This window comes from Gemmatimonadaceae bacterium (assembly GCA_036504815.1).
In the GTDB taxonomy this organism is placed as follows: Bacteria; Gemmatimonadota; Gemmatimonadetes; order Gemmatimonadales; family Gemmatimonadaceae; genus PNKL01.
Genome location: DASXUN010000019.1, coordinates 1 through 57,671, shown reverse-complemented (window position 1 = coordinate 57,671; position 57,671 = coordinate 1). Strand labels below are relative to the sequence as shown.

The following is a 57,671-nucleotide window of genomic DNA, read 5'->3' as shown; positions in this document are numbered from 1 at the left end:
CCACTGGGAGTGATTGACGGGCTGGTCACCGATACCAACCTCGTCCCCCTCGCCGGCGCCGAGGTGACGGTGTTGCGCTCGCAGGTCCGGGTTCGCACGCGGGAGAACGGGCGCTTCCGGGTGCTCGGCACCCCGGCGGGCGGCTACCTGCTCATCGTCCGGCGCGTCGGCTACCGGCCGCTTACCGACCTTGTCGAGGTGATTCCCAACGACACCTTGCGGCTCACCTTTGCGCTCGAGCGCGCGCCGCAATCCCTCGACACGGTGGTCGTCACCGAACGCCGGCAGTCGCCGCGGATGCGGGAGTTCGACGCCCGTCGCAAGCTGGGGCTCGGCGAGTTCATGACACAGGACGACATCGAGCGGCGTGCGGCGCTCGAGGTGAAGGACCTGTTGCGGAGCTTCCGGACCATCAACGTGTCGCCGAGCTATACGAAGGGGCCGATGGCCGAGTATTTCGCGCTGGGCAAGCGCGGCGGCGGCGTCATGCAGGGCGAATGCGCGATGACCGTGCTGACCGACGGCGTGCAAATGCCAAAGCCCTTCAACCTGAACCTGATGCCGCCGCCGCGAGAGATTGCCGGCATCGAGGTGTACGCCGGCTCCGCCACGGTTCCGGCGCAGTACGCCGCGCTGAACTCGGGGTGCGGCGTGGTGCTGGTCTGGACGCGCGACGGATTCCGGTAGCGCTCTGGGGCCTTTCGCCGTAAGACTTGAGGCGTCCCGTCACTGCGGCTTCGGCCGGCCGGTGACCGGGTCGCGCCCTCCTCCTGGCCGTGTATACCTCAGCCCCGACGCTCCCATGTCGCCTTCGAGCAAACGTTCGATCGTCCGTGTCGCTGCATTCGCCGTGGCGAGTGCCGGCATCCTTTCCGCACAGCAGCCATCTCGCGGAGGCAAGGCCGGAGCGGTCGCGGCCGCCATACCGGCGCCCGACTATGCGGCGCTGCTGCAGCGCATCACGTGGCGCTCGGTGGGTCCGACCAACAACGCCGGCCGCATCTCGGAGATCGTCGGCGTCCCGGGCGACCCGCTCACGTACTACGTGGCGGGTGCGAACGGCGGGATCATCAAGACGACGAATGGCGGAACAACCTTCACGCCCATCTTCGACAAGGCGGGGGCGGGCTCCATCGGCGCCATCGCCATCGCGCCGAGCGACAAGAACGTCATCTACGTGGGCACGGGAGAGGGGAACCCTCGCAACAACGCGTCGGTGGGCGACGGGATGTACAAGTCCATCGACGGGGGCGATCACTGGACGCACATCGGGCTGGAGAAGTCCGACAAGATTGCGCGCCTCGTCGTGGACGCGAGGAATCCGGACATCGTCTACGCCTGCGTTCTCGGCCGCGAGTGGGGAGCCAACGAGGATCGCGGGGTCTACAAGACCACGGACGGCGGGGCGAACTGGAAGAAGGTGCTCTACGTGGATCCGCAGACCTCGTGCTCGGACATCTCGGCGGATCCGGCCAACAGCAACATCGTCTACGCGGGGATGTACACGTACCGGCGATGGGCGTGGCACCTGGAGTCAGGCGCCGGCAATACGGCGGTCTACAAGTCGGTGAACGGCGGCGCCACCTGGGAGAAGCTGTCCGGCCCTGACAAGCTGAACGGCCTCCCCCGCAAGGCGATGGACCGGATTGGCGTAGCGGTGGCGCCGAGCGACCCGGACATCGTGTACGTGATCAGCGAGACGAAGGACGAGGGCGAGCTGTGGCGCACCGAAGACGGCGGCAAGACCTGGCGCACGGTGAACCGCGATCCCAACATCAACTTCCGGCCCTTCTACTACGCCGACATCCGCGTCGACCCCAGGAACCCCAACCGCGTCTTCGCCCTCTCGGGCGGCCTCTACTTCTCCGAGGACGGCGGGCTGAACTTCCGCACCATCGCGCGCGACGTGCACGGCGACCATCAGGCGATGTGGATCGACCCCGTCGATCCGCGCTACATCCTGAGCGGCAGCGACGGGGGCTGGCAGGTGAGCCGCGATGGCGGCAAGAACTGGGACGTCGTCAACACCTTCCCGTTCACGCAGTTCTATCACATCAACTACGACTTGCAGACGCCCTATCGCGTCTGCGGCGGGTTGCAGGACAATGGCAACTGGTGCGGCGCGAGCAATTCACTGAGCGGGCAGGGCATCCGCACCGACGACTGGTATACGGTGTCGGGCGGCGACGGCTTCTTCACCGTGCCGGTGCTGGACAAGCCGTGGCTGGTGTTCAGCAATTCGCAGGGCGGGATGCTCAACATCACCGACACGCGCAGCGGTGCGCAGAAGACCATCTATCCGTATCCGAATCGTGTCGGCTCGGTGGGTGACGCGATGATCGGGCACAAGGATCGCTTCAACTGGAATTCGCCGATCGCCCTCTCGCCGCAGAACCCGGCGGTGGCGTACTTCGGCGGCAACGTGCTCTTCAAGTCGACCAACTACGGCCTGAAGTGGGACGTCATCTCCCCCGATCTCACGACCAACGACCCCAGGAAGCAGCAGTCCAGCGGCGGCGAGATCGTCGTGGACAACACCGCCGCCGAGTTTCACAGCACACTGCTGAGCATCGCGCCGAGTCCGCTCGACAGCAACGTGATCTGGACGGGCTCGGACGACGGCAACGTGCAGGTGACGCGGGACGGCGGCCACTCGTGGACCAACGTCTTCGTGAACGTGCCGGGGCTCAAGCCCAACGCGTGGATCGCGACGGTGGAAGCGTCGCACTTCGACGTCGGCACCGCGTACGTGACGGCCGACCATCACCAGGATGACGACTACGCGCCGTACGTCTACGTGACGACGGACTTCGGCAAGACGTGGAAGAGCATCCGCGGCGACCTGCCGGACAAGGCCTGGTGGACGCACGTCGTGCGCGAGGATCCCAAGAACCGGAACCTGCTGTACGTCGGCACTGAGGCCGGCATCTGGGCGTCGTGGGATCGCGGAGCGCATTGGGTGTCGCTGCGCGGCGACCTGCCGGTGACGCCCGTGCGTGACATCCAGGTGCACCCGCGCGACAACGACCTGCTGGTCGCCACGCATGGGCGCGGCCTGTACATCCTGGATGACCTGACCGCGATCCAAGGCATCGCGGAGACACAGGCACGGGCACAGGAAGCTGAACTGTTCGACATCCGGCCGGCGACTCGCTGGAATCTCTGGAGCAAGGACGGCAACCTTGGGCAGCGCAAGTGGGCGGGAGACAACCCGCCCAATGGCGCGATCATCTCGTACTACCTGAGGGAACAGCCGGCGGGCGAGGTGAATATCGAGATTGCCGACGCGAGCGGCCGCGTGGTGCGGCGCTTCAATCGGGTGATGGATGAGGCGGGGGTGAACCGGATCACGTGGGATGGCCGCTACGACACCGTGGGGGACGGCTTTGGCGGACGCGGTGGTGGACGCGGGCCCGGCGGGGCGGCTGGCCCGGGTGGCGCGGCCGCAGGCGCTGCGCCGGACACCTCGCTGGCCGCCCTGCGCGAACAGCGGCGGGCCGCGGCTGGACGCGAGCCCGAGGCGGGAGGCGGAGGCGGCTTCTTCGGCGGCGGTGGCGTCGCGGTCCTGCCGGGGACCTACCAAGTGTCACTGATTGTCGGCGGCAAGAAGTACACCAGGCCGGTGACCATCCAGAACGACCCGCGCGTGGAGATGACGCCGGCGCAGGTGACGGCGCAGCACGACGCGGCGCTCCAGCTCCAGGCGCTGACGCAGCGCGTGACGCGCGTCATCGCAAGCACCGACGACCTGATCACGCAACTCACGAACACGCAGACCACCCTGCGGCGCGACGCGCGCGACAATGCGGCGGTGCTGGCGGAGATTGACGGCACGCTCAAGGATCTCCGTCAATTCCGAGACTCCGTGCTGGCCCGTCCGCTCGCCGGACTGGGGTACCGGCAATACCCACGGCTGCGTGAAGAAGTGCAGACCGTCGGCGGAATGGTCTCGCGTCCGCAGTGGCCGATCACCGAGGGCGAGAGGGTGCGCGCGGGCGAGCTCCGCACCGAATCGGATACGGCGCAGGCGCGCCTCGACGCGGCCATCAAGGATCGCGTGGGGAAGATCAATGACATGCTGAAGGGGACGCCGCATGTGATCACGCCGCAGGGGCCACGGGTGGTGCCGTGATGATTTAGGACTGGGAATTCGGAACGGGATTGAGGATGGCGATTCCGGATGACGATTGGCGATTGCGACGAGGCCCCGGCGGGTGTATCCGCCGGGGCCTCGTGCGTTGCGGTTGTGCGCTGCGGCCACGGAGGAGACTCCTCGTGGCGCCGACGGCCGTCTACTTCACGGTCGCGGTGATCACGGGCTTGAACAACAGGCCGTTCTGCGAGAGCGAGTTGCCGCGCATCACGAAGCTGCTCGCGACGTTGAAGTCCACCACCATCGTGGTGGTGTCGCCGGCCGTCACGACCACGGGCGCGGCGAGCGCGATCTTGAGTCCGGCCGTGGCGCCGCTCGGGAAGGCGATGTTCGGCGTGCTCGATCCAGTGAGGACCAGGCCCGACTTGAGGGTCACGTTCGACTTGGAAGGATCGATCACGAGCCGGAATCCCTGATAGGAACCCGTCGCGACGTTGGCGTGGCCGAGGCCGAGTGTCGTGCCGTTCTGGTACGCCAGGAGGTTGACGCTGGCGTTCGGAGTGGCCAGCGTGGTCCATCCATTGACGTGGGCGCTGTCGCTGCCGGCGCCCTGCGCGGCGGCGGCGGAGTCGGCCGCCGCGGTCCGTGCGTCGACGCGCACGACAAACACGTTGACGCTGCTCAACGAGTCGAGCGGAAACGGCGCGTCCGTGAGCTTCACGGCGATGGTGCCGCGCGACGGCCCGGTGGAGTCGGACGAACAGGCCGCGATCGCCGACACCGTGCCGAGCACGGCAATGGTCACTACAGTTCTTCGAAACGCGTGGGTTGACATAGTCGGACTCCCGGTTGCTGGACAATCGCGCGATGCTGCTTTCGCGCGACGATGGCCGGTCAGGTGCGACACGTGTCGCTGACTGTCACCTGCCTTCGCTTTGGCCGGGCCACTCGGCCCGGAGTTCTGACGGTGTTGATCGCTGCCACTTCGCAGCGACAGGTTCTCTACCCGTGCCCGGAGGGGAAGTTTCCTGCTCCGATGGCGCGTGTCAGAGAGGGTCTGACACCGTTCAGGCGCGCAATACGGTGTATCCGTATTCACCCGCCCGCTGCGCGGCGAGGATGCCGGAGGCCGTCACGTGCGCGTTGGCCGGCAGCGACTTCACGAGTTCATCCATCACCGCTTCCACGTCGTCGTGGCTCGCCTTCGCACCGGCGATCATCCCGGCGAGGCCGCGGGTGGCGACGCCGCAGATGGCGAAGTGCACGCCGCGGCGGGCGAGACCGTCGAAGGTGAAGGAATCGGGGTTCGACTTGGGCCTGGTCGAACCCGGCCGGAACAGATTGCCGCCCTTCACCTTCCTGCCGGTCGCGGGATGCTCGTACTTCTGGTTGCGCAGCACGTCGTACTTCTGCCAGACCTCATTGGAGAACGCGACGTCCGTCGCGTTGTGGCGCAGGCAGATGATGACGGCCTGATCGGCGTCCTTCAGGTTGTATCCCGACTGGCTGGTGCGCAGGAAGTTCCACCCGAAGCCCAGCGCCGCGGCCGCCTCGGCGATCTCGGTCGCGTCAAGGAAAAGCCGATGCTTCCCCGGGACCTTGTCGAACCAGGCATCCTGGGCGTAGCGGGGGAGGTCACGGCTGTCCGGGGCGGTGGCCTGCGTCGCCTGCGCGAGCGTTCGGGGCGGCGAGACGAGAGAGGCGGCGCCGAGCGAGGTGGCGGTGAGGAAGGTGCGACGACGCATGGAAACCCCGATTGAGGATTTGGAATCCGGATCGCGATGGAGGATAACGAATCCGGATAGCGAATGCCGATTCCCAGCAAGAATCGCCCATCGCCGTCCTCCATCGCAATCCTGAATCCAGTTCCGGATTCCACATCCTCAATCGTTGTCGCTAGCCGACGTAACTAAACGCGTACCCCCGCTCCTGCGCCCGCCCGACCGCCACGATGCCGGCCGGGACGAAGTGCGTGTTTGGGAGGGCGCTGGCGCGGAGTTCGGCGTAGATCTCGTCGGCCTTGCCGCCCACACCCTTGGCGGTGAAGTCGGAAAAGACGCGCGTCGCGAGGTCGCAGACGGCAAACTGGTAGCCGCGCGCGGCTGCCTCCTCGACCGTCACGCCGCGATTGGGCTGCATTCCGGGGAGCCCCTTCGTGTTCCAGGCGTTGCGCTGGGGCGCCGCGCCGGTGGCGGGGTCCTTGAAGTTGATCACGCCGCCCCAGAACGTGCCGTATTTCGCCCAGACGGAATCGTTGAAGGCGAACGGCGTGGCGAAATGGCGATAGCCGATCAGGATCGCTAGGTCGGCCGCCTCGAGCCCGTACCCGTTCTTGTTTGCCAATGCGAAGTTCGAGGCAAACGAGATGGCCTCCGCCGCGCCTTGCGGTGAGATGGCGTCGAGGAAGAGGCGATGCTTGCCAGGAAGCCCGTCCATCCAGTCATCCTGCGGATGCCGCGCGGCCCGAAAATCCTTCGGAGAGGGTTCGGCGAAGGCCGGTGCGGATCCGGCGACGATGGCGGTTCCGGCCGCGGCGAGACCGGCGGCAAGACGGGCCACAAACGTGCGACGATGCGAAAAAGCGCCGAGCATGGGGGGCATGAGGGCCTCTACGGAAAAAGGGGGGCAAACTTCACCACTTTACGCTTGCAGGCGGAAACGCGCCAGATGTGACGGTGCCGATGTAGGACGGCGACTGACACCTCGCTCGGCGGGGTGTCAGTCGCCAGGGCCGCCGTGGCCCGTAAGTCGCCGACAGACGGTGCGATAGCGCTACGGGCGCTCGCAGGCCGGCTCGCCCTCCCTAGATGCGACGACGCGCTCGCGCTCGGTTCGCGGAACGAACGGCAGTTCGTCCGGGCTGCCCACGTAGATGACGCAGCTCTTGCCCAGGCGGCGATGCACCACGATGCCGCTCCACCCGCGGCTACCGGCGAAAATGACCTGCGGGGCGAACGCCGGGCGGGTCCCCTTCGGGGGCGGGTAGAGGCCGAGGAGGGAGCCGTCCGTGGTATAGGTGCCGTGCTCCGCCCAGTGCTTCTCCTCGGCGACCACCAGGTTGCGCAGCGCACTCTTCATCTCGGCGATCTGCTGGTTCTCGACCGCGGCCATCGCCTCGTCGCACGTCGGCTCGCCTTCGCGCCCGGCGCGCCCTTCGCGCGCGGTTTTCGGCGGTTTGACGTCACTCGGCCGTCCGACCCAGATCACGCAGGTTGCCCCCGCGACACCGGCGTGGGTCGCCGAAGCCGACCATCCCGTGGCCTTGGACTCGAGCAGTGTGAGCGTCGCTTTCGTCGGCGACCGGAAGCCGGCGGCCTTGAGCGCCGCGAGATCCGTTGCGTACGTCCCGTGATCGGCGAAGTACGCCTCCTGGCTGGTCACCAGTTGTCGCAGGGTGGAGCGCAACGTGACCAGCGGTGAGGGACCGGTCGGCGCGGCGGGTTGCTGCGCAGCGGGTTGCGGCGCGGCGGTTCCAGCGGGCTGCTGTGCGGAGAGCGTGGCCGATGCGCAGCAGAAGGCAGCCGCACCGAGTGAACGTCGGGTCAACATGGACAACCTCGAGTGAGTAGGGTCAGCGCCGACGGCGCGGATGCGACAGGGTCGCAAGACCGGCGAACGCGGCGGCGATGAGGAGCGTAATGACGAACTCGATGACACTGACGGATGCACCGGCGCGCATTGGCGGCACCTTGCCCATCAGGACGCGGCGGGCGAGCGAGTCGACGGGAACGCCGGTAAGCTGACGGTAGGCTTCAGGCGGCGCCGCGTTGCCGCGCCACAACACGGCGAAGCGGTCGGTCCCCAGGCTCGTGGCCAGTGCATTCATCAAGTCGTACGAGCCCTGCCAGTACCATCCGAACCAGCGCCAGTCGGAGGCGACGTCGGTCACCACGCCCAGGGGACGATCGCTCACCGGCGCCAGCACGTCGAGGCACTGCTCCTCGCGTCCGGCCGCACACCCGCGCGCGCGTAGGAAGAGCGCGCCGTTGTCGCTGCGCGACCCGAAATACGGGTTGATGTAATCGCTCAACTGGCGCATCAGGAGCGGCGGGCGCTGCGGATCGTAACCGCCACCCACCGGCCTGTATTCGCGCTCGATCAACCAGCGCCGCATGGCGGGCGACGGGAGGCCGAAGGCGGATTCGAAACCGCACAGCCCAAGGTGTCTGGCCTGCGGAAAGTTCGTGCCGAGCGCGCGCTGCACGTCGCGCGCCATGCGCGCCGGGTCGCTGAGCGCTTCGTCGCTGACCCGCACGCGAACCACGATGGCGCAGTACGGCGCGGCGGCGTCGCCGCCCTCGATCGAAAGCGTACTGCGCAGGCGGTACGCTCGGCCGGTGTCCACGACCACGAGGACCGGGTGTGCGATCAGTCGAGGCAGGGACGCGTGGGTGACGGTGTAGTTGGCCGCGATATGTCGCTGCAGCGAACCGGGCACGCGCGCATCCACGACGATTCGGTTGCGGTCCGCGCCCGGCCACCCGCGGATCACCCGCTGCACGGAATCGCGCACCTGGCGCGACCAGAAGGCGCTCTCCACGGCGCGCAGGGTGTCGCGGGTGGAGACATTGGCAAGACGCACGCGATCCACCGCACTCGTCAGGCGTCGCACCTGCGTGCCATAGGACGGACCGGCGGGGCGCGGCGGCCAAGCCAGGAGCAACAGCGCGAAGGCAGCCACGGCGATCCCCGCGGCGCGGCGGACGGTCATCTCCATGGTGCGCTCCTCATCGCCCAGCCGAGGCAGACGCCGATGCACGCGAGGCTCGCGACCACGAAGACCACGCCGGGGAGCGGCGAGTGGGGCCGCGCCGCAATCACCTGCTGCATCCAGCGGCCGAGGAGTTCGTCCGCCGGGATTTCCGCCGCCGCGGCGAGCTGGCCGCCGACGGTGGCAGCGGAACTCGTGCGCAACCGCGACACCGCCTGCGGTCCGCCAATCTCCATGGCGAGTCGCGCCAGCGACGCGCGTGCGGCGTCGGGCATGGGGATGCGGAATGCCTCGGGCGGAATGAGCGAGAGCATATGGCGGCACGCCTCCGGACGGCGCTCCCCCACGCACGCATCCTGTTCGTCGCGGCTGAGGTGCTGGTACATCCACGACCGCTGCATCGCGTCGCCAGCCGTGCGCGCGAGGGTCGGCAGGTCAGAGTCGTCGTACCAGGCCCCGATGCGATCGGCCGGCATCGAGTCGAGCGCGAAGCCGGAGCGACACGCGCGGCGATCGCCGGCCACGCACCGACGCACGACAGCGGCGTCGGCCGTAGCGAGGGCGCGATACAGTTCGGCGCTCACCGACGACATCGTCGCGCGGAGCGGCACGCGCGTGTTGAGCCACGGCGCCACCGGATCGGGGAGCCGCAGCGCGACGGCGCGCTCGAGCACATTGAGAATGCCGGCCGCCAATTCGTCGCGGTCCACCGGATACGGGAGCGTCGTGCCGGCGACGCCGCGCGCATCCATGGTCGCTTCGAGCGAGACCTGCGCGAGGCGGCCCTTGGTAGTTGCCACTGTCGGACGCGAAAACGGAAGCAGCGACGTGCGGTAGAGCGACCAGCTCTCACGGAGCGTGAAGTGCACGCGCCGGGTCAGCGAGTCGGCCTCGCTGCCCAGCAACTCTCGCGCGGAGCCAGCGGCTTGGGCCAGCGCCGCGCTCGCGACCGGCTGCAACGTGGTGGTGGTGCGCAGCGTGTAGCCCATCGCCTGCACGGTGACCACCAACCCGGAATCTCGCGTAGCCGCCTCGATCTGAGCTACCCGCGCCGCCAGCGACTCGGCACGGGCGCGCAGCGCGTCGCGCCGTACCAGCAGCGAGTCGCCTTGCGCGGCCAGCGCCGGCGCCCGGACGAGCGATACAAGGCAGAGCGCGGCGCAGGCCGCGCGAACGCGACCGCTAGACATCCACGAGCATCCACTTGGAGAGGAAGGCGGCGAGCGGGCCGCGATCGGAATAGATCGCGTCGAAGAACCAGCCCATCACCACCGGCTTTTCCGTGGCGCCGAAGCCGGCGAGCAGCAAGTCCACGACCGCAATGGCCGCCACCGATGCCACGAGCAGGCGCACCACGCGAGGGTTGCTGCTGAGCAACGCGAAGACCAGGGCAAATGGCACCAGCGCGCCGAGCCAGAATCGAACCGCCAGACCCACCGGGTAGGCATGCAGCATCGGCGGCAGCGGGGCGATGGCGGCGGCGATGCCGCCGAACAGTCCCACGGACACCGCGACGATGCCCAGCAACGCGGCGCCAGCGACGAATCGCAGCAGCACAAAGCGCCAGCGAGGGACGGGGAGCGACAGGGCATACACGTGCTGGCGGCTGGCGTCGGCCTGCCACGCGGCAATGGCCACGACCACCGCCAATCCGAGCGCGAGCAACTGGTACATGGCGCTCGCGCCCACGATCCCGTAGTACAGCGACGGAATGTGGTAGGTGTCGAGCGACTTGTACGGCATCGCGCGCATCGCGTTCACCGGGATGTAGCCCGCGATGAGGACCGCCAGTACGATGACTGGCCGGGTCCACTTCCACTGCGTATAGAGAACGGCGCGGAACATCAGGCAGTCCCCCCTGAGCGCGCGGTGCTCAACAGCTCCACGAAGCTCTCCTCGAGATCCAGGTCAATCACCTCGCGCAGGGTTGCCCCCTGCGCCGCGAGCCACGCGGCCATCTGGGGCTGCCACCCGCGCACACCCCACTCCTCCTCGGAACCAGCGGTCGGCGTGCGGCCCAGCAGCGTGAACGGCGCGGCCGGCAGCACGGGCGGCGCGCCGCTGACGCGCAGCCGCTTGATGCCGCTGCGGAAGGTGTTCATCGGCATTTCGGCGACGAGCGCGCCATTGTCCATCACGCCCACCCAGTCGCAGACGCGTTCCTGCTCGTGCACGAGGTGGCTGGAGACCAGCACGGTGGCGTTGCGCGTCGAGACATACTCGACGAGCGCGCCGAGCACGTCGCGCCGCACCACCGGATCGAGCCCGTCGGTGGGCTCATCCAGCACCAGCAGTTCCGGCTGGGTGGCGAGGGCCAGGAGCATCATCAACTTGCCGGCCTCGCCCTTGGACAGTCGCTCGATCTTCTGCTCCGAGCGGAGGGCAAACTGTCGCCGCAGTTCCTCGGCGCGCGACGGATCCCACGTCGTATAGAACGCGCGGTGGTGGTCCATCATCTCGCCGATGGTGAGCGAGGCATACAGGTGCACCCGTTCGGGGACGTAGCCCAGCCGGGCGAGCGCCTGCGGCGCGCCCTGCGGGATCTGGTGCCCCAGCACCTCGATGAGGCCGTCGTCGGCCTCCTGCATGCCGAGGATCAGCTTGATGGTCGTGGTTTTGCCCGAACCGTTCGGTCCGAGAAAGCCGTAAATGGCGCCCGTCGGAACCGTCATCGTGAGGTCGCGAATGGCGAACTCCCTGGCGGGGCGGTAGGCCACGTGCTTCAGCGCGATTGCGTCGCTCATCGCGTGGTCTCCTCGAGTTCGTCGTTGAGCGCGTGTTTGAGGTCGGCAGCGGTGATGCCGCGGCGGGCGGCCTCCGCGAGCAGGTCGCGGACCAGGCGGCGGGCATCGGCGGCGCGTTCGCGGGCGCGCCGCTCCGGGGTCACGTCGGTGACATAGGTGCCGGCCCCCTGGCGCATCTGGACCAGCCCTTCGGCTTCGAGTTCGCGGTAGGCTTGCACGACCGTGGCGGGGTTGACGCGCAGTCGAGAGGCGAGGGCGCGCACCGACGGGAGGCCATCGCCGGCTTTCAGCTCGCCGGCGCCGACCGCCACGCGGACGCGGGCCGCGATCTGGGCGTAGATGGGGATGGGACTGCGGGAGTCGATGCGATCAAACACGGGGATAGTGTGCTAGTGTACCGATACACTAGATGTGTCGGGTGAATCTGTCAAGAGGGGGGTGGCCGCACGGTCCGCGCCCACGCAGGTTCTAGGCAGAAGGGCCACCCTTTCACGAGAACCGTGCCGATGCCTCGGCGTCGCTGGCCGAAGATTCCCGATACCCTGCCGTGTCCCGGCGGCGACGTGGCCGTGAAGGTCGTGAGCCCGAAGGTGATTGCGCAGTACGCCGACCCCGGCGAGGAGCTGTTCGGGTGCTTCGTGTCGGAGCAGCGCACCATCTTCCTGCGCAGCACCGTGCATGGCGAAGCCCGCTGGCGGGTGCTGTGGCACGAACTGATGCACGTGGGGCTCGAGGACAGCGGATTGCGCAACGGCCTCGACCATCCGCTGGAAGAGGCGATCTGCGACGCGCTCACGTCGCTGGTGATGCGGGTGGTGTACGACCGACGGGCGAAACCGGCGAAACCAGCGAAGCCAGGCAAACCGGCGATACAAAGAAACCGCGGCCGCCCGTAGCAGGCGGCCGCGGCGTCCCCGGCAGCTCGCGCTAGTGCCGCAGGCGCTTCAGGTCCTTCGACAGCTCGGCGCGGAAGTCCGGGTGCGCGATGGAGATCAACGCCTCGCCGCGCTCACGGAGCGTGCAGCCGTGCAGGTTGACCGCGCCGTACTCCGTCACGACCCAGTGCACGTGTCCGCGGGTGGTCACCACGCCGGCACCCGGGTTGATCTCCGTGCAGATGCGCGAGATGGTGCCGCTCTTCCCGGTGCTGGGCAGCGCGATGATCGCCTTGCCGCCGCGCGAGAGCGCGGCGCCACGGATGAAGTCCATCTGGCCGCCGATGCCGGAGTAGATGCGGTGGCCGAACGAGTCGGCGACCACCTGCCCGGTGAGATCCACCTGAATGGCGCTGTTGATGGCGACCACGCGCGGATTGCGCCGGATGACGGCGGTGTCGTTGGTGCGGTCGCACGGATGAAACTCGACCGCCAGGTTGTCATGCACGAAGTCGAACAGGCGCTTGGTGCCGTTGATGAACGACGTGACGGTGCGCCCGGGGTGCACCTGCTTGAACTTGTTCGTGACGACGCCGGCCTCGATGAGGTCGACCAGCCGGTCGGAGAACATCTCGGTGTGGACGCCGAGGTCGTGTTTGTCGCCCAGCCGGCTGAGGACGGCGTCCGGGATGGCGCCGATGCCCATCTGCAGGGTGGAACGGTCCTCGACGAGCCCGGCGATGATCTCGCCAATGCGTCCTTCCACCTCGTTCTCGACGCCGCCCGCATGGTCCAGGAGCGGGCGATTGGTGCAGATGAAGGCGTCGATCCGGTCGAACGGCACGTTGGTGTTGCCGTGCGTCCGCGGCATCTGCTCGTTGATCTCGGCGATGATGAACCGCGCGCTATCCACGGCGGCGCGGGCGGTGTCGACCGAGGTGCCCAGCGAGCAATGGCCGTGGGCATCCGGCGGCGACAGCTGCACGATGGCGACGTCGAGCGCCACGCGCGCCGAGCTGAAGAGCGACGGGACGTCCGAGAGGAAGATCGGAACGAAGTCGGCGTGTCCGTGCTCGATGGGGCCGCGCAATCCGGGGCCCGTGAAGAGCGAGATGGAGTGGAAGCGCTGCCACTTGTCGCCCTCGAGCCAGGGCGCGGGGCCCGCGAGGTGGAGGTGGTAGAGCTTGATATTCTCGAGGTCATCGCGCGAGGCGAGGGCTTCGAGCAGCGGCATTGGCGTGGCGCAGGCGCCGTGGACAAAGACCTTCATGCCGCTCGTCACGAGCGCCAGGGCATCGGCGGGCGAGACGGCGCGAGCGCACCAGTCGGCGGGTTGATGGGTCACGGAAATCTCAGGGGCAGAGGCACAGTCACGGGGAGCGCCTGCAAAATACGACTGCGGAGGGTCATTTACCGAGGGGGGAAAGCCCCCGGCAGACGCCAGCTTGTCCCCATCATTGGAGTCAGGTATAATCCCATACCACGCGGGCGTAATTCAGTTGGTAGAATGCCAGCTTCCCAAGCTGGACGTCGTGGGTTCGAGTCCCATCGCCCGCTCTGAGCTAGCCGACGGGCCCTGTTCCCCCCGGGAATAGGGCCCGTCGCGCGTCTGGCGCCGAAATCCGTGGCGGGGCCGGCGCGCAGCGTCACCGCGGCCCGCGGATCAGGGGCGCGCGTCCGCCGGTGACGCCACCTCCCGCTCGATCCCCTCGACCATGTGGGGATCCGCCGGCCGCAGCCGCGTCGCCAGGTCCACCACGGCCACGACGCCCGCCACCCGGTCGTCGGCCGCGAGCACCGGAATCCGCCGGATGTGATCGCGCCGCATCTTGTGCGCCACCGTGTGAACGTCGTCATCCATCCGCACGGTCGTGAGGTGACGGGCCGTCATCACCTCGCGCACCGCGCTGTCGAGTCCGTGTCCTTCGGCGACGCAGCGCACGACGATGTCGCGGTCGGTGAGCACGCCACGCAGGCGCCGGTCGTTGAGGTTGTCGATGACGGGCAGCATGCCCACGTGGCGATCGCGCATCACCTCGGCGGCTCGCGATACGGGCTCGTCGGGGGTGATCACCGACGGATGCGCGGTCATGACGTCGCGCGCTTTCATGGCTCCTCCTTGCTGCGCCGCGCATTGGCGGGGCAGCGGCCTCCCTCTCAAGTCTATGTCGCCCAAACCTGCGGGAAAGGCCACAACGACCCTCAGCCCGTCAGGATTCGTCCTACCGGGTATCCGTTTCCCGATCGACGCCGTCGGCGCGATGCTCGGCTGGACATTCCGCCGGACGCACCTACCTTGGCGGGCATGCCGCCCGTCTTCCCATTCCTCCCCCAGCGCCTCGACGGACTGGTCGACATCGCGTGCAACCTCAATTGGACGTGGAACCGCGAGGCCCGCCGGCTCTTCGCCACCATTGATCATCAGCTCTGGACGCGCCTGCGGCACGATCCCTTCCAGCTGCTGCTGCAGGTGGGACCGGAGCGGCTGGCGCAGTGCGCCGCGGACCCGGGTTTCCTCGCGCACTTCGATGCGGTGATGCGTTGGGCGGCGGCCGAGCAATCGCGGTCGCAGACCTGGTTCATGCAGCGTTTCCCGCAGCAGGCCAACGAGACCATCGCCTACTTCTGCGCGGAGTTCGGGGTGCACCACACGGTCCCGATCTACTCCGGCGGACTGGGCGTGCTGGCCGGCGACCATTGCAAGACGGCGTCGGACCTGGGCGTGCCGCTCGTCGGCGTCGGGATTCTCTATCGCAACGGCTACATCGACCAGGAGGTCCGCGCCGACGGCTGGCAGGAAGAGGCGCCGATGCAGCTCGACCTCGCGCGCACCGTCCTCGATCCGATCGACGGACCCAACGGCGCGCCGCATCTCGCGATGGTGCGCATGGCGGGGCGCGACGTCTACGTGCGGGCGTGGAGACTGCGCGTCGGGCGCGTGACCATCTACCTGCTCGACACCGACCTCGAGCAGAATCACTTTGACGACCGCCCGCTGCTGAGCCGCCTCTATGCGGGCGGACCCGAGATGCGGCTGCGCCAGGAGTGGCTCCTTGGCGTTGGCGGCGTGCGCGCGCTGCGCGCGCTCGGCATCGCGCCGTCGGCCTGGCACGCCAACGAGGGACACGCCGCCTTCATGTTCGTCGAACGGGTTCGCGAGATTGTCGCGACCGGCATTCCATTGAAGGAAGCGGTGCACGCGGTCCGCGCGTCGAGCACGTTCACCACGCACACGCCGGTGCCCGCCGGCCACGACACATTCCCGGCCGCCGACGTCGCCGCGTGCACCGGGCCGGTCTGGGACGAACTCGGCATCTCGCAGGATGCGTTCATGCGCATCGGCCACCATCCGAGTGACGCGTCGGGGCGGTTCCACATGACGGCGGCGGCCGTCCGGCTGAGCCGGCGCTTCAACGCCGTCTCGCGCGTCCACGGCACCGTCACCCGCAAGCTGTGGGGATCGCTCTGGCCGGAGCGGCGTGCGGTGGATCTCCCCATCACCTACGTCACCAACGGCGTGCATCTCGCCACGTGGATGTCGAATGCCGTGATGCAGCTGCTCGATACGCACCTGGGCGCCGGATGGGGCAACCGGGTGGACGATCCGAAGCTCTGGGACGACGTGCTCGCCGTGGATGCGCAGGCGCTGTGGGAGGTGCACCGGCACCTGAAGCGGACGCTGCTCGTGCATATGCGCGAGCAGGCGCGGCTCGCCTTCACGCAGCACACGCGCGAGGCGGCGCGGCTGGCCGGCACGGGGGTGCTGCTCGATCCGGAGGCGCTCACGCTCTGCTTCGCCCGCCGGTTTGCGACCTACAAGCGGGCCAACCTGCTGTTCCACGACGTGGAGCGGCTGCTGCGCATCGTCAGCAACCCATCGCATCCCGTGCAGATCATCTTTGCGGGCAAGGCGCATCCGGCCGACGGCCCCGGCAAGCAGATCCTGCAGGAGGTGTACCAGGCCACGCGCGATCCCCGCTTCGAGGGACGGCTCGCCTTCGTCGAGGACTACGACACGCACTTGGCGCACGTGCTCGTGCAGGGGGCGGATGTCTGGCTCAACCTGCCGCGCATTCCGATGGAGGCGTCGGGGACGAGCGGGATGAAGGCGGCGCTGAACGGCGTGCCGCAGCTGAGCACGCTGGACGGCTGGTGGGAGGAAGGGTTCAACGGCCACAACGGCTGGGCGATCGCGCCGGAGCCCGGCGAGGGCGTTGCGGAGGACGACGCGGCCGCGGCGGGGCAACTGTACGACCTGCTCGAGACCGCGGTTGTGCCGATGTACTACAACCGCGACGTGAACGGCCTGCCGCAGCGCTGGATCCAGGTGATGCGCCACGCCCTGCGCGCGGCCGGCCTCCGGTTCAATGCGCGGCGAATGTTGATGGAGTATGTCGGCGATTACTATGTGCCGTCGATGCGAGGGGAGAGGACGCCGGACGAAGCGCCAACGGCGTGAGCAGCCGCTTGCTTGCACGCACGCGCGGTGATGCCTACGGCATCGGCGTGGCCAAGGTCGGATTTTCGCTGATACTCACGCCGCGCCGTGTGCCGTAGCGTGCAGCAGCGGGCGCCCCTGGATCGCCGCGTGATCAGGCCGACCCGCCGGCAGGGCTTGGCGCGCGCGCTAGGCGGGAGCGGCCATGGTTTCGCTCGACGAGTCGGTGCAGCAACAGGGAGAGATCGTTGCCGTCGCGTCGACGTCGCGCGATGCCACCGCGTCGCGGGCGATCCCCGGTCGGCATGCGGGGGCGAATCGTCGTCCCGCCCGCCGCGCCATCGTGCACCTCACCGCCGAATACCACGGCTACGCGCGCACTGGCGGGCTGGCGGAGGCCGTGGCGGGGCTCGCGAATTCGCAGGCACGCGCGGGGGAGCGCGTCTACACGTTCCTCCCGCTGTACGCCTCGGTGCGCGAGGTGGTGCCGCGCCTGCAGCTGCTCGCCCCGCCATCGCGCCTCGTCGTGGGACCACTCACGGAGGACGTGCGGTTCTATCGCGACGCGACGCGCACCGGCGCGCCGCACGTGATCTTCGTCGACGCGCCGGCGTGCTTTGACCGGCCGGGCCTCTACGGCGACGACCGCGGCGACTACCCCGACAATCACCTGCGCTTCGCCATGTTCGCCCGCGCGGCGCTGCGCGGGATCGGGCAGTTCGTGCAACGGCCGCTGCTGCTGCACGCCCATGACTGGCACGCGGCGCTGGCGCCGGTCTACATGCGGACGCACCCGGAGTGCGCCCCGCAGTTTGCCGACACACCGGCCGTGATGTCGGTGCACAATGCGGGCTATCAGGGCCACTTCGGCGCTGACGTCATGGCCGATCTCGCGCTGGCGCCCGCACTCTGGCACATGGAGCGCCTGGAATGGTACGGCCGGCTCAACCTGCTGAAAGGAGGCCTGGTCTTCTGCAACGCGGCCGTGACGGTGAGCCCCGCGCATGCCTCCGAACTGCGCACCGCGGAAGGCGGCTTCGGCTTGCACGACACCTTCCGGCAGTTGGGCGATCGCCTGGTGGGCATCTGCAACGGCATTGATGTGAAGCTCTGGGACCCCGCCAGCGACGACCAGATCGCGGCGAACTACTCGCGCGAGGACCTGACCGGCAAGGCCGTCTGCAAGGACGCGCTGCAGCGCGCGTTCGCCCTGCCGCGCCTCGCGCACGTCCCGTTGATCGGCATGTCATCCCGCCTCGCAGCCCAGAAGGGATTCGACATCGTGCTGCGCAGCGCGCGCCTGCGCGAGTCGGAGCTGCAGCTCATCGTCATCGGCGAGGGCGACGCGCGCATTCGGGACGCCGTCACCGCGCTCGTGGCGGCGCACGCCGGACGCATGGCCTGCAGCTTCTCGTTCACCGATCGCCTGGAGCACCAGCTGATGGCCGGCGCCGACATGGTGCTCATGCCCTCGCTGTACGAGCCGTGCGGCCTCACGCAGATGCACGCGTCACGCTACGGCACGCCGGTCATCGGCCGCCGCGTGGGCGGCATCGGCGACACCGTGGCGGACGAGGACACCGGATTCCTGTTCGACCGATTCGACGTCTCCTCGATGGAGGCCGCGCTCGATCGCGCGCTCACGCGCTACCGCGATGCGCTGGCGTGGCCGGCCATGATGCGACGGGCGATGGCGCGCGACTTCGGGTGGGATCGCTCGATGACCGGGTATGCCAACGTGTATCGCGCGGCGGTGCAGGGCGCCGTCGCGGCGCGAGAAGCGGCAGCGGCAACGCACGTGACGTCGTCAGTTGAACCCTGTCAGGGTTCCGTGCGATGAAGCCCTACCCTTTTCCAGCGTAGACCCTACTGCGCCGAGGCGCGCGCCGAGGCATTCATTAATGCAGCGAGACGCTCGCGCGCTGCGCGGGCCCCCCAGGGCGTTCCGCCTGTTACTGGAGGAGCGGATTGATGATGCCCTTTGCGGAACTCGTGGCGCTCGACGCCAAGCTGCGCGAGACGCCCACACTGACACTATACCTTGACGGCCGGAGCGAAAATCCGGCATGGCGCACCGCCTGGCGGCGGTCCCTGAAACAGGAGGAAAGTCGTTTGCGTCACGCGCTGGGCGACGCCTCGCACGACGAGCGCGAAGCCTTCACGCGGAACATCGACGCACTGGAAGAGCACCTGTCACACCGTCGCGGCACGCTCGACGCGCCGGGCTGGCTCGGCGTGGTCGCCGACGGAAAAGTCTGCCTCGACATGCCGCTGCGCGGCGTCACGCCGACGCTCGGGGCGTGGCGCAAGGGGGTGGCGCTCGCGCCCTTCCTGTGCGCGGCAGAATTGGGCGGCGGGGAAGCGTGGGTCGTGGTGGCCGACAGCCGCGCGGCTCGCATTTTCCACTGCGATGACGACGGCGTGCGACGCATCGACACCGTCCGCACGCTCCCGCATCACGATCGTGAGGCGCCGACCGGCACTGCCCGGCCCGGCACGGTTCACCCGGCGGCGCGCGGCGGCGTCGGGCGCGACGCGGCCGAGCGTGAGCGCCGCGAGGCGCGGTCGCGGATGCTGCGCGAGCTCGCGAGCCGAGTCCGCGCGCTGACCCCGGCGCTCCCCGTCTTCGTCGGCGGCACGCCGCAACTGCTCGACGAGGCGATGGCGGCGATTGAGCGCGAAGGCGTGCAGAACGTGATTGAGACGCCCGCCCTGGGCGCCCGGGCGCGGGTCAGCGAGATCGCGCGGGCCGTGAGCGAGGGCCTCGTGCAGCTGCGCCGCGGCGCGGAGCAGGAGCTGGTGGAGGAGTTGCTGCGCCGGTACGGCAACGACGACCTGGCCGCGGCCGGGGCCGCCATCACCGGACGGGCGCTCGACGAGCGGTGCGTGCACACGCTCGTGCTGAGCACGTCGTTCATCGCGCTGCAGCCCGAGGTGGCTGAGGTCTTCGTGCGATCGGCGCTGGCGCAGGACGCGCGCGTGGAGGTGGTGTCCGGCGATGCGGCGCGAATGCTGGAGGAATCGGGCGGCACCGGCGTACTGCTGCGATTCTCCACGTTCCGGCTGAGCGCCGAGACCGAGGGCGAACTCGCGCACGTCTGATCGCGGCGGCTACCGATGTTCTTGCGGCGGGCGGCCACCACGGCCGCCCGCCGTGCGTTCGCCGTCCCTACGAGGCGCGCAGGAGCACCAACTGGCGGGCGCCGAGGATGCCGGCGTACGCGCCCACCACGGAGAGCAGCACGCTCAAGGCGATGTAGGCGGCGGCGCGGCCGAGGAATCCCTCCTCGATGAGCGCGACCGTCTCGAGGCTGAACGTCGAGAAGGTGGTGTAGCCGCCGCACAAGCCCGTGGTCAGCAGTGCCCGCACGTCGGCGGGGACCCCGGCCGTCTCGTACGTCCACGTGGCGAGGAAACCGAGCAGCACGCTCCCGGTAATGTTCACGAGAAGCGTCGCGTACGGGAACGACGACACGGCCCGCTGCTCGAGCCAAGCAGAAAGGAGAAAGCGGGCCACGCCGCCAACGGCGCTGCCAAGGGCGACGGCAAGGACAAGGCGCATCGGGGAAAGATGGGAGATGGAGGACGGGAGACGGAAGATGTGAAGCGGATGACGGGACACGGATGATGGGGTGGTGGCGAATGCGCGCTTGCCGAAATGGGCGGTCGATTGGAAGTTGCAGACATGGAACTCATCTCCGGCTCGTTCGCGCACGGTGAGGCAATCCCCGTGCGGCACACCTGCGATGGAGCGAACTGCTCGCCGCCGCTCGCCTGGTCGAATGCGCCTTCCGCCGCAAGGAGCCTTGCGCTGCTCGTGGACGATCCCGACGCGCCCGATCCGGCGGCGCCAAAGCGCATCTGGGTGCACTGGGTCCTGTACAACATCCCGCCGTCCGTGAGCGCGCTGCCCGAGGGCGGTGCGCGGTCGCCGGTGCCGAGCGGTGCGCTCGAAGGTCTCAACGACTCCGGTGATCCTGGCTACGAGGGACCGTGTCCCCCCATCGGCCGCCATCGGTATTTCCACACCCTCTACGCACTCGATACCGTGCTGCCCGACCTCGGCCCACGGGCCACGCGCAAGGATCTGGATGCGGCCATGCGCGGGCACATCCTCGAGACGGCGGCGGTGATGGGAACGTACCAACGGGCGGGAACGGGGAGGGGGTAGGGGCTTGGCGAGGCGGGGACGAGTGCAGGAACGGGATACCGCGGCGTGAATCAGGGGGGCGTCGACCGCCGTAGGGTGAGCATCCACCACAGGACATCATCGTGCGCGATCTCGTGAAGTCGTTCCTCCTGGGCCTCGTGGCGCTGGTCGTGCTCATTCCGTTGGGGTTCGTCTTCCTCACGCTCGGCATGCCGGTCATGGCCGCCCTGTTCGTGCTGACCATCCCCGTCGTCGCCGTGCTGGCGCTGGTCGGCATTCCCATCTTTCTCGTCGTGGTGCTCGCCGCAGCACTCCTGGCGGTCGTCTTTGGCGTGCTGGGGGCGGTGCTCGCCGTCGGCTTCGCGGTGGTGAAACTGCTGCTGGTGGTGGTGCTCCCCATCGCCCTCCTCGGATGGGTGGTCAGCGCCGCCTTCACCGCGTGGCAGCGCAGGGAACGCACGCCGTAGCGAACGGCGAGCGATACGCGGCGCGGGCGGTCGGGGTGGGGCCCGGCCGCCCGCGTGCCTCTTGGGGGAGCCGCAAACGCTACGAGTTTGCCTGGCGTATCATTAAGCTGAAGAATCCCAAACCCTCACGCGGCTGGCGGGCGCCCCTGGCTCCCCCGGGCGCCCAGGCCCTCCACTCGCTGCGATGCCCGTCTCGCGTTCCCCCCTCGCGCTGGCGTTACTGCTGGCGGTTGCCGTTCCGGCGTGTACGCCGCCATCGCACGTCGGTGGGCATGTGGCGACCGCTCCGACGCCGCGCGAGGGGTGGCCCACCAGCCGACGCGCCGGCGCTCCGTTCGACTCGGCCGCGATTCGGTTGGCGCGGCGGGGGGCCGTCATCCCCGATTCAGCCGCGTCACGCCTGCAGGCGCTTACCCTGGCCGATGTCATCGACGTCGCGCTCGGCAACAACCCGCAGACGCGCATCACGTGGGCCCAGTCGCGCGCGGCTGCGTCGGCGTATGCGAGCGCGCGCGGCCGGTGGGTGCCGACGCTGCAGGCCGACGCCAATGGCGGGCCATCGCGCGCCATCTCATCGAATCCGGCGCGGGTGCCGGGCGACCGCACCACGGTCTCCACCACCATCTCGCTGCAATACCTGCTCTTCGACTTTGGCGCCCGCGGCGGCGTGATGTCGGCGGCGCGCGAGGCGATGTTCGCGGCCGACCTGACGCACAATGGTGCGGTGCAATCGGTGGTGCTCCAGTCGGAATCTGCGTACTTCACGTATCAGGCCGCCCGCGGGCTGGTGGATGCGTCGCGGCAGACCGTGGCGACGGCGACGACCAACCTGGCGGCTGCCGAACGCCGGCACGACGTGGGCTTGGCCACCATCGCCGACGTGCTGCAGGCGCGCACCGCGCTGGCGCAGTCGCGCCTGGCGTCGCAGACCGCGGAGGGGAACCTGCAGGCCGCACGCGCCCAACTGGCGCTCGCGCTCGGCCTGCCCGCCAACGCCGCGTTCGACGTCGTCAGCGACACGGGGGCGACCCCGGTGGCCGCGCTCGCCGAGAACGTGGACTCGCTCATCGCGCGCGCCATGCGCGAGCGTCCGGATGTGATGGCGTCGCGTGCCACCGCGCGACAGAGCGCGCAGCAGGTGCGCGTGGCCCGCTCGGCGATGCTTCCCAGCGTCACGATGGGGGCGAATCGCGGCCAGGCCTTCTCCAACGCGAACGTGCTCGATGGCACGACGTACGCGCTGACCTTCGGCCTGTCGGTGCCGCTCTTCTACGGGCTGTCGCGCGCCTCCGACGTGGCGACGGCGCGGGAGAATGCGGCCGTGGCGGCCGCCCGCGCGGACCAGGCGCAGCTCAACGCCGCGGCGCAGGTGTGGACGTCGTACTGGGCGCTGCAGACCGTCACGCAGCGCGTGGCCACGGCGCGCGAACTGTTGACGAGTGCGACGCGCTCCGAAGAAGTGGCGCGCGGCCGCTATGCCGAGGGAGTGGGCAGCATTCTCGACCTGCTCACGGCGCAGAACGCGCTGGCCGACGCCCGGGCCCAGTCGATTCAGAGCCGCTGGACATGGTTTGCCGCGCTCGCGCAGCTGGCGCGCGACGCGGGCGTGCTCGGGACGCATGGCGAGCCGAACCTGACTCTCACACCCGGCACACCGGGGAAGCCTCGATGAAGAACGCGCGTGTCCTGTTCCTGATGGTCCCCGTGGTCGGCCTCGCCTGCGGCAAGCCGGCCGCGCCGCCGAAGCCGCCGATCCCCGTCACCGTCGCGATGGCGACGCGAGGCGATGCACCGTACCTGGTGCGAGCCAACGGGCTCGTCGAACCCGTGCAGTCGGTGGCGGTGCAGAGCCAGGTGGGCGGCGTGCTGCGTGAAGTGCGCTTCCGCGAGGGCGATGAGGTGGCCGCGGGGGAGGTGCTGTTCGAGATCGATCCGGTGCCGTATCGCGCGGCCGCGCAGCAGGCGCGCGCGGTGCTGGCGCGCGACAAGGCGCAGTATGACGCCGCCGTGCGCGACGCCGAGCGGTACGAGGCGCTGGCCCAGCGCGACTACGTGACGCGCTCGCAGGCCGATCAGGCCGCAGCCAACGCGGCGGCGCTCAAGGCGGTGGTGGATGCCGACAAGGCGAACGTCGAGAACGCGCAGTTCAACCTGGACAACGCGACCATCAAGGCCCCGGTCAGCGGCAAGACGGGGAGCGTGCTGGTGCGGCAGGGGAACCTGGTGCGGCCCAACGCGACGACGCCGCTCGTGGTGATCAACCAGATCCACCCCATCCTCGTCCGCTTCTCGGTGCCACAGCGTGAACTGGCGCTGGTGCAGAAGCACTCGCAGGCGCAGGCGCTCCAGGCCACGGCCTATCCGGGGCGGGGGAGCGGCGCGCCGGTGCCGGGCACGCTGAGCTTCGTGGACAACGGCGTGGACACGACCACGGGGACGGTGACGCTGAAGGCGCGGTTCGCCAATGCCGAGAATCAGCTCTGGCCCGGGCAGTTCGTGGCGGTGCAGCTCGAGATCTTCCGGGAGTCCAACGCCGTGCTCGTGCCGACGCCCGCGGTGCAGACGGGCCAGGACGGCCTGTTCGTCTTCATCGTGGACAAGGCCGGCACCGCGCAGGTGGCGCCGGTGACGGCGGGGCGCGCGGTCGGCGACCTGACGGTCATCGAGAAGGGACTGACGGGGGGCGAACAGGTGGTGGTGGACGGGCAATCGCGCCTGACGGTCGGGGCAAAGGTCGAGGTGCGGAGCGCGCCGACGGGCGCCGGATCGCCACGCCAGCCCGCCGCGGCGCGCGCACCGACGCCATGAATTTCACGGCGCTCTTCATCAGGCGGCCGGTCACGACCACGCTGCTCGCGGTGGCCGTGCTCGTCTTCGGTGGGCTGGCGTATCGGCTGCTGAGTGTCAGCGACCTGCCCGCGGTGGATTATCCGACCATCACGGTGAGCGCGTCGTTGCCGGGGGCGAGCCCGGAGACGATGGCCTCCGCCGTGGCGACGCCGCTGGAGAAGCAGTTCACGACGATCGCCGGCGTCGACAACATGACGTCGACGAGCGCGCTCGGCGGCACGACCATCACGCTGCAGTTCTCCCTCGCGCGCAACATCGACGCCGCCGCGCAGGACGTGCAGTCGGCCATCAGCAAGACGCTGCGCGAGCTGCCGCCGGGCATCATCCCGCCGTCGCTGACCAAGTCGAACCCGGCCGACCAGCCGATCCTGTACCTCAGCTTCCGTTCGAAGACGATGCCGCTGTCGGCGCTCGACGAGCTGGTGCAGCAGGTGGTGGCGCAGCGGCTGAGCACGGTGAATGGCGTGGCGCAGGTGAGCGTGCTCGGCACGCAGAAGTACGCGGCGCGCGTGCAGGTGGATCCCCGCGCCCTCGCGAGCCGCGGCATCGGCATCGACGAAGTGGCCGCGGCGGTGTCGCAGCAGAACGTGAACCTGCCCACCGGTGTCCTCTGGGGGCCGCAAAAGGCGTACACGGTCAGCGCCAACGGTCAGCTGGTAAATGCGGCGCAGTTCCAGGAGGTGATCGTCGCCTATCGCAATGGCGCGCCGGTGCGGCTCAAGGACCTGGGACAGGTGGTGGACGGCGTGCAGAACCTGCGCATCGCCGGCTGGTACAAGGACACGCGCGCCATCTCGCTGTCGGTGCAGAAGCAGCCCGGCACGAACACCGTCGAAGTGGCCGACGCGGTGAAGGCCATCCTGCCGACGCTGCGCGCGCAGCTCCTCGCGGCGGTGGAGTTCGAGATCTTCATGGACCGCTCGGCGAGCATTCGCGAGTCGGTGCACGACGTGAAGGTCACGCTGGGCCTCACGATCTTCCTCGTCGTGCTGGTGATCTTCCTGTTCCTGCGGAACACCTCGGCGACGATGATCCCCAGCGTCGCCGTGCCGATGGCGCTGGTGGGGACGTTCGCGGTGATGTACGCGCTGGACTTCAGCCTCGACAACCTGTCGCTGATGGCGCTGACGCTGGCCGTGGCGTTCGTCGTGGACGACGCCATCGTGATGCTCGAGAACATCGTGCGTCACATGGAGATGGGAAAGAAGCCGCTGCAGGCGGCGCTCGACGGCGCGTCGGAGATCGGCTTCACGATTCTCTCGATGACCATCTCGCTGGTGGCCGTCTTCATCCCGCTCCTGTTCATGGGCGGGATCGTGGGGCGGCTCTTCCGCGAGTTCGCGGTGACCATCACCGCGGCCATTCTCGTGTCGGGCGCGGTCTCGCTGACGCTCACGCCGATGCTCGCGTCGCGCTTCCTGAACGAGGCGCGCATCCACGGCACCCACAACTGGCTGCTCGACCGCTTCGAGGCGGCGTACCAGTGGGCGTACCGGACCTACGCGCGCACGCTCACCTGGGTGATGGCGCACCGCCCGGTGGCGCTGGTGGCCAGCGCGTCGGCGCTGGTGCTGACGGCCGTCGCGTACCAGATGGTGCCCAAGGGCTTCTTCCCCTCGGAAGACCAGAACCGGCTCTCGGCGAGCACCGAGGCGGCGCAGGGGACGAGCTTCGAGGAGATGGTGCGGCACCAGAAGGCGGTGGTGGCCATCGCGCTGCAGGATCCCAACGTGGATGCCCTCATCTCGAACGTTGGCACGGGGCAGGGTGGCACGTCGGGCACGGCGAACCAGGGGCGCTTCACGATGCGCCTCAAGCCGCGCGAGCAGCGCTCCAAGTCGGCGGACGAGATCATCCCCGAGCTCACGAAGAAGCTGCGCGTCGTTCCCGGCATCGCGGTGTACGTGCGCAACGACCCCGTCATCCAGATCGGCGGGCGCACGTCGAAGGGGTTGTACCAGTACACGATGAGCGGCGCCGACCTTCCCGTGCTCTACAGCGCGGCGCAGACGGCGGAGAAGGCGCTCAAGGAGCTGCCGCAGATCACCGACGTCACCACCGACCTGCAGATCGCCAATCCGCAGGCGTCGGTGGAACTTGACCGCGATCGCGCCGCGCTGTATGGCGTGACGCCCGAGCAGATCGAGCAGGCGCTGTACAACGCGTATGGCTCGCGACAGGTGAGCAGCATCTACACGGCCAACAACCAGTACTGGGTGATCCTCGAGCTGCTCCCGGAGTTCCAGAGCGACCTGTCCGCGCTCGACATGCTGTACGTGCGGGCCAAGACGGGCAAGCTCGTGCCGCTCTCGTCGGTGACGCGCGTCGAACGCACGCTGGGGCCGATGCTCGTGAACCACACCGCACAGCAGCCCAGCGTGACGCTGTCGTTCAACCTGCGCCCGGGATACGCGCTCGGCGATGCCGTCACCGCCATTGAGAAGGCGGCGCGCGGCGCGCTCCCCGAAGGCGTGTCGACCGGCTTCTACGGGGCGGCGCAGGTCTTTCAGCAGACGCAGCAGGGACTGCTGGCGCTGTTCGTGATCGCCATCTTCGTGATCTACGTGGTGCTCGGCGTGCTGTACGAGAGCTTCATCCACCCGCTCACGATCCTCAGCGGCATTCCGTTTGCGGCCTTCGGCGCGCTGATCACGCTGGTGCTGACGCGCACGGAACTGACGGTCTACGCGTGGGTGGGCATCATCATGCTGATAGGCCTCGTGAAGAAGAACGCCATCATGATGATCGACTTTGCGACGGAGACGGAAAAGAAGAAGGGAACGCCGGCCTTCGACGCGATCTACGAGGCGTGCCTGGTGCGTTTCCGCCCGATCATGATGACCACGGGCGCGGCGCTGGTGGGCACGCTGCCCATCGCGCTCGGTGCCGGCGCGGGCGCCGAGTCACGGCGGCCGCTGGGCATCGCGGTGGTGGGCGGACTCGCCTTCTCGCAGCTGATCACGCTCTATGTGACGCCAGTCATCTACACGTACTTCGACGACGTGATGAAGCGGAGAAGGGCGAGGGGGTAGGTGCAGGGGCACGGTCCAGAGTGTGGTGCAGGGGCACGGTGCAGGGTGTGGTGCAAGGTACAGGGGCGTCCCTCGTCTACCGCGCCACGTTGCCCACGACGCCCCACACCTTGGGATCCTCGGTTCCCAAGAGCCAGACGGAGTAGCCGCGCAGATGGTGCTTCCGCACCAGGGCGAGCTTGTCCTTGAAGGCGCGGGCATCCTCGATCCAGGCGTGCTCGAAGACGCCGTGATCCTCCCACATCGCCACCCAGGCGCGCTGGCGCTTGTCCCACCGCGGCGTCGCCCTGGCCTGCTGGATGATGCGCATCAGCTCGGGGTACGCGATGTCGCGCGCCTGCGTTCGCGATCCGGTGCGCCAGTCGTACGCCGAGGTCCAGTAGTCGGAGTACGAGGCGAGGCCGAGCGAGATCTTTGACGGCGGCACGCCGGCGGCGAGGACGTAGTCGAGTGAGGCCACCATCCACTCGTAGCCGGCGACGGGACCGGGGGTCGAGCCCCCCGTGTGCTGCGCGTACGTCATGTACGAGATGAAGTCGAGCGTGTCGGCCAGCGCCTTGTAGTCGTACGCGCCGCGCCAGTAGTCGTACATCCACTGGTGATAGGGGCGCGTGCCGCGGTCGTCGTCGGTGCGCGGGACCACCGCGGCCGAAAGTTCGCAGCCCGCCCGGTGCACCGAGTCCACCGCCTCGCGGACGAAGGCGGTGAAGGCGTCGCGGTCGCGCACGTACAGATTCTCGAAATCGAGCTGGATGCCGTGCAGCTTCTCGGCGCGACAGAGGGCGGCGAGGCTGCGCGCCGCATTGGTGCGCACGGCGGGGACGGTCACGATCTGGTGCAGGATGGTGACGCTGAAGCCCGGGTTCATTACGAGCGGCACGAGCTTGACGCCATGGTCGCGCGCGATGGCGACGATGCGCGGATCGGTGCCGCCGCGGATGGCGCCGGTGCTGTCCATGCCGTACACCTGCGGCGCGATGACGCTGATGCGATGGGCATTGGCGGCGAAGGCAGCGATGCCCTCGTCGCTGTTGCGCACGTACCAGAGCGCGTCGGGGGCCTGGGCGGTGGCCACGCGCGCGGCGAGGAGGAGAAGGGTGACGAGTCGCATGCCCGAAACTACACGTCGCCCGTGTTTGCTGCCTCTGGCGCGGGCATCGCCGCGCACCGTCCGGCACACGTTGTCCGACTGGACAAAGCGGCGCGCCGGGGGAGAGATTCAACCGGATTCCCGTACCGGTGCCTCGCATGAGTGGACTGCATATCCTCCTGGTTGACGACCACGACTTCACGCGCTCGCTGCACAAGCGGGTCCTCGCGGAACTCGGGGCGGCCACGGTGTCGGAGGCGCGCGATGGCACGGAAGCGCTGGAGATGGCGCGCGCCCATCGCCCGGACATCGTGGTGAGCGACCTGTACATGCCCGGCATGGACGGGATGACGTTCATCAGTCACCTCGCGCAGGAGAAGCTGGCCGATTCCGTGATCATCGCGTCGGGGCTCGCGCCGGGCGTGCTCAAGGCCGTGGAGGCGATGGCGGTGGCGAGCGGGTTGCGCGTACTCGGTGCGATCGAGAAGCCGCTGCGCAAGGATGCGCTGGCGAGCATGCTCTTCCTCCACGACCATCCGGCGGAGGCCGCGGGCGCCGCGGGCTCGACGGGGCTCGATTCGGCGGCGGTGGAGCGGGCCGTGGAACTCGGGCAGTTCAGGGCGTGGTACAGCCCGGTGCTCGACGTGACGCACATGCGTAACATCTCGGCCGACGTGGTGCCGCGCTGGGAGTCGCCGCAGCGCGGCGTGCTGTCGGGCGATGAGGAGCTGGCGGGCGTCTTCGACCTACCCTGCGCCCCGGCGGTGATGCGCGCGCTGGTGAGCGCCGCGCTGAATGCCGGCGGTCTCTGGACGCAGATGGGATGGTCCGGGGTGATCACGATGCCCGCCGGACTCGCGATGATCCGGGAGTCGGATTTCTGGGACTGGATGGCGGGGACGGTGAAGGATCACGGAGCCAACGGCACCGTGGCGCTGGCGGTGGACGGCGAGATGTTCGCGCGAGACATGGCGCGCGGCGCGTTCGCGGTGGCGCGCGCAATGATGGACGGCTACTACCTCATCGCGCGCGTGCGTTCGCCGTCCGAACTCGACGCGCTGCGTTCGCTGGCCGCCTGCAACGTGGTGACCTGCCCGGTGGCGTGGCTGCACGACGACAAGGCCGCGATGAAGAAGGTGTACGATTTCGCGTCACGGATGGGGGCGGAGATCGGGGTCTGCGACGTCGATGATGCCGCGATCCTGGGCAAGCTGGCCGCCGCCGGTGTGCGTCGGGCGCAGGGCTTCGCCGTCGGCCGCCCGGCGTCGGCGGCGGAGACGTACGACACGCACCTCTCGCACCGCTGAGGGGCCGGCCGGCGCGCGCCGGCCGGTCAGCATCTGGCGGCACGAGCCCGTAGATCAGGTACACGACTCCGGCATTTCCCGCGCGCGACGAGCGTTCGCGCCGGGTGTGGGCTGGACCAGCACTGACGATCGATGAACTTCTGGATACCGGCGACGGCGCGACGATGCGCAGCGGGCGCCCTGCTCCTGGTCGGATTTGCCGCGCGGCCGCTGCTCGCGCAGCAGCCGCCGTCGCCGAACGGATTGGTGGCGGTCTACCTGGACTGCCGCACCCACTGCGATTTCAGCCTGATCCGCACGGAGATCACCTATGTGAACTGGGTGCGTGATCGCACGGTTGCCGACGTGCACGTGCTGGTCACGAGCACGCGGGCCGGGGCGGGAGGCGAGCAGTTCACCGCCGCATTCCTCGGCGCCCGCGCCTTCGCCGGGCGCGGCGATACGCTGACGTTCACCACGAACCCCACCTCCACCGGCGACGAAGTGCGGCGCGGGGTGACGCGGATGCTCGCGCTGGGGCTGGTGCGGTTCGTCGCGCACACGCCGAGTGGCCAGGCGCTGCGGGTGTCGCGCGCCGAGGGGCCGACGGCGAATGCCGCGCAGCTGCTGCCGGCGCTCGATCCGTGGAAAGCGTGGGTGTTCTCGGTCAGCCTCAGCGGGTCGACGGACGGCGAGCGTTCGTACAAGAGCCAGAACCTGAACTCGCACCTGTCCGCGCAACGCGTGACGGAGGAGTGGAAGACCAGTTTCAACTACGGCTATTCGTATCGCAACAACCGCGTCACGGTGCAGGAGTTCGACAGCACCGGCGCATTGTCGTCGGAAGAGACGTACACGAACCTGTTGCGCGACTGGTTTTCGGGGCTGACCCAGGTGAAGAGCATCACGGACCACTGGTCGCTCGGCGCGAGCCTGGAGATGGCGTCGCAGGTGTATCGCAACCAGGACCTGCGCGTGGAGGGGAACGCGGCGTTCGAGTACAACCTGTTCCCGTACAAGGAGGCGACGCGGCGCGAACTGGTGGTACGGTATGGTGTCGGGGCGGTGGGTTACTGGTACGCCGACACGACGATCTTCGACAGGGTGCGCGAGACGCTGCCGCGGCAGTCGCTCGAGATCGAGTACCGGACCCGGGAGCCGTGGGGGAGCGCGAGCGTCAGCGCGCAGCACCGCAACTTCCTGACGGACGCCAGCAAGCGGACCACCGAACTGAGCGCCGGGATGAGCGTGCGGCTGTTCAAGGGGTTCAGCGTGAACGTGAACGGCGGGTACGAGTGGATCCGCGACCAGGTGTACCTGCCCAAGGGGGAGCAGGACGCGGTGGACGTGCTGCTGCGCCGGCGCGCGCTGCTGAGCGGATTCCAGTACAACATGCGGCTGGGCGTGAGCTACACGTTTGGGTCGATCTACAACAACGTGGTGAATCCGCGGTTCTAGGCGGCGCACGCCCGCGGACTCGACCCGGACGAAACAGGCACCGCCGGCGGGCGGTGCCTGTTTCGCGATCGGGCCCGAGGTGGCCTAGTAGAACTTGTACCGCACGCTGAGCTGCATGCGATAGGTGTCATTCAGTCCGGCGTTGTACTGCAGCGACGACGTCATCAGCGACGTGCCGATGTTCCGCAGCCGGTACAGCAGCTGGCCGTTGGCGTCCATGCCGCGGGCGATGAGCGGCTGGCTGGAGACAAGCCGCTCGGAGACGCCCCATCCGTTGTTGATCAGGTGGCCGACGTTGAGGATGTCGAGTCGGACCTCGATGCTGTTCCCCTTGCCGACGATCTGCCGCGTGACTTCCTGGGCCACGCTGAAGTCGGCGCGCAGGAGCATCGGGAGGAAGACGGCGCCGCGCTCGGCGTACTCGCCGCGGTGCTTGCGCAGGTACGTGTCCTGCGAGATGTACGCCTCCCACGCCGCCTGTTGCTGCGCCACGGTGAAGGTGGTGCCGGAGGACGTGTACTGCTCGAAGTTCATCTCGCCGGCGTTGCGCGGGATGTAGATCAAGTCGTTCCCCTGCGCGCCGTCGCCATTGGCGTCGCCGGAGAAGGTGTAGCTCGCGTTCCCCTGCGTGACGCCCTCCATGAACAGCGAGGCGGACGTCGGGCCGATGGGGAGAAGCTGCTTCTTGTACGACAGCGCCAGAAAGTAGCGATGGCCCGGCGAGTACTGCGAGTACGACGCGGCGGCCTGATTGGGGTTGGCCGCAATGGCGTTGGCCGTCCAGTTGCCGGCCGCGATCGAGCTCGGGTCGTGCGTGTTCCGCGTGACGCCGTAGCTGTACGACGCCTTGGCGAACAGCCCGAAATCGAACGACTTCTCGGCGGATGCCGCCCAGTTCCAGGCGTAACCGTTGTTCTGGTTGCCGAGCACGTACGCCCCGGTCACGTTCGACTGCACGCGGTTGCCGAAATTGGCGGTGTTCCAGCGCGGCCGCTGGTCTGCCCCGGCGAAGGTGCCGGCGGGGGCGGGCAAGTTGGCGTTGGTGTAATACATGCCGTTCACGTCGCGGCTGTACATCGCCTCCAGGGTGCCGACGACGCCCCACGGGAGCTTGCGGTCGACGCCCACCGAGGTGCGCCAGACCTGCGGAAAGCGGAAGTCCGGCTCGGAGAAGTTGAGGGTGTACGACGACGCCGGCGTGCCCGAGACGGTCTTCGGCTTGTAGGTGGACGCGTCGGGATTGAAGGGGTAGGCCTTCGTGTTCACGACGTCGATGGCGCCCGTGAGAATGCCGTTGTTGCCGATCTGGTTCGACACCCACACGTAGGCGGGCTTGCCGGTGAACACGCCCGTGCCGCCGCGCACCTGCGTGACCTTGTCGCCCCGCACGTCCCAGTTGAAGCCGACGCGCGGCGACCAGAGGAAGGCGGCCTCGGGGAGCTGCTGCGTCTGGTACCGCGCGGCATTGCCGTCGCGGTCACGGAACGTGTATCCGTTGGCCTGGGTGTTGGTGTATGCCGTGGCGCCGAAGCTCGGGCGATCGAAGCGCAGGCCGAGCGTGACGTTGAGGTTGCGCGTCGGGCGCCAGCTGTCCTGCACGTAGCCGCTCCAGTAGTTCACGTCGAGCGGCTGCAGCGGTTCCACGAGCCCCGGGATGTTCACGTACTGCACCTGAAAGCGGTTCAGCGTGACCGGCGAGACGGTGCGGTTCTTGTTGGCGAGGTAGTCGTTGGCGTCGGTGTAGAAGTCGGCCAGCGAGTTGTAGATGTAGACGCTGTTGGCGCCCTGGTAGAAGACGTTGTCGGAGTGATACTTCTCGTACGCCACGCCAAGCGTAAGGTCATGCTTGCCCACGAAGTACGAGACGTTGTCCTGCATCTGGAAGGTGCGATACCGGAGCTGGTTGCTCGGCGTGAACGGGTCCATGCCGAAGCTGATGTAGGTGGAGCCGTTCTGCAGGATGTCCACGGTGGGGAAGAAGGCCCCCTTGTAGCCGCGGCTTTCGTCGTTGGAGGTATAGCCCACCAGCAAGTCGTTGGAGAAATTCTCGCGGATCTGGGATGTGAGCTCGCCGACGGTGGAGTTGATGTCCTCGAGAATCAGATAGCCCGACGCCTGGTAGCTCATCGCCTGGGAGTTCGTCCGGCGATTGCCGAAGCCGAGCGAGCTCGAGTTCGAGATGAGCTGGTCGGATTTCGACGTGAGCGTGTTGTGCCGGAGGCTCAGCTTGTGCCGGTCGCTCAGGTTGTAGTCGAGCTTGACGAGGAAGCGGCGGGACGGCGTCTCGTTGTTGTAGCCCGCGTACGCCCCCGTTTCATAGTTGAGCTTGGTGGAGAGGAACGAGCTCAACGCCTGCAGGTCGCTTTCAAGAACGCGCGTGGTGTTGCCGGTGACCGTCTCGCCGCCCTTGTTGGGCAGGAAGGTGGTGCCCGGCGCGGTGCTCTTGTCATCCTCGAAGCTGGTAAAGAAGAAGAGCTTGTTCCTGATGATCGGGCCGGAAACCCAGGCGCCGGCCAGCGAATAGTCGAACGTGCCGGGGTTGAACTTCGCGCCCTGGATCTTGGTGCCGACGAGCCCCTCATTGCGCGTGACGTAGTAGGCGGAGCCCTTGAAGTCGTTGGTGCCGCTGCGGGTCACGGCGTTGACGCCGGCGCCGACGAAGTTGCCCTGGCGCACGTCGAAGGGGGCGATATTGACCTGGATCTGCTCCACCGCTTCCACCGGAATCGGGGCAACGTTGGTGCGTCCGCCCGGCTGGCCGGCGAGGCCGAAGGAGTTGTTGAAGTACGACCCGTCAATCGTGATGTTGTTGAACCGGTTGTCCATGCCGGCGAATGACGAGCCCGAAGCCTGCGGCGTGAGGCGCGTGAAGTCGGTAATGGTGCGCGAGATGGTGGGGAAGGCGGCGATCGCCTCGGTCCCCACCTTGGTGGCGGCGCCGGTGCGCGAGCCGCTGAAGGTGCCCACTTCGGCAGTCACCGAGACCGCGCCGAGGGTGACCGCGGCGGTGGTGAGGTTGAAGTCCACACGCGCCTGGACGCCCAGGTCGAGCATGATCCCTTCTTTGGCGCTCGGCGAGTAGCCGATGAGCCGGGCCGAGATCGTGTAGGGTCCGCCGACGCGCGCGGCCGGAATCACGTAGCGGCCGTCGGCGCGCGACTGCGCCACGTAGACCGTGCCCGAGCGCGTGTGGGTGGCGGTGATGCGCGCACCGGCGACTGGAGCGCCGCCCGTGGCGGTCACCGTGCCGGCGACGGAGGAGGTGGTGACTTGTGCGGTCGCTGTCACCGGCATCACCACGACTGCGGAGAGAGCCAACGCGGCGAGCGTCGAATGCGAAAGGTGCACGGGCGCTTCCTCGGGTGGAATAGGGGAGGGGCGGCGAAGCAGACAAGCTAGTACCTCTTCGTCGCGTCGGGAACGGGGCTCGCGATGCGCGGACCTGTCCGTGCCGGCCAGCGACGCGACTGGCCGATGTCGGTTTACACGGCATGGCACTCTGGCTATATTTTCAAGTCTGTCCGCAACCGTTCGTACCAAGCGGCGGACGGGACGTAGCGCAGTCCGGTAGCGCACCTGAATGGGGTTCAGGGGGTCGCGGGTTCAAATCCCGCCGTCCCGATTTGACGCACAACAGGCACGTGACGCGAACGGCACCTTCGACCTGAAGGTGCCGTTCGTCGCTCCAGCACGACGGCCCGCATCCTGTCACTCCACCGCGGCCTGCTGCGATTCCACCACCGACTCGGGATGATCGTCGTGGTCACTGTGCCGCAGCAGCAGCACCAGCGGGAGCGTGCAGGCCAGGGCGATGCCCGTCATCGCGAAGATGTGCTCGAAGGCGATGACCGCCCCTTGACGGGCCACGACGCCCGCGAGCGCCTGGACCGCCGCCGTCTTCGCGGTCACGGCGTCCATCCCGCGCGCGATGAAGGCGTGCGTCATTGCCGCCAATCGCTCGGCGACGTCCGGCCGGTACGCCGTCACGAACTCGCCAAGGTGTGACCGGGCCCGCACGCCGTGTTGCGTGAGCAGCGTGCCGTAGATGGCGAGCCCGGCGGAGCCGCCGAACTGGCGCACGACTGAGTTGAGCCCGGTGGCATCCGACAGCTGGACGCGCGGCACGTGACTGAGCGCGACCGTCGCGAGCGGGACGAAGAGACAGGAGAAGCCGACCCCCTGCAGCACCAGGACGCCGATGATGCCGCTCTGGCTGGTCTCCAGCGTGAACGATCCCATCTCCCAGCAGCCGAGCGACACGCAGATCAGGCCGAACGCCACGAGCACCCGCGGCGAGACGTGATTGTAGAGCTTCCCGACGATCGGCGTCACCACCATCATCACGAGCGCGCGCGGCAACAGCGCCATTCCCGACTTGAGCGCGGTGAACCCGAGCAGTTCCTGCATGAACAGGGGGAGCAGGAACATCCCCGCCATCAGGCTTGAGAACATCACCGCGGCGAGCAGTGTGGACGAGGTGAAGACGGGATGCTTGAACAGGCGCAGGTTGACGGCCGGCGTCGGGGCGCGCAGTTCCGTCACCACGAACCCGACCAGCGAAATGACGGCGAGCGCGGTCAGGCCCGCGATGCGCGGCGACTCGAACCAGTCGTTGCGGTTCCCCTGTTCGAGCACGTACTGCAGCGCGGCGAGCCCGGCGCTCAGCAGCAGGATGCCGAGCCAGTCGAAATCGCGCTTGATGCGCTCGGCGTGCGCCGCGTTGGCCGCGCGAATGTCGGCCGGCTCGTGCACGAAGCGACTGCTCATCGCGATGCCCACCAGCCCGACGGGCAGGTTGATGTAGAAGATCCAGGGCCAGGACCAGTTGTCCACGATCCATCCGCCCAGCGTGGGTCCGACCGCGGGGCCGAAGGTGATGACCATCCCGACGACGGCCATCGCCATCCCCTGTTCCCGCTTCGGGAAGGTCTGGCGGAGGATGGCCATCTGACTGGGCATCAGCGCCCCCGCGCCAAGGCCCTGCAGGGAGCGCGCAATCACGAGTTGCGGCAGGGAGCGCGCGATGCCGCACAGCGCCGATCCGGCGATGAAGACCCCCAGGCACGCCAGGTAGACGCGCTTCTGGCCGAGGATGCGGCCGAGGAAGGCGGTGAGCGGCATGATGACGACCATGGCGATCGCGAAGGAGGTCGCGAGCGAGGTCATCTGGTCAATGGACGCGCCGATCTCGCCGCGAATCTGGGGAAGCGCCACGTTCACGATGGACGCATCGATCGTCGCCATCATCGCGCCCACGCTGACCGACGCGGCGACGAGCCACTTGCGGTCAATGTTGCCTGGCGTGCGGACGGGCGAAATCAACCAACTCTCCAAAGTGAGATCGTTCCTAATTCTGGCGCCGCGGGTGAGCAGGCGCGACCGCGCGCACCCGTGGTGCGGGGCGTCCCCCATCGCGGGTCGTGCACGGCGCGCTATGTTCAGGCAGGGCGACGACGGGCCCCATCACGCAACCGGACCGATCGATGAGTGATCCGCTCTTCTGGCACCGCCTGCAGTTCGGCTTCACGATCACGTACCACTACCTGTTCCCGCAGCTCACCATGGGGCTCGCGCTCCTCATCGTGATCCTGAAGGGCGTGGCCCTGCGCACGGGGCACGCGGCGTGGGACGACGCGGCGCGATTCTGGATCCGCATCTTCGGGCTGTCCTTCGCGATGGGCGTGGTCACGGGGATCCCGATGGAATTCCAGTTCGGCACGAACTGGGCGGCGTTCGCGGCCCGCACGGGCGGCGTCATCGGGCAGACGCTCGCGATGGAAGGGATCTTTGCCTTCTTCCTCGAGTCGAGCGTCCTCGCGCTGCTCATCTTCGGCGAGCGCCGGCTGGGCCCGCGCCTGCACTTCGCGGCCGCCATCGCGCTCTTCATCGGCAGCTGGTCTTCGGCGTGGTTCATCATCGCCACCAACGCATTCATGCAGTACCCGGTGGGCTACGATGTGGCCCCCGATGGCACCCTGCAGATCGCGCATCTCACCGAGATGCTGCTGAGCCCGTGGACGGTCACCCAGTTCTTCCACAACCAGATGGCGTCGGTGGTGACCGGCGCCTTCGTGATGACGGCCGTCGGCGCGTACTGGACGCTGCGCGGGGAGCATCCGGCCACGGCGCGCATTTCCCTGCGCACGGGAATCCCGGCGGCGCTGGTAGCCGCACAGTTGGTGGCATTCCCGACCGGTCATATGCAGGGCCGGCTCGTCGCCGCGCATCAGCCGGTGGCGCTGGCGGCGATGGAGGGACGCTTCGAGAGTGGGCCGCGCGCGCCGCTGGCGATGATCGGCCAGCCCAACGTGGCAGAGCGCAAGCTCGACAACCCGGTGGTGCTGCCGGCGCTGCTGTCGTGGATTGCCTACGGCGACTTCTCGGCGAACGTGCGCGGCCTTTCCGATTTTCCCGAGTCGGACTGGCCCACCAGCATAGAGCTGCTCTACTACGCCTTCCACATCATGGTGGGGCTGGGGACGATCTTCATTCCGCTGATGGCCCTCGGCGCCTTCCTGCTCTGGCGCGGTCGGCTCGAGTCATCGCGCTGGGCGCTCTGGCCGCTGGCGCTGGCCTTCCCGTTTCCCTTCATCGCCACCACCGCAGGGTGGATGACGGCCGAACTCGGCCGCCAGCCCTGGCTCGTCTACGGCTTGATGCGCACGGCGGACGGCGGGTCGCCGACGGTGCACGCGGGAGAGACGCTCTTCAGCACGCTCGGCTTTGCGGGGCTGTACTTCGTGCTCGGCGTGCTCTTTCTCGGGCTGGTGGCCCGCGAAGTGTCGCACGGTCCCGGCGCCGGCCACGGCGCGACCGACGTCGCGGAGGGTTGAGCCATGCAGACACTCTGGTTCACGCTCGTCGCCCTGCTGCTCGCGCTCTACGTGGTGCTCGACGGTTTCGACTTCGGCGCGGGCGCACTGCACCTGCTGGTGGCGCGCGGCGATGACGAGCGCCGCCAGGTGCTGCGCGCCATCGGCCCCTTCTGGGACGGCAACGAAGTGTGGCTGCTCGCCGCCGGCGGCGCGCTGATGCTCGCCTTCCCGCGTGCGCTCGGCGCGGGATTGTCCGGATTCTATCTCGCGATCATGATGGTCCTGTGGGTGCTGATCCTGCGGGGCATCGCCATCGAGTTCCGGCCGCATCTCGAGGACGCGATGTGGCGCCAGTTCTGGGATGGGACGTTCGCCCTGGCCTCGACACTCGCGCCGGTGCTGCTGGGCGCGGCGCTGGGCAATGTGCTGCGCGGCGTGCCGCTGCAGGCGGACGGGTGGTTCTCGCTGCCGCTCTTCGCGTCCTTCTCGCCGCGGGGAACGCTGGGCATCCTCGACTGGTTCACGGTGCTGGCCGGGGTGTTCTCACTCGTGGCGCTCGCGCATCACGGCGCGCGATTCCTCGTGTGGCGCACCAGCGGACCGGTGCAGGAACGCAGCCGAGCGCTGGCGAGCCATCTCTATCCGGTGATGGTGCTGCTGTGGGGGGTGGCGACCGTCGTGACGATGTGGCTCCTCCCCGATCTCGGCGCGGCGCTTCGCGCGCGTCCGACCGCCTGGCTCGCCACGGCGGTCTTCATCGCAGGCCTGGCCGGCAGCGGATGGTACGCACGGCGCGGCCAAGACCTTTCGGCCTTTCTCGCGTCCGCGATGTTCCTCGTCGGACTGCTCGCCGCCACGGCGGTTTGCGTGTATCCAACGCTGATCCGGTCGGCTGGCGATCCCACTCGGTCGCTGACTGCCCTGAACGCGTCGTCCGGCGCGCATGCGCTGCAGACGGGACTCTGGTGGTGGCCGCTGGGATTCGTTTTGGCCGCGGGGTACGTGGCGCTGCTCTTCCGCCTGCACCGCGGCAAGGTGCGAGGCATCGACGAGGAAGCTGGCTACTGATAGACTTACGCGGTCCCGGGTACCTACCGCCGCCGCCCTCCGACCACTCGCCACGGGAGCCGCATCGAGATGTCGCTCAACATCCTCATCCTCGGGGGAACCGGCTTCACCGGCCCCGAGCAGGTGGAATACGCGCTCGCGCGCGGCCACAGGGTCACGCTCTTCAACCGCAACCGCACACGCCCCGATTACTTCAAGGGCAAAGTTGACCAGCTCATCGGCGACCTGAACGAGGACGTGAGCGCGCTGGCCGGCAAGACGTTCGACGTCGTGCTCGACAATCCGACCACGTTCCCCGCCTGGGTGCGCAACGCGGCCCAGCACCTCAAGGGGAACGTCGGGCACTACATCTTCATCTCCACCATGTCGGTCTATCCGGACAACAGCCGGCCGAACATGGACGAGAGCGACGGCACCACGCCGCTCCCCGCCGACCTGGATCCGTACACGCTGGTGCGCGAGAACGCGGGCAAGTACTACGGCGCGCTCAAGACGTTCGCCGAGCAGGAGGCGGAGCGGCAGTATCCGGGGAAGGTGACGATCGTTCGTCCGGGGCTTATCGTCGGCCCGCTCGACCGCAGCGATCGCTACACCTGGTGGCCAGCGCGCATCGACAAGGGCGGCGATGTGCTCGCACCGGGCACCCCCGACGATCCCACGCAGTGGATCGACTCGCGCGACCTTGCGGAGTGGATGATCCGTCTGGCCGAACAGAAGGTGATCGGCACGTTCAACGCCGTGGGATACACGCGCCCGATGTCGGAGTTGTTGTACGGCACCAAGGCCGTGACGACCGCAGGCGCGCAGTTCACGTGGGTCCCGGCCGAGTTTCTGGCGGCGCAGGGCGTGCGCGGCTGGCGTCATATGCCGGTCTGGCTGCCACCGACTGGGCCGACGGCCGGCTTCCTGCGACGCAACAATGACCGCGCGGTAAAGGCGGGGCTCACCTTCCGTCCGCTCGCGGTGACGGCGGCCGACACCCTCACCTGGCACAAGACGCGTCCGGAAGCGGAGCAGAAGGCGACCGCGGAAGGGGCCGTCGCCGGCGTCGCGCCCGCCAAGGAAACCGAGGTGATCGCGGCGTGGAAAGCCAAGCAGGCGACGGGAGGGCCGAGCAATGACTAGCCGCCGCTCTTTCATTCGCACCAGCGCCGCCATCGGCGGTGCGCTCGGGCTCACCGGACTTCCCAAGGGACTGCTCGGCCAGCCCGATCCGTTCCTGCTGCCGCAGAAAGTCACGAAGGCGCCGGCCTCGCTGAACATCCTGATCCTCGGCGGCACGGGCTTCACCGGCCCGGAACAGGTGGAGTACGCCCTCGCGCGCGGGCATCGCGTGACGCTCTTCAACCGCAACAAGACGCGGCCGGGCTACTTCAAGGGCAAGGTCGCCGAGGAACTCGTCGGCGACCTCAACGGCGACACGAATGCGCTTCAGGGGAAGACGTTCGACGTCGTGCTCGACAATCCGACCACGTTTCCGGCCTGGGTGCGCAATGCGGCCAGGCAGCTCAGCGGCAACGTGAAGCACTACGTCTTCCAGTCCACGACATCGGTCTACAGCGACCAGAGCATCATCGGGCTGGATGAGAACAGCCCGGTCGCGTCACTCCCCGCCGAGGTGGATCCGTACACGCTCGATCCGCAGCACGCGTCGCGGTACTACGGCGCGCTCAAGGTGAAGGCTGAGCAGGAAGTGGCGCGACGGTATCCAGGGATCTGGACGGTGGTGCGCCCCTGCCTGATCGTGGGGCCGCTCGATCGCACGGACCGGTTCACGTACTGGCCGGCGCGCATCGATGCGGGAGGCGAGATTCTCGCTCCCGACAAGCCCGACGATCCCTGCCAGTTCATCGATGTGCGCGACCTCGCCGAATTCTCCGTCCGTCTGGCCGAGGCGCGGGTGCTGGGCACTTTCAACGCCATCGGGCCCGAGAAGCCGCTGACGATCGCCGAGATGCTGTATGGCGTGAAGGCGGTCACGGCGACGCCGGGGCGCTTCACGTGGGTGCCGTGGGAATTCCTGCAGGAACAGGGACTGCGTCCGTGGCGTGACCTTCCCGTCTGGCAGCCGCCACACGGGCGTACGGCGGGCTATCAGCGCCGCAGCGCCGCCAAGGCCATTGCGGCCGGGCTCACCTTCCGCTCGCTTGCCGACACGGCCAAGACCACGCTCGACTGGCACCGCACGCGTCCGCAGGCCGAGCAGGACGCGACGCTGCGCGGGGCAGTGAACGGGCTCGACATGAAGCGCGAGGTCGAGGTGCTGGCCGCCTGGCTCGCCAAGGTGAAGGCGACGGGGTCCGCGTGAACAGTCCGGTGGCCCCCCAGCCGCATCCGCTGCTGCGGCGCATGGTGGACGTGCAGCCCGGCGAAGTGCGGGCGATGCTCGTCTCGTTCGCCTATTTCTTCTTCGTCCTGAGCGGATGGTTCGTGCTGCGCCCCATCCGCGAGGCGGTGGCGGTCGCCACCGGCGTGAGCAAGCTCCCGTTCCTGTTCGCCGGGACGCTGACCGCGGTGCTGATCGCGAATCCGCTCTTCTCGGCGCTCGTCGTGCGCTACCCGGTGCGGAAGTTCATCGCGATCACCTACCAGTTCTTCGTCGTCAACCTGCTGGTCTTCTACGCGCTGATGACATTCGTGGCGCCGGTGGAGGGGTCGGCGGGCGACGTCTGGATTGGCCGCGCGTTCTTCGTGTGGACGAGCGTGTTCAACCTGTTCGTGGTGTCCATCTTCTGGGCCTTCATGGCCGATGCGTACCGCAGCGAACAGGCCAAACGGCTATTCGGCTTCATTGCCGTCGGCGGGACGCTGGGCTCGGTGCTTGGCTCGGCGGCCACGGCGGAACTGGCGCCGCTGATCGGCACACCCAACCTGCTGCTCATCTCGGCGGTGCTCATCGAGCTGGCGGTGCTGTGCGTGATGCGCTTTCCCGCGCCCGGGCAGGTGCCGGGAGGCGTGGACACGGCGCATCGCGACCGGCCCATCGGCGGGAGCCTGTGGGCCGGCATCACGCACGTGATGAAGTCACCCTACCTGCTGGGCATCTCGCTCTTCCTCGTGCTGCTCACGATGGGATCGACGATCCTGTACTTCGAGCAGACCGACATCGTCGGCAAGGCGTATGCCGACCGCGCGGCGCGGACGGCGGTGATGGCGCGCATTGAACTCGTGGTGCAGTCGCTCACGCTGGTCACGCAGATCTTCTTCACCGGACGGCTCATTCGCTGGCTCGGGTTGTCGCTCTCCCTCGCCTTCCTCCCGTTCGTGAGCCTGGTGGGCTTTGCGGCGCTCGGCACGTGGCCCGTGTTCGCCGTGGTGGCGACGCTGGCCATCGTCCGGCGCGCGGGGAACTTTGCGCTCAACAATCCCTCGATGGAGATCCTCTTCACCGTCGTGCCGCGCGAGGACAAGTACAAGGCGAAGAACTTCATCGAGACGTTCGTGTACCGCTCCGGCGACCAGGTGGGAGCGTGGGGCTACGCGGGCCTCGCGGCGCTCGGGCTCGGGATGTCGGGGATCGCGTACGCCGCGGTGCCGATTGCGTTCGTCTGGCTGCTGCTCGGGACCTGGCTGGGCAGGGAGCAGGGGCGGCTGGCGGCGCGGACGTAGACCGCCCGACGTCGCCTAGCGTCCCTGCTTGGCCTGCCGCGCGAAGGCGCGCAGCGCGATGAGCCCTCGCGAGACGCCGGTGCCGGCGCCCTGCTGCTCGAGCTCGTTCCAGCGCTCGTTCGACAGTGCGAGCAGCTCCGACTTGGCCGCGCGGAAGTAGCCCATTTGCCATTCCGGGAAACTGCGCTCCGCGATCGGCTCGTCGAGCAGCTTCACGATCCCGTGATGGCGCGGATCACGGGCGATGCGATCGTACGTCGCGTGGATGACCTCACGATCGCCCTCGAGGCACTGCATGAAGCTTCCCTCGTGATAGAGCAGGATGCCCGTGACGTCGTCCCGCGCATTCAACTCGCGCGCGACCGTGAGGATCTCCTCGAGCTCCGCCTCGCTCTGCAGGTGCTCGGCGGAACTCACGTAGACCAGCGTATGCAGCGCCGCCATTTTCGCTCCAGGCTCAGGCATGCAGAAAAGTACGACGTGCGCGCTAGCCGGCGCAGTCCCCGCCCGCGGGGCCGCGGCGTGCGCGCTACGCGAGTCGCGAGAAGCGGCGGTTCGAGCCCGGTACGTCCATCCCGAAGCTGACCGTTCCGATCGCGGCGGCCAGCAACGAGACCGCGAACGCCCGCCAGTCGAGCGTCGAGGGGAGGGGCGCTGGCGCGGATTCGCACGTCGTCAGCGCGGCACCGCCGATGATGAAGGCGAACGTCAGCCATTGATACAGGCGGAAACCGGCCAGCACCGCGGTCTGCGGCTCGCCGCGATAGTGCTCCTCGACGAAGCGGCCGAGCCCGACCAGCACGAAGTACATGCCGGCAATGAAGGCGAGCGGCGCCTGCAGCAGCCAGAGGCGGACGAGCACCACGCCGACCACCAGGAGCCAGAGGAGCGAGTAGATCTGCGTCGGGTGGATGGCGACGCCTCCAAGGCCAGCGAGCCGGCTGGGGCGCGGCATCGGGTGCACGTACGTGATGCCCACCGACGACGCGGCCGGCGCGCCGTGACAGCATCCATTCACGAGGCACCTCAGGCGGCCGAGGCCCTGGCCGAAGGCAAGGGTGACAGACGTCGCCGCCAACAGGCGCCAACCATCGAGGCCCAGGAACGACGCGGCTCCCACGGTGCCCAGAACGCCGATCATTCCGCCGAAATAGCCGAAGGGACGCAGGAGTTGCGGCGAACCCTCGATGAGCTGCGCCCAGAGCGCCGCCAAAATCGCCCCCACGAGCGAGATGGCGAAGACCCACCACAGCAGGTCGGCGCCACCGAGCCAGATGCTGACCGGATACGAAAGGGCCACGGCCACGCCGATGAAGAGGCCATGGCTCATCAGGCGGAGCGGGCCAATACGCCACTCGCGCCACGAGTTCGCCCCTTGCTCTGCCGTGACTCGCAACCACTCCCAAAGCGCGGGGCCACGCACCAGCAGGGCGAACACGACGACGGCCGCGATCACGTCCGCCAGTGCGTGAATGCCGACTGTCGCGCAACTCACCCCGATGGCGGCGGCGAGGAGCCACATCAGCCAGCCCCGCCGGTACGTGGCGGCATACAACGACGCGGCGATGCAGGCCCATACCATATGAAAGGCCGGGAAGGCGGTGAGCGGCGAGTTGATGGCGCGCTCCAGCCCAAGCCATGCCTGGAAGAAGCCGGTCCCCGGAATGGGACGCGGCTCGTAGACGATGGGAACGATCAGGTAGAACGGGATGATGATCGCGATTGCCCACAGCCCGCGCCGCGCGAAGCGCCGCAGGTCACGCTGGCGCCGCGCGAAGAGCGGCGCCAGCACGACCATCGGATAGACAGACTCGTAGATGAGCGCGGTCCACGGCATCACCGGGATCGCGTCGTCGATGGGGAGCGACGACGACGGCGCGCCGGCCGGCGCCCCGAGGAACTCGACGGCGAGATAGATGACGAGCCACGGAATGAAGACGAGCACGTAGATGGCGGCGCGATGCCACGGCGACGGTGCGTCGTGGACATTTCCAGGCAGTCGAAGCAACGGCTCGGCCACGGCGCCGAACCGCGCCCGCGTCCGTTCCCGTTCGAAGCCCATCACCCACGCGACGCAGGCGAGTGCGAAGACCGGCGACACGATCCAGAGGCCGCCGGGCGACGTGAACACCAGTGAAGTGCCGAACGCCATCGCGACGGCGCCGACGTAGAGCGGGTCGGCCACCAACCGGTACACGCCGCGCGCGACGAGGCGCTCGGGGGGAAAGGCGCTCATCGGCAGGCCGTTTCCGTACCGCCATAGCGCGAGCGTCCCGGCGGTCATCAGCGCCATCCCCGCCGCCACGAGCCCCGCGCCGGCCCACGCGGTGTGCGGCACCGGAAGCTGGACCCAGCGATCGAGGCGCCACGCCCAGCGCACCAGCAGGGCGGGCAGCACGCCCACGAACAGCAACCCGTAGGCCAGCTTGAGGACCCACTCGCGGAGACGCGGCGTCATGAGAACCTCACGATCTCGTGGATGGCCCATCCGGTCGTGCTCGTGTGTGAGTGGTCGGACCACGTGGCGCGGCAGCACCACTTCGTCTCGTGCCACGCCATCGGGATGCGCGCCGCGATGCGCGCCATGCCAGCCAGGCTGCGCAGCAGCTTGCCAACGGAGCGGTCGTGCAGGACGCGGGGCTCGCCGAGCGACAGGTGGCCCGCGCCCATCGCCAGGCGGTCGTCGCGCACCTCGGCGTCGGCGCAGAGCGCGCCCTGATGCACGACCCAGCGGCTCGGCAGCGGTCCGCGCCAGTCAATCCAGACCAGCGACTGCGAGGCGTCGTCGCTCATCCATCGTCCCCAGCGGAGCTCGTCGATGGGAAGTTCCCACGGGACGACCGTCATCGTCATCCGCTCGGCGTAGCCCGTCGCATCGGTGGCCGCGCCGTCGCGCGTGAACCGCGTGCGTGCCGAGGGCGCGAGGCATTCCCAGACGATGCGTCCGCGCGCATCGTCGAGCAGCGTCACCGAGACGCCGGGTGTGATGGCGTCATGCGTTGTTTCAAGGCCGACGCGCTCGGAATGCCACGCAACGCGCCGTTCCTCGAACACGGGCGGCGGGACGGCGCGCAGGCTGGATCGTTCGGCCGGCGGCTGGCCCGGCGCGTAACGCGTGGCGTTGTGCCACGCGACGCTGACGCCCAGCCAGGTGAGCGACGCCCAGTATGCGATCGAGGCGGCGCCGTCGGGCTCGACGGCGTCGAGGTACCATTTGACGAGCTCAAAGCGCTCGGGCAATAGATCCGTCGGCGTCGCCGCCGGTTAGGGTACCACCTTCGGTCCCAGGGCGTACTTGGTGATCCACGCCGCTGCCCGCTTCACGCGGTCGAGCGGGTGGTAATACTCGGAGAAACCATGGCCCGCGCGGGGGAGGAAGACAAGCTCCACCGTCTTGCCGCGATCCTACAGGGCGCGCCGAATATGCGCCGGCCGGGGCTGGCGCGGCAACGCTCCATCACCGAAGATCAGTCGTCTCTCGCCGGTGGATGCCCATGCGCCGTCTCGTCACGCTCTGCCTTGTTGTCGCGCCGCTGGCCCTCGGCGCGCAGTCCGCGACGCCCGCGGCGCACTGGTACAAGGGAAATACGCACACCCACACGATCAACAGCGACGGCGATTCGTCGCCGGATGACGTGGTGAAGTGGTACAAGGAGCATGGGTACCAGTTCCTGGTGCTCACCGACCACAATGTGCTGACGAGCGTCGAGGGGCTGAACGCCCTGTTCGGACTCGACGAGAAGTTCCTCGTCATCCGCGGTGAGGAAGTGACGGATCGCTTCGCGAACAAGCCGATCCACATCAACGGACTTGATCCGGCGCGGAAGATCGAACCCCAGGGCGGCACCAGCGTGCTGGACGTGATCCAGCGCGACGTCGACGCAATCCGCGCCGCCGGGGCCATCCCGCACATCAACCACCCGAACTTCGGCTGGGCAATGACGCCCGACGAGTTGAGACTGGTTCGCAACAACCGGTTGTTCGAGATCTTCAACGGCCACCCGCAGGTGAACAACATTGGCGGCGGTGGCGTTGCCGGCCTCGAGGAGGCGTGGGATGCCATTCTGACGAGCGGCGTCACGCTCTATGGCCTCGCGGTGGATGACGCGCATCACTTCAAGCGTCCCGACGACCGCACGGCATCGCGACCGGGGCAGGGGTGGGTGGTGGTGCGCGCGGAAAAGCTCGAGACCAAGGCGTTGCTCGCCGCCCTCGAGCGCGGCGACTTCTACGCGAGCACGGGCGTGGAACTGAGCGACTATCAGGCGACGGCGATGGCGATGACGGTGACAGTGAAGCCGACCAGCTGGAGCAAGTACCGCATCCAGTTCATCGGTGCCGGCGGCAAGCTGCTGCAGGAGTCACTCGCCAGCCCCGCCACCTACGCGTACAAGGGTGATGAAGGGTACGTCCGGGCGCGAATCGTCGAATCCAACGGGCTGATGGCGTGGACGCAACCGGTGCGCGTAGGCCCCAACCGTTAGTCATCGGTCGCCGGCCTCGGTGGCGCGGTCACTCGGCTCGCCGCATCGGTCATGCGCCAAGTTGATGTCACGGGTAGCATCGAGCACCGAACGCACTAGATTGCTCGCATCACAAGAAGCAGGCCAACGCTCGACCATTCCGGGGGGACGGCGCTGTTGTCGTCACCGTCGGCCGACGCCTGAGACAATGACCGACCCACGACCGCTCGACGAAGCGACGCCGCTCCCCGACCATCCGCCGGGCGCCATTCTCCGCTGTGACTCCGACCTGCTCGGGGTGCTCGTGACCCACGACTGGCGGAAGTTGATCGCCATCAAGCCGATCGCGGCGGGGAAGAAGGTCTTCACGCTTGTCGGTCGCGAGACCCCGATCCCGACGCGTTACTCGATCCAGGTTGGACCCTCGCTTCACGTGGACCAGGACGATGCCCACGATCCGTCGGAGATCGTCCGGCGCTATTTCTGGCGCTACATGGACCACGCGTGTGATCCGGCCACGCTCATCCGCCATCGCGCCGTGATTGCCCGGCGGGACATTGCGGCTGGTGAAGCCCTCACGTTCAACTACAACACGACCGAGTACGACATGGCCGAGCCGTTCCGCTGCCACTGCGAGAGCGCGCTGTGCGTCGGCCTCGTGCGCGGCGCGCGGTACCTGACGCCGGGGCAGCGAGCGCTCATCGAAGACTGGCTCGCCGACTATCTGCGCTGATCCTGCCGGGCGGACGGTATCGCTCGGCCCTGTCCGAACAACTGCCGGAGTTTCCCATGACCATCATGCGCCACGTGGTGGCGTCGGTCCTGCTGGCGTGCGCCGCGTCGTGCGGCTCGGCTGATCGTCCCGCCGACGGGAAAGCGGGCGAGGCGACCTTCGTCACCGCGCATCGCAACGCCGAATTCGGCGCCGGCCTGAATCTCGCCGACCGACAGGACTTCGAGGAGGCGCGTCGCGGCTTCATCGCGAAGCCGACTGGCAAGATCCTCGGGCCCGACAGCGCCGTGATGGTGGATTTTGACAGCTGGGGCTTTCTCGACGCCCCCGCGCCGCCCACGGTGAATCCCAGCCTCTGGCGGCACGCGCAGCTCAATGCCTTCATCGGGCTGTTCAAGGTGACCGACGGCATCTACCAGCTACGCGGCTTCGGGCACTCGGGCATGACGCTGATCGAGGGAAAGACCGGCTGGATCGTCATTGACCCGCTCACGTCGCAGGAGAGCGCGGCCGCCGCGATCGCGTTCGCTCGAAAGCACCTCGGCGCGCGCTCCGTGTCCGCCGTCGTCTTCACGCACAGCCACATTGACCACTTCGGCGGGGTGCTCGGCGTCATCACCGCGGCCGAAGTGGCCGCGCGCCACGTGCCGATCATCGCGCCCGAGGGGTTCCTCGAAGAGGCCACCTCGGAGAACGTGCTGGTGGGCGGCGCGATGGGACGCCGTGCGCGCTATCAGTTCGGGCAGGGGCTGCCGCGCTCCGCCACTGGCTTCCTGGACACCGGACTCGGCAAGGAGGTCGGGTACGGCACCTACGGCATCCTGGCGCCGACACGCACGGTGTCGCTGGCAACCGAGACGTTCGATGTGGACGGCGTCCCGTTCGTCTTCCACAATACCCCGGGCGCCGAAGCGCCAGCGGAACTGACTTTCTCGCTTCCCACGCTCAAGGCGTATTGCGGCGCGGAACTGGTGACGCAGAACCTGCACAACCTGCTCCCGATTCGCGGGGCCAAGGTGCGCGATGCCCTCAAATGGAGCCGGTACCTCGATGAGGCCCTCGAGCAGTCGGCCGGCGCCGAGGTGCTCTTCGCGCAGCACAATTGGCCGGTATGGGGACGCGCGCGCATCGTGACGCATCTCACCCAGCAGCGCGACACGTACAAGTACCTTCACGACCAGACGGTGCGGCTGCTGAATGCCGGCTACACGCCCTCGGAGATCGCGGCGACCGTCACGCTGCCTGCGTCGCTGCAGTCGGCGCTGGGGAGCCGTGGCTACTACGGCGATGTGCGCCACAACGTGAAGGCAATCTATCAGTTCTATCTGGGGAACTACGACGGGAATCCCGCGCATCTTGACGCGCTGCCGCCGGAGGAGTCGGCGCCACGCTATGTGGCGCTGATGGGCGGGGCGGACAAGGTGATGGCAGCGGCAACCACTGCGTTCGAAAAGGGCGAATATCGCTGGGGCGCCGAACTCCTCAATCAGCTCGTGTTCGCCGAGCCGAAGCATGCGGCCGCGCGCGAGCTCCTGGCGCGAACGTATGAGCAACTGGCGTACGCCGCCGAGTCCTCAACCTGGCGCAACTCGTACCTCGTGGCCGCGGACGAGTTGCGCCATGGCCCGCCCCCGAAGGGGATCACGGCCAGGAATATGCTCGATGTGCTGGCCCAGGCGCCCATCGAACGCTTCCTCGACGCGATGGCCGCCAGCCTCGACGGCCCGGCCGCCGCGGGCAAGGACTATCGCATCAATCTCGTCTTCTCGGACACGAAAGAGTCGTTTGTGCTGTGGATCGAGAATGCCGTCCTGCACTACCGGAAGGCGCCGCCCGCGCCCAACGCGAATGCGACGCTGACGCTGACCAAGGGGCTGTTCGTCCGGATGATGGCGGGTGCGGCAGGGGTACAGGAGACGATCTTCGGCGACGACCTCTCGGTGCGCGGGAGCAAGACCGATCTCGTGCGTTTCCTGATGCTCATCGAGAAGGCGAAGGGGGTCTTCCCGGTGGTGACGCCGTAGCGGTACTACGGCGTCGCCAGCGCCCTGGCGATCGCCGCCTCGGCGAGCGGCGCCATCACCCGATAGCCGGCTTCATTGGGATGCACGCCGTCGGCGGAGAGTGACGCGGGCAAACCGCCACGCGCGTCGGCCATCGCGGAATGGTAGTCGAGGTAGGTCGCACCGACGGCGGCGGCGTAGCGCTGCATCCACGCGTTCAGCGCGATGATCTTCGGCGCCGGCTCGAGTCCCCGCGTCCACGGATAGTCGAAGACCGGCAGCACGGACGCCAACACCACCCGAATGCCGTGCGCCTGCGCGAGTTCGGTCATCGCGCTCAGGTTGTCCTCGATCATCTCGAGGGTGGACGGTCCGGTATTGCCCGCGATGTCATTGGTGCCCGCGAGGATCACGACCGCGGCCGGGTGCAGCCCGACGACATCCTGGTGAAAGCGGACGAGCATCTGCGGCGTCGTCTGCCCGCTGATGCCGCGCCCCACATAGGGCATGCCCGGGAACATCGCGGGGAACCAGCGCGCCCAGGAATCGGTGATCGAGTTGCCGTAGAAGACGACGCGCCGCTCTCCGACGGCGGGAGCGCCAATGGAATCGTTCGCGGCGCGGTAGCGTCGCAGCCCCGCCCAGTCGCTGCGCAGGCGCTCGATGGTGGCCGAGTCGCGTGCCGCGCGGGCGGCGGCAGCGCTTGCCGCAGCGGCAGACGCCGCGTCGGCCGGCGCCGCCGATGGCGCCGAGGCCGGTGCAGTGACCGGTGCAGGAGCCTGTGGCGTCGGAAGGCGGCCGCAGGCCGCGACGAGCAGCGTCAGGAGCGGAAGTCGGAGTCTCATGGACGAAAGGTAGGAGCTGACTACCAGAGACGTCCAATCGCCCCCCTCACCCCGCACCACACCGTGCACCCTGTCCCTGCACCACACCCTGTACTGTGCCCCTGCACCCAATCCTCAGTCTTTGTAGCCCGCGTCATGCACATCCATCACCGCCCGCCCGGAGGGATCGGTCATCAGCGCGAACGCCGCATCCCACCGGAGCGCCGTCTCCGTGCTGCACGCCACGCTGCGTTCCCACGGCACGCAGTTCACGGCCGTGGCAGAGGGGAAGTGGTGCTCGAAGAGCTGGCGATACAGATAGGCTTCCTTCGTTTCCGGTGTCTTCACCGGGAATCGCTCGGCCGCGCCGCGCAGCATCGAGTCCGACACCTCGTGTTCCGCGTGCGCCTTGATGCCGTCGATCCACGAATACCCCACGCCGTCGGAGAACTGCTCCTTCTGCCGCCACAGCACCTCGTTCGGGATGGCCCCGTCGAAGGCGTGGCGCAGGGGGAACTTCTCGATGGGCCGCGGGCGCGGCGCGTTGCGCGGCAGCTTGTGCGCGGGATCCATCGCCATGGCGACGTCGAGGAAGTCGCGATCGAGGAACGGCACGCGCACCTCCACGCCCCACGCCGCGCCGGCCTTGTTGGCGCGGGCACAGTCGTAGAGGTGCAGCTTCTGCAGCTTGCGCACGCTCTCCGCGTGCAGTTCCGGACCGTCGGGCGCCTTGTGGAAGTACAGGTAGCCGCCGAAGATCTCGTCCGCGCCCTCGCCGCTCAGCACCATCTTGATGCCCATCGCGCGAATCTTGCGCATCATCAGGTACATCGGCGTCGAGGCGCGAATGGTCGTGATGTCGAACGTCTCGAGGTGGTAGATCACGTCGGAGAGCGCGTCGAGCCCCTCCTGCACCGTGAAGTGGATCTCGTGATGAATGGCGCCGATGGCGTCCGCCACCATGCGCGCCGGCGCGAGATCGGGCGCCCCCTCGAGACCGACCGCGAACGAGTGAATGCGCGGCCACCAGCTGGGGCCGGCATCGCCGTCCTCCACGCGCGCCTCGCGATACTTGGCCGCGATCGATGCCACGAGCGAGGAATCCACGCCGCCGCTGATGAGCACGCCGTACGGCACGTCGCACATCAGCTGCCGATGGACGGCCGCTTCGAGCGCGCCGCGCAGCGCGGCGGCATCGTAGGCGGCATCCGGCACGCGCTCCGGCGTGGCCCAGGCCGGCTCGTAGTATCGCTGAAATCCCCGCTCCGCTTCATGGCCGAGATAGAAGTGGCCCGGCGGAAACTCGCGGATGCGCTCGCAGACGCCGACGAGCGCCTTCATTTCCGAGGCCACGTAGAGATGCTCGTGCCGGTCCCAGCCGACGTATAGCGGGATCACGCCAATGGGGTCGCGCGCGATCAGGTACGTCTGGCGACGGGGATCGTACAGCACGAAGCCGAAGATCCCGTTCATGCGGTTCAGGAAGTCGCGCGGCCCCAGCTCGTCGTAGAGATAGAGAATGACCTCGCAGTCGGAGCGCGTCTGGAACTCGTGCGGCCCGGTGAGGCCGCGCCGAAGCGCCTGGTGGTTGTAGATCTCGCCGTTGACGGCGAGCACCGCGCCCGTCTGGGCGTCGATGAGCGGTTGCGCGCCATGCTCCACGTCCACGATCGACAGGCGTTCATGCGCCAGGATGGCGCGGTCATCGCTGAAGATCCCGCTCCAATCCGGGCCGCGATGTCGGATCTTGCGCGCGAGCGTCAGCGCCTGCCGCCGCAGGGCGGGCGCGTCGCTGCGTGCCGGGTCGAGGCCGAGAATGGTGAGGATGCCGCACATCGGGAGACTCCTGGAAAAGGAAAAACCCCCGACTCGCCTTGGCGAATCGGGGGTGGCTCGGAACTTGGATGCGCTACGACGCGCCCAAACCGGTCCACGCGCGACTCGCGCGAGGGGCCCGATTATTATTGCGGTTGAAACGCTGGGTGGCCGTCGTCATGAGCGAAGGCTATCGGGTCGACCCCGTGGACGTCAAGCGGGGTGGCACTCGTCGCCCTGCCGACGGCCGCAACGGACACGCCGCCCCGGGCAGAGCCCGGGGCGGCGTGTCGATCCAGCGGTGCAGCGGTGCCCTACTGCGAGCAGTGCCCCGGGCCCGTCAGGCCTTCGTTGTAGGAACCGAGCGTGCCGACGAGCGCCCCGAACTGGTCCTTCAGCGTCTTCGACTTGCCCACCACAGTCGGCTGGTTCGCCGCGAAGAGCGCTTCGGCGGCCGCCATGGCTGACGTGACCGCCGGCGTGGCGGAGGCGCCGTTGAGAATGTTCAACTTCGCCGCCATGTACTGGTGCGCGAGCGTGTAGTACGCGTTGCCCGCCGGCGGCGTGCCGAACACCTGGATCCAGCTCTGGCCGCTGAGGAAGAAGACGGTGTTCTCCTGGGCCGCGCTCAGGTTCAACCAGGCATTGTCGTACGGGGCCGGGCCAACCTGGCTGTGCGTCTTCCAGTAGCCCTGTGTCAGCGTGCAGCCGCTGTCCTGGCTGCCGCAGCCGACCACGTTCACCGTCACGCCCGCCGTGGACGAGCCGACGTTCGCACGGTCGTTCGTCAGGAACGACGCGGTGTTGCCAATCTGCTTGCTCTCGCAGACGGCGTACGGTCCGAAGGTGAGCGAGTACGTCGTGCTCAGCGAGGCCGACGCGACGTTGAAGACGCCGAGCGCGCCCTTGAGGTTGTCGTCCACCGACACTTCTTCGTCGACCAGCGTCGTCGGCGTCACGAAGCTGACGGACGTCGCGGTGTTCGTGCCGCCGACATCGCCGCTTCCGTACAGGTGCACCTGGTCAGCATCCGAGGTCGTGATCGTGGTGACGGCGCCGTTCGTCGTCGCGGTGAGCGAGACGGTGCGCGTGTTGCCGTCCGGCAGGAACGCCTGGTACGAGCAGGTCATCGAACCGCCCGCGGCGATCGACGTCGCCGGGCAGGAGACCAGCGCGGCGCCCGCGTCGCTCACCGTCACGCTCGCGGTGACGCCGGCGGCGGGGAGGAAACCGGGATTCGTGATCGTGAACGTGCCCGCCAGCTTCCAGTTGGAGTCGACGTACGTGTTCGCGAGCGACACCGAGTACGACACCGGGGCGCTGGTCTGGCCCGCGCTCAGCGTCAGGTTCGCATCCGACGCCGTCACCAGGGCCTTGTTGATCGTCCAGTCGTACGACCGCGTGAAGGTCGGCGTGGCGCCGATCGAACTGCCCAGCTCGAGGTCGAAGCAGAACGAGGCGTTCGACAGTGCGGCGGTGAGGCCGTTCCCGTTCGCCGGCGCCTTGAAGCCGCTGCCGCTGGTGGCCTCGGCGTCGTAGGTGTAGACATTGAATCCCGCCGAGCCGCCGTGCACCGCGATGGCGTCGATCCCGAGGGTCGACGACCAGGTGAACATGCTGTCTTCCGACGACGTCAGGGTGATGGTGCCGTACTGCACGCCATTGTACGCCACCGGGAACGTGCCTGACGTGTACTCCAGGTCGATCTTGGCGCCGAAATCATAACCGAGCGTCGTGCAGGCGTTGTTGGACTTGAGCTGTCCCACGTCGGTGCCCTGCGCCCACACGGTCGGCGTCGGCGTCTCGCTGACGAGGCCGATCTTGCGAACGGCAGCCGTCTGCTCTCTCACGGCCGTAGCCGGCGCCGTGCTCTCGCGGCCGCAAGCGGCCATCAGGATGGCGGCCATCACCATCGTACCGCGTCTCAACGTCGAGAAGCTCATGAATCGCTAATCCTTGCCCAGGGGGGCCGGTTGGGGGGATGGATGGCTGGGCGATGCCCCATGGCCATCCGAACCGGGCAGGAAGTTGTGTCCCACTGCATCGGGACAGAATTGGCGCAAGGATATAACCGCGTATAACCATCGGCATATCCGGATATCTCAATGACCGCAGGCACTGTTGCGCAGTGAACACACGTTTCCCTCGGGCGCCTCCCTCGCCGTACGCGCGGAGCTTCGAAGCGATCCGCCGGTGCCCGTTGACTTCGCATTCGTTAGAGCCGAAACTTCTCTCCCCCCATCTCGGTGGATGTTCGATGACGGACAGTTCCACAACCCAGGCGCCCGTTTATGAGCAAGCGTGACACCCCCCCCGGCTTCCTGGGTGATCCTTCCGCCGACGATCGCGTGGCGGATGCCGTCGCCAACGAGCGCGTCCGCGTCTCCACCGAACTGCGCAACGGCATCCTGCAGGCGCTGACCGGACTGAGCCTGCAGCTCACGAGTGCGGTGCGCGGCGCGGGCACCGACGCCGATCAGCTGCGAAGCGTCATTGCCCAGGTGGAACAGACGCTCGAGGATGAGCTGCGGGCGCTGAACCTCTTTGTCCTCGAACTCGTGGAAGAGGCGGAGGATTCACCATCGGCCCCCTCCGTGGTGACCGAGTTGTCGACCATGATCGACCGTGTGCACCGGGTCTGGGGCCTCCCCGCCACGCTCGCCGTCGGCGCGATCACGCCGCTGGAGTCGCCGCGCCTGGTGCGCGAGCTGGTGCGGCTGGCGCAGGAGGCGCTGGTCAATGCGGCGCGCTACGCCCATGCCTCCGGCGCCGCCGTGCAGGTCAGCGCCGATGCCGAGCTGGTGCACCTGACCGTCGAGCAGATGGGGCGCGGCTTCGCCTTTCAGGGCGCCCTGGAGCACGACGACCTGTTCGCGTCCCGCCGTGGTCCGGTGGCGCTGAAACTGCGCGTGCGCGCACTGGGCGGACGCATGCGCATCCAGTCTTCCGCGGACCGCGCCGTCGTCGAGATGGACATCCCCACGGGGATCAGGGCGTGATGCCCGTGCGCGTGGTGCTGGCGGACCCGCACAGCGTCGTGCTGGTCGGCCTGCGTACGCTGCTCGAGAGCGAGCGTGATGTGCAGGTGGTGGCGACCGCGGTGGACGGCGCCGAGACGCTGAAGGCGGTGCGGGACCACAACCCGGACCTGCTCTTTGTCGAGCGCGACATGCAGCGTCCCAGCGGCATCGAGGTCGTGCGAACGCTGCGCAGCGAGAACCATCCCACCCGGGCCATCATGCTGGGATCGGTGCTGCGTCCCGACGACATCGCCGCCGCGCTGCGCGCCGGGGCGCGCGGCATCCTGCCGTGGGACCGCGCCGCGGCCGACGGCCTGCGCTGCCTGCGGGTGGTGGCAAGCGGGGGGCACTGGCTCGACGGTGACGCCCCCGGCGACCGCGTGCGCAGCGTGATGAACAGCGTGGCCGATTCCCAGGGCGACGCCCTGACGCGACGCGAACGCGAACTCGCCGAGCACGTCGCCGCCGGTCTGCGCAACGCGGCGATCGCGTTGCGACTCGGCATCAGCGAGGGCACGGTGAAGATCCATCTCAACCGCATCTACCGGAAGCTCGGCCTGCCCTCGCGGGTCGCGCTGGCGCTCTACCTGCGCGAGAATGGCTGACCAGCGGCGTGGCGTCCCGCACTAGGCTATGCCGAAGGTCGCCGCGGCCAGCAGGGCGGCTACGGCGGCGCGAATGAGCGTGGCGTTTTCGTGAAGCTTCCGACGGCGCCGGTGCGGCACTCGGTTCACGCCAGGAGTTCGTCGAACGCCGCCGCCAGCACCCGTTCCGTCAATGGGCCGTGATCGGGGAAGTTCTTCAGGGGCTCGGCGAATTTCACGATCACGTCCTTCGGCTGGCCGGCCTTGATCTCGCCGCGCACGAACTCGAGCAGCGCGACCAGATAGTCGCGTTGCAAGGTCAGGTCGGCGCGGTTGCCGGTGATGGGGAAGTTCGTTCCGGCATGGCCGAAGATGTAGATCGTGTCGGCGGGATGGTCGCCGAGGATGCCGTCGAGCACGGTCGCCCAGCCGGCGATGGAGGCGCCGCCGGGGCGGTCGATCACCGGCTGCCGCCGATTGAAGACCAGGTCGCCGAGATGCACGACGTTGGCCTTCTCGAACGTGACCACGGCGTCGCCGCCGGTGTGCGCCGCGCCGTAGTACCGGAGCGACATGGTCTCGTCGCCGACCGGCTCGCGCCACGCCCGTTCAAACAGGGTATCGGCGTAGACCTGCTCCGGCGGCGGCGACGTCACCCCGGGCTGCGGCGACTGGGCCGCACGCTCCGCCGCGGCGCGCTGCAACCGCGGGACGTTGGCCTGCGCCAGGATCTTCCTGGCCGCGGGACGAAAGACGCCGTTCCCGCCGGTGTGATCGCCGTGATGGTGCGTGTTGACCAGGTAGTCGATGGCGCGGGCGTGGGTGCGCGCATTCATGGCGTCAAGGCAGGGCTGGGCCGACGCCGGATACTGCGAGTCGACGACGACCACGCCCTTGGCGTCAAGGTGCCAGCCGATCGTGCCGCCGCGCCCCGTGAACGTGCCCACGGTGCCGCGGACAAGCGTCAGCGCATCTGGCTGCCGGTGCGGGACGCCGTACGCGAGGAGGGACCGCCAGTCCAGCGCGGTGGCGGCGAGGGCGAGGGTGGAGCTTTGGACGAAACGGCGGCGAGAGAGAGTCATGGAGGTGCAGGGTGCAGGGAACAGGGTGTGGTGCGGGGGCTGGGTGCGGAGTGTGGTGCGGAGGGTGGGGTGTGGTGCGGAGGGTGGGGTGTGGTGCGGAGGCTTGGGGCAGAAAGTGCCCTTCGAAGGTACGCCGTCCCGCCCGCCCCCAGCAATCGCCGTTCGTGATCCGCAATCCCAATCCGAATTCCTGATCCTCAATCGTGGAAATGCAAAGCGGCACCCCCCCCTTCGGAGGTGCCGCCCTGATGTCGCATCGCTGGGGGAGGAGCCCCCAACAACGCGCCGACTAGAACTTGTAGATCAACTTCACCACGGCGGTGCTGCCCGTGAACGGCCGGTTGCCGTAGCCGGTCGTGATCGCGCCGAGCGGATCCATGCGCGGCACGCCCGGGGTGACATCCGTCGTCGCGAAGTCGACGACTTCGAACTTCTCGTACCGGTAGCCGACGCCGATGCCC

The 57,671-nt window shown here is 68.3% G+C and carries 45 protein-coding genes and 2 tRNA genes (1 of these 47 running past the window's edge); 25 read left to right on the top strand and 22 right to left on the bottom strand.

What is annotated here, in order from left to right; genetic code table 11:
- Both VGJ96_08900 and VGJ96_08895 read left to right on the top strand, forming a co-directional pair.
- Window positions 1-687, top strand: the 3' portion of a protein-coding gene (locus tag VGJ96_08900; GenBank protein ID HEY3287223.1) for a carboxypeptidase regulatory-like domain-containing protein. Its footprint begins 129 nt before the window's first position; 687 of the gene's 816 nt are visible here — the last part of the coding sequence; the start codon falls outside the window, past its left edge; it ends in the stop codon at window positions 685-687.
- Between the two features lie 115 nt (window positions 688-802).
- On the top strand, window positions 803-4,132 hold the full coding sequence (locus tag VGJ96_08895; protein HEY3287222.1) for a FlgD immunoglobulin-like domain containing protein: 3,330 nt from the start codon (window positions 803-805) through the stop codon (window positions 4,130-4,132).
- A 160-nt stretch (window positions 4,133-4,292) separates the two neighbouring features.
- Here VGJ96_08895 and VGJ96_08890 read toward each other — a convergent pair whose 3' ends face one another.
- The 9 genes from VGJ96_08890 to VGJ96_08850 form a co-directional block, all read right to left on the bottom strand.
- Window positions 4,293-4,898 carry a DUF4382 domain-containing protein gene (locus tag VGJ96_08890; GenBank protein ID HEY3287221.1) on the bottom strand — a complete coding sequence of 202 codons (606 nt, stop codon included), beginning with the start codon at window positions 4,896-4,898 and terminating at the stop codon, window positions 4,293-4,295.
- A 262-nt stretch (window positions 4,899-5,160) separates the two neighbouring features.
- Window positions 5,161-5,838 carry a hypothetical protein gene (locus tag VGJ96_08885; GenBank protein ID HEY3287220.1) on the bottom strand — a complete coding sequence of 226 codons (678 nt, stop codon included), beginning with the start codon at window positions 5,836-5,838 and terminating at the stop codon, window positions 5,161-5,163.
- A 151-nt stretch (window positions 5,839-5,989) separates the two neighbouring features.
- Window positions 5,990-6,694 (bottom strand): hypothetical protein, encoded by a 705-nt coding sequence (locus VGJ96_08880; protein HEY3287219.1) that lies wholly within the window; start codon window positions 6,692-6,694, stop codon window positions 5,990-5,992.
- Window positions 6,695-6,865: 171 nt separating this feature from the next.
- Window positions 6,866-7,642 carry a hypothetical protein gene (locus VGJ96_08875; protein HEY3287218.1) on the bottom strand — a complete coding sequence of 259 codons (777 nt, stop codon included), beginning with the start codon at window positions 7,640-7,642 and terminating at the stop codon, window positions 6,866-6,868.
- Window positions 7,643-7,664: 22 nt separating this feature from the next.
- A complete protein-coding gene (locus VGJ96_08870; GenBank protein HEY3287217.1) occupies window positions 7,665-8,810 on the bottom strand; it encodes a hypothetical protein in 1,146 nt (381 codons plus the stop codon).
- Complete coding sequence (locus VGJ96_08865) at window positions 8,801-9,994, bottom strand: hypothetical protein (protein HEY3287216.1); 1,194 nt, start codon at window positions 9,992-9,994, stop codon at window positions 8,801-8,803. The genes VGJ96_08870 and VGJ96_08865 overlap by 10 nt, the downstream gene beginning before the upstream one ends.
- Window positions 9,987-10,649, bottom strand: a complete 663-nt coding sequence (locus tag VGJ96_08860) for a hypothetical protein (GenBank protein ID HEY3287215.1) — start codon at window positions 10,647-10,649, stop codon at window positions 9,987-9,989. Before VGJ96_08860 ends, VGJ96_08865 begins: the two co-directional genes overlap by 8 nt.
- On the bottom strand, window positions 10,649-11,548 hold the full coding sequence (locus VGJ96_08855; GenBank protein HEY3287214.1) for an ABC transporter ATP-binding protein: 900 nt from the start codon (window positions 11,546-11,548) through the stop codon (window positions 10,649-10,651). Before VGJ96_08855 ends, VGJ96_08860 begins: the two co-directional genes overlap by 1 nt.
- Complete coding sequence (locus tag VGJ96_08850) at window positions 11,545-11,925, bottom strand: GntR family transcriptional regulator (GenBank protein HEY3287213.1); 381 nt, start codon at window positions 11,923-11,925, stop codon at window positions 11,545-11,547. The genes VGJ96_08855 and VGJ96_08850 overlap by 4 nt, the downstream gene beginning before the upstream one ends.
- Before the next feature lie 129 nt (window positions 11,926-12,054).
- Between VGJ96_08850 and VGJ96_08845 the strand changes: the two genes are divergently transcribed.
- Entirely contained in the window at window positions 12,055-12,444 is a 390-nt protein-coding gene (locus VGJ96_08845) for a hypothetical protein (GenBank protein HEY3287212.1), read from the top strand.
- A 31-nt stretch (window positions 12,445-12,475) separates the two neighbouring features.
- On the opposite strand, the gene VGJ96_08840 is transcribed toward VGJ96_08845, so the two are convergent.
- A complete protein-coding gene (locus VGJ96_08840) occupies window positions 12,476-13,768 on the bottom strand; it encodes an acetyl-CoA hydrolase/transferase C-terminal domain-containing protein (protein ID HEY3287211.1) in 1,293 nt (430 codons plus the stop codon).
- 139 nt (window positions 13,769-13,907) lie between these two features.
- On the opposite strand from VGJ96_08840, the gene VGJ96_08835 reads away from it, so the two are divergent.
- Window positions 13,908-13,980: transfer RNA gene (locus tag VGJ96_08835), tRNA-Gly, on the top strand.
- Window positions 13,981-14,086: 106 nt separating this feature from the next.
- Here the strand turns inward: VGJ96_08835 and VGJ96_08830 are convergent.
- Complete coding sequence (locus VGJ96_08830) at window positions 14,087-14,533, bottom strand: CBS domain-containing protein (protein HEY3287210.1); 447 nt, start codon at window positions 14,531-14,533, stop codon at window positions 14,087-14,089.
- 195 nt (window positions 14,534-14,728) lie between these two features.
- Between VGJ96_08830 and glgP the strand changes: the two genes are divergently transcribed.
- From glgP to VGJ96_08815, 3 genes are all read left to right on the top strand, one after another.
- Complete coding sequence (gene glgP, locus VGJ96_08825; GenBank protein HEY3287209.1) at window positions 14,729-16,882, top strand: alpha-glucan family phosphorylase; 2,154 nt, start codon at window positions 14,729-14,731, stop codon at window positions 16,880-16,882.
- A gap of 184 nt (window positions 16,883-17,066) precedes the next feature.
- On the top strand, window positions 17,067-18,701 hold the full coding sequence (locus VGJ96_08820) for a glycogen/starch synthase (protein HEY3287208.1): 1,635 nt from the start codon (window positions 17,067-17,069) through the stop codon (window positions 18,699-18,701).
- Window positions 18,702-18,832: 131 nt separating this feature from the next.
- Window positions 18,833-19,963 carry a hypothetical protein gene (locus tag VGJ96_08815; protein ID HEY3287207.1) on the top strand — a complete coding sequence of 377 codons (1,131 nt, stop codon included), beginning with the start codon at window positions 18,833-18,835 and terminating at the stop codon, window positions 19,961-19,963.
- Window positions 19,964-20,030: 67 nt separating this feature from the next.
- Here the strand turns inward: VGJ96_08815 and crcB are convergent, their stop codons facing one another.
- Window positions 20,031-20,423 (bottom strand): fluoride efflux transporter CrcB, encoded by a 393-nt coding sequence (gene crcB / locus VGJ96_08810; GenBank protein HEY3287206.1) that lies wholly within the window; start codon window positions 20,421-20,423, stop codon window positions 20,031-20,033.
- Window positions 20,424-20,546: 123 nt separating this feature from the next.
- Between crcB and VGJ96_08805 the strand changes: the two genes are divergently transcribed.
- The 5 genes from VGJ96_08805 (at window position 20,547) to VGJ96_08785 (ending at window position 27,360) form a co-directional block, all read left to right on the top strand.
- On the top strand, window positions 20,547-21,032 hold the full coding sequence (locus VGJ96_08805) for a YbhB/YbcL family Raf kinase inhibitor-like protein (GenBank protein HEY3287205.1): 486 nt from the start codon (window positions 20,547-20,549) through the stop codon (window positions 21,030-21,032).
- A 101-nt stretch (window positions 21,033-21,133) separates the two neighbouring features.
- Window positions 21,134-21,478 (top strand): hypothetical protein, encoded by a 345-nt coding sequence (locus VGJ96_08800; protein ID HEY3287204.1) that lies wholly within the window; start codon window positions 21,134-21,136, stop codon window positions 21,476-21,478.
- A 274-nt stretch (window positions 21,479-21,752) separates the two neighbouring features.
- Window positions 21,753-23,150 carry a TolC family protein gene (locus VGJ96_08795; protein ID HEY3287203.1) on the top strand — a complete coding sequence of 466 codons (1,398 nt, stop codon included), beginning with the start codon at window positions 21,753-21,755 and terminating at the stop codon, window positions 23,148-23,150.
- Entirely contained in the window at window positions 23,147-24,286 is a 1,140-nt protein-coding gene (locus VGJ96_08790) for an efflux RND transporter periplasmic adaptor subunit (GenBank protein ID HEY3287202.1), read from the top strand. The genes VGJ96_08795 and VGJ96_08790 overlap by 4 nt, the downstream gene beginning before the upstream one ends.
- The gene (locus VGJ96_08785) at window positions 24,283-27,360 is read left to right on the top strand and encodes an efflux RND transporter permease subunit (GenBank protein HEY3287201.1); all 3,078 of its coding nucleotides are present in this window, start codon (window positions 24,283-24,285) and stop codon (window positions 27,358-27,360) included. Before VGJ96_08790 ends, VGJ96_08785 begins: the two co-directional genes overlap by 4 nt.
- A gap of 76 nt (window positions 27,361-27,436) precedes the next feature.
- Here VGJ96_08785 and VGJ96_08780 read toward each other — a convergent pair whose 3' ends face one another.
- Window positions 27,437-28,471 carry a glycosyl hydrolase family 18 protein gene (locus VGJ96_08780; GenBank protein HEY3287200.1) on the bottom strand — a complete coding sequence of 345 codons (1,035 nt, stop codon included), beginning with the start codon at window positions 28,469-28,471 and terminating at the stop codon, window positions 27,437-27,439.
- 137 nt (window positions 28,472-28,608) lie between these two features.
- On the opposite strand from VGJ96_08780, the gene VGJ96_08775 reads away from it, so the two are divergent.
- Window positions 28,609-29,757: a response regulator gene (locus VGJ96_08775; protein ID HEY3287199.1), complete on the top strand. Its 1,149-nt coding sequence runs from the start codon at window positions 28,609-28,611 to the stop codon at window positions 29,755-29,757.
- Between the two features lie 132 nt (window positions 29,758-29,889).
- On the top strand, window positions 29,890-31,194 hold the full coding sequence (locus VGJ96_08770; protein ID HEY3287198.1) for a hypothetical protein: 1,305 nt from the start codon (window positions 29,890-29,892) through the stop codon (window positions 31,192-31,194).
- 84 nt (window positions 31,195-31,278) lie between these two features.
- Here the strand turns inward: VGJ96_08770 and VGJ96_08765 are convergent, their stop codons facing one another.
- Complete coding sequence (locus VGJ96_08765) at window positions 31,279-34,542, bottom strand: carboxypeptidase regulatory-like domain-containing protein (protein HEY3287197.1); 3,264 nt, start codon at window positions 34,540-34,542, stop codon at window positions 31,279-31,281.
- A 200-nt stretch (window positions 34,543-34,742) separates the two neighbouring features.
- Between VGJ96_08765 and VGJ96_08760 the strand changes: the two genes are divergently transcribed.
- Window positions 34,743-34,816: transfer RNA gene (locus tag VGJ96_08760), tRNA-Pro, on the top strand.
- An 86-nt stretch (window positions 34,817-34,902) separates the two neighbouring features.
- On the opposite strand, the gene VGJ96_08755 is transcribed toward VGJ96_08760, so the two are convergent.
- Entirely contained in the window at window positions 34,903-36,516 is a 1,614-nt protein-coding gene (locus VGJ96_08755) for an MDR family MFS transporter (GenBank protein HEY3287196.1), read from the bottom strand.
- Window positions 36,517-36,677: 161 nt separating this feature from the next.
- On the opposite strand from VGJ96_08755, the gene VGJ96_08750 reads away from it, so the two are divergent.
- The 5 genes from VGJ96_08750 (at window position 36,678) to VGJ96_08730 (ending at window position 42,686) form a co-directional block, all read left to right on the top strand.
- The gene (locus VGJ96_08750) at window positions 36,678-38,027 is read left to right on the top strand and encodes a cytochrome ubiquinol oxidase subunit I (protein ID HEY3287195.1); all 1,350 of its coding nucleotides are present in this window, start codon (window positions 36,678-36,680) and stop codon (window positions 38,025-38,027) included.
- 3 nt (window positions 38,028-38,030) lie between these two features.
- A complete protein-coding gene (gene cydB / locus VGJ96_08745) occupies window positions 38,031-39,077 on the top strand; it encodes a cytochrome d ubiquinol oxidase subunit II (protein HEY3287194.1) in 1,047 nt (348 codons plus the stop codon).
- Between the two features lie 69 nt (window positions 39,078-39,146).
- Window positions 39,147-40,202 (top strand): NAD-dependent epimerase/dehydratase family protein, encoded by a 1,056-nt coding sequence (locus VGJ96_08740; GenBank protein ID HEY3287193.1) that lies wholly within the window; start codon window positions 39,147-39,149, stop codon window positions 40,200-40,202.
- A complete protein-coding gene (locus VGJ96_08735) occupies window positions 40,195-41,385 on the top strand; it encodes an NAD-dependent epimerase/dehydratase family protein (GenBank protein ID HEY3287192.1) in 1,191 nt (396 codons plus the stop codon). The genes VGJ96_08740 and VGJ96_08735 overlap by 8 nt, the downstream gene beginning before the upstream one ends.
- The gene (locus VGJ96_08730) at window positions 41,382-42,686 is read left to right on the top strand and encodes an MFS transporter (GenBank protein ID HEY3287191.1); all 1,305 of its coding nucleotides are present in this window, start codon (window positions 41,382-41,384) and stop codon (window positions 42,684-42,686) included. The genes VGJ96_08735 and VGJ96_08730 overlap by 4 nt, the downstream gene beginning before the upstream one ends.
- Window positions 42,687-42,701: 15 nt before the next feature.
- Here VGJ96_08730 and VGJ96_08725 read toward each other — a convergent pair whose 3' ends face one another.
- The 3 genes from VGJ96_08725 to VGJ96_08715 form a co-directional block, all read right to left on the bottom strand.
- Window positions 42,702-43,130, bottom strand: a complete 429-nt coding sequence (locus VGJ96_08725) for a BLUF domain-containing protein (GenBank protein HEY3287190.1) — start codon at window positions 43,128-43,130, stop codon at window positions 42,702-42,704.
- Between the two features lie 85 nt (window positions 43,131-43,215).
- Window positions 43,216-45,144, bottom strand: coding sequence for a prolipoprotein diacylglyceryl transferase family protein (locus VGJ96_08720; protein HEY3287189.1), 1,929 nt, complete (start codon window positions 45,142-45,144; stop codon window positions 43,216-43,218).
- Window positions 45,141-45,926 (bottom strand): hypothetical protein, encoded by a 786-nt coding sequence (locus VGJ96_08715; protein ID HEY3287188.1) that lies wholly within the window; start codon window positions 45,924-45,926, stop codon window positions 45,141-45,143. Before VGJ96_08715 ends, VGJ96_08720 begins: the two co-directional genes overlap by 4 nt.
- A 254-nt stretch (window positions 45,927-46,180) precedes the next feature.
- Here VGJ96_08715 and VGJ96_08710 point away from each other — a divergent pair, with 254 nt between their 5' ends.
- The 3 genes from VGJ96_08710 (at window position 46,181) to VGJ96_08700 (ending at window position 49,906) form a co-directional block, all read left to right on the top strand.
- The gene (locus tag VGJ96_08710) at window positions 46,181-47,170 is read left to right on the top strand and encodes a CehA/McbA family metallohydrolase (protein HEY3287187.1); all 990 of its coding nucleotides are present in this window, start codon (window positions 46,181-46,183) and stop codon (window positions 47,168-47,170) included.
- Window positions 47,171-47,357: 187 nt separating this feature from the next.
- Entirely contained in the window at window positions 47,358-47,882 is a 525-nt protein-coding gene (locus VGJ96_08705; GenBank protein HEY3287186.1) for an SET domain-containing protein-lysine N-methyltransferase, read from the top strand.
- 56 nt (window positions 47,883-47,938) lie between these two features.
- Window positions 47,939-49,906, top strand: coding sequence for an alkyl sulfatase dimerization domain-containing protein (locus VGJ96_08700; GenBank protein ID HEY3287185.1), 1,968 nt, complete (start codon window positions 47,939-47,941; stop codon window positions 49,904-49,906).
- A gap of 5 nt (window positions 49,907-49,911) precedes the next feature.
- Here VGJ96_08700 and VGJ96_08695 read toward each other — a convergent pair whose 3' ends face one another.
- The 3 genes from VGJ96_08695 to VGJ96_08685 form a co-directional block, all read right to left on the bottom strand.
- A complete protein-coding gene (locus VGJ96_08695; GenBank protein HEY3287184.1) occupies window positions 49,912-50,730 on the bottom strand; it encodes an SGNH/GDSL hydrolase family protein in 819 nt (272 codons plus the stop codon).
- 114 nt (window positions 50,731-50,844) lie between these two features.
- Window positions 50,845-52,545: an asparagine synthase B gene (asnB, locus tag VGJ96_08690; GenBank protein ID HEY3287183.1), complete on the bottom strand. Its 1,701-nt coding sequence runs from the start codon at window positions 52,543-52,545 to the stop codon at window positions 50,845-50,847.
- Window positions 52,546-52,838: 293 nt separating this feature from the next.
- Window positions 52,839-54,467, bottom strand: a complete 1,629-nt coding sequence (locus tag VGJ96_08685) for a hypothetical protein (protein HEY3287182.1) — start codon at window positions 54,465-54,467, stop codon at window positions 52,839-52,841.
- A 348-nt stretch (window positions 54,468-54,815) separates the two neighbouring features.
- Between VGJ96_08685 and VGJ96_08680 the strand changes: the two genes are divergently transcribed.
- Both VGJ96_08680 and VGJ96_08675 read left to right on the top strand, forming a co-directional pair.
- Window positions 54,816-55,523: a hypothetical protein gene (locus tag VGJ96_08680; protein HEY3287181.1), complete on the top strand. Its 708-nt coding sequence runs from the start codon at window positions 54,816-54,818 to the stop codon at window positions 55,521-55,523.
- Window positions 55,523-56,149 carry a response regulator transcription factor gene (locus VGJ96_08675; protein HEY3287180.1) on the top strand — a complete coding sequence of 209 codons (627 nt, stop codon included), beginning with the start codon at window positions 55,523-55,525 and terminating at the stop codon, window positions 56,147-56,149. Before VGJ96_08680 ends, VGJ96_08675 begins: the two co-directional genes overlap by 1 nt.
- Before the next feature lie 125 nt (window positions 56,150-56,274).
- Here the strand turns inward: VGJ96_08675 and VGJ96_08670 are convergent, their stop codons facing one another.
- Window positions 56,275-57,210, bottom strand: coding sequence for an MBL fold metallo-hydrolase (locus VGJ96_08670; GenBank protein HEY3287179.1), 936 nt, complete (start codon window positions 57,208-57,210; stop codon window positions 56,275-56,277).
- Window positions 57,211-57,671 lie beyond the last annotated feature (461 nt).

What these genes read in the sequence shown, in the direction of transcription:
- VGJ96_08895 (HEY3287222.1), top strand. Translation starts at nt 803, where the DNA reads ATGTCGCCTTCGAGCAAACGTTCGATCGTCCGTGTCGCTGCATTCGCC.
- VGJ96_08885 (HEY3287220.1), bottom strand. Translation starts at nt 5,838, where the DNA reads ATGCGTCGTCGCACCTTCCTCACCGCCACCTCGCTCGGCGCCGCCTCT.
- VGJ96_08880 (HEY3287219.1), bottom strand. Translation starts at nt 6,694, where the DNA reads ATGCCCCCCATGCTCGGCGCTTTTTCGCATCGTCGCACGTTTGTGGCC.
- VGJ96_08875 (HEY3287218.1), bottom strand. Translation starts at nt 7,642, where the DNA reads ATGTTGACCCGACGTTCACTCGGTGCGGCTGCCTTCTGCTGCGCATCG.
- VGJ96_08870 (HEY3287217.1), bottom strand. Translation starts at nt 8,810, where the DNA reads ATGGAGATGACCGTCCGCCGCGCCGCGGGGATCGCCGTGGCTGCCTTC.
- VGJ96_08865 (HEY3287216.1), bottom strand. Translation starts at nt 9,994, where the DNA reads ATGTCTAGCGGTCGCGTTCGCGCGGCCTGCGCCGCGCTCTGCCTTGTA.
- VGJ96_08860 (HEY3287215.1), bottom strand. Translation starts at nt 10,649, where the DNA reads ATGTTCCGCGCCGTTCTCTATACGCAGTGGAAGTGGACCCGGCCAGTC.
- VGJ96_08855 (HEY3287214.1), bottom strand. Translation starts at nt 11,548, where the DNA reads ATGAGCGACGCAATCGCGCTGAAGCACGTGGCCTACCGCCCCGCCAGG.
- VGJ96_08845 (HEY3287212.1), top strand. Translation starts at nt 12,055, where the DNA reads ATGCCTCGGCGTCGCTGGCCGAAGATTCCCGATACCCTGCCGTGTCCC.
- VGJ96_08830 (HEY3287210.1), bottom strand. Translation starts at nt 14,533, where the DNA reads ATGAAAGCGCGCGACGTCATGACCGCGCATCCGTCGGTGATCACCCCC.
- glgP (HEY3287209.1), top strand. Translation starts at nt 14,729, where the DNA reads ATGCCGCCCGTCTTCCCATTCCTCCCCCAGCGCCTCGACGGACTGGTC.
- VGJ96_08820 (HEY3287208.1), top strand. Translation starts at nt 17,067, where the DNA reads ATGGTTTCGCTCGACGAGTCGGTGCAGCAACAGGGAGAGATCGTTGCC.
- VGJ96_08815 (HEY3287207.1), top strand. Translation starts at nt 18,833, where the DNA reads ATGATGCCCTTTGCGGAACTCGTGGCGCTCGACGCCAAGCTGCGCGAG.
- crcB (HEY3287206.1), bottom strand. Translation starts at nt 20,423, where the DNA reads ATGCGCCTTGTCCTTGCCGTCGCCCTTGGCAGCGCCGTTGGCGGCGTG.
- VGJ96_08805 (HEY3287205.1), top strand. Translation starts at nt 20,547, where the DNA reads ATGGAACTCATCTCCGGCTCGTTCGCGCACGGTGAGGCAATCCCCGTG.
- VGJ96_08790 (HEY3287202.1), top strand. Translation starts at nt 23,147, where the DNA reads ATGAAGAACGCGCGTGTCCTGTTCCTGATGGTCCCCGTGGTCGGCCTC.
- VGJ96_08785 (HEY3287201.1), top strand. Translation starts at nt 24,283, where the DNA reads ATGAATTTCACGGCGCTCTTCATCAGGCGGCCGGTCACGACCACGCTG.
- VGJ96_08780 (HEY3287200.1), bottom strand. Translation starts at nt 28,471, where the DNA reads ATGCGACTCGTCACCCTTCTCCTCCTCGCCGCGCGCGTGGCCACCGCC.
- VGJ96_08775 (HEY3287199.1), top strand. Translation starts at nt 28,609, where the DNA reads ATGAGTGGACTGCATATCCTCCTGGTTGACGACCACGACTTCACGCGC.
- VGJ96_08770 (HEY3287198.1), top strand. Translation starts at nt 29,890, where the DNA reads ATGAACTTCTGGATACCGGCGACGGCGCGACGATGCGCAGCGGGCGCC.
- VGJ96_08750 (HEY3287195.1), top strand. Translation starts at nt 36,678, where the DNA reads ATGAGTGATCCGCTCTTCTGGCACCGCCTGCAGTTCGGCTTCACGATC.
- cydB (HEY3287194.1), top strand. Translation starts at nt 38,031, where the DNA reads ATGCAGACACTCTGGTTCACGCTCGTCGCCCTGCTGCTCGCGCTCTAC.
- VGJ96_08740 (HEY3287193.1), top strand. Translation starts at nt 39,147, where the DNA reads ATGTCGCTCAACATCCTCATCCTCGGGGGAACCGGCTTCACCGGCCCC.
- VGJ96_08735 (HEY3287192.1), top strand. Translation starts at nt 40,195, where the DNA reads ATGACTAGCCGCCGCTCTTTCATTCGCACCAGCGCCGCCATCGGCGGT.
- VGJ96_08725 (HEY3287190.1), bottom strand. Translation starts at nt 43,130, where the DNA reads ATGGCGGCGCTGCATACGCTGGTCTACGTGAGTTCCGCCGAGCACCTG.
- VGJ96_08720 (HEY3287189.1), bottom strand. Translation starts at nt 45,144, where the DNA reads ATGACGCCGCGTCTCCGCGAGTGGGTCCTCAAGCTGGCCTACGGGTTG.
- VGJ96_08710 (HEY3287187.1), top strand. Translation starts at nt 46,181, where the DNA reads ATGCGCCGTCTCGTCACGCTCTGCCTTGTTGTCGCGCCGCTGGCCCTC.
- VGJ96_08705 (HEY3287186.1), top strand. Translation starts at nt 47,358, where the DNA reads ATGACCGACCCACGACCGCTCGACGAAGCGACGCCGCTCCCCGACCAT.
- VGJ96_08700 (HEY3287185.1), top strand. Translation starts at nt 47,939, where the DNA reads ATGACCATCATGCGCCACGTGGTGGCGTCGGTCCTGCTGGCGTGCGCC.
- VGJ96_08695 (HEY3287184.1), bottom strand. Translation starts at nt 50,730, where the DNA reads ATGAGACTCCGACTTCCGCTCCTGACGCTGCTCGTCGCGGCCTGCGGC.
- asnB (HEY3287183.1), bottom strand. Translation starts at nt 52,545, where the DNA reads ATGTGCGGCATCCTCACCATTCTCGGCCTCGACCCGGCACGCAGCGAC.
- VGJ96_08685 (HEY3287182.1), bottom strand. Translation starts at nt 54,467, where the DNA reads ATGAGCTTCTCGACGTTGAGACGCGGTACGATGGTGATGGCCGCCATC.
- VGJ96_08680 (HEY3287181.1), top strand. Translation starts at nt 54,816, where the DNA reads ATGAGCAAGCGTGACACCCCCCCCGGCTTCCTGGGTGATCCTTCCGCC.
- VGJ96_08675 (HEY3287180.1), top strand. Translation starts at nt 55,523, where the DNA reads ATGCCCGTGCGCGTGGTGCTGGCGGACCCGCACAGCGTCGTGCTGGTC.
- VGJ96_08670 (HEY3287179.1), bottom strand. Translation starts at nt 57,210, where the DNA reads ATGACTCTCTCTCGCCGCCGTTTCGTCCAAAGCTCCACCCTCGCCCTC.